This is a genomic window from Pseudoalteromonas sp. EB27, from assembly GCF_001974875.1.
Classification (GTDB): domain Bacteria; phylum Pseudomonadota; class Gammaproteobacteria; order Enterobacterales; family Alteromonadaceae; genus Pseudoalteromonas.
In genome coordinates, this window is the sequence record NZ_MTQD01000003.1 from 230,687 (window position 1) to 288,357 (window position 57,671).

Annotated in this window: 50 protein-coding genes and 2 riboswitches (2 of these 52 running past the window's edge); of the genes, 23 read left to right on the forward strand and 27 right to left on the reverse strand. The window is 39.8% G+C overall.

Annotated elements, in window-relative coordinates; translation table 11 throughout:
* Positions 1-124, reverse strand: the start of a protein-coding gene (gene nadK / locus BW142_RS05310; RefSeq protein WP_004335384.1) for an NAD(+) kinase. The gene continues 761 nt to the left of window position 1, outside the view; only the first 124 of its 885 coding nucleotides appear in the window; the start codon lies at positions 122-124; the stop codon falls past the left edge of the window.
* Between the two features lie 154 nt (positions 125-278).
* Between nadK and BW142_RS05315 the strand changes: the two genes are divergently transcribed.
* Together BW142_RS05315 and grpE are read left to right on the forward strand one after the other, a co-directional pair.
* On the forward strand, positions 279-1,244 hold the full coding sequence (locus tag BW142_RS05315) for an HrcA family transcriptional regulator (protein WP_076924148.1): 966 nt from the start codon (positions 279-281) through the stop codon (positions 1,242-1,244).
* 58 nt (positions 1,245-1,302) lie between these two features.
* Entirely contained in the window at positions 1,303-1,914 is a 612-nt protein-coding gene (gene grpE, locus BW142_RS05320) for a nucleotide exchange factor GrpE (RefSeq protein ID WP_007375833.1), read from the forward strand.
* 34 nt (positions 1,915-1,948) lie between these two features.
* On the opposite strand, the gene BW142_RS05325 is transcribed toward grpE, so the two are convergent.
* Positions 1,949-3,151 carry a Bcr/CflA family efflux MFS transporter gene (locus BW142_RS05325; RefSeq protein WP_076924149.1) on the reverse strand — a complete coding sequence of 401 codons (1,203 nt, stop codon included), beginning with the start codon at positions 3,149-3,151 and terminating at the stop codon, positions 1,949-1,951.
* Positions 3,152-3,347: 196 nt separating this feature from the next.
* On the opposite strand from BW142_RS05325, the gene BW142_RS05330 reads away from it, so the two are divergent.
* The gene (locus BW142_RS05330; protein WP_076924150.1) at positions 3,348-4,145 is read left to right on the forward strand and encodes a M48 family metallopeptidase; all 798 of its coding nucleotides are present in this window, start codon (positions 3,348-3,350) and stop codon (positions 4,143-4,145) included.
* An 88-nt stretch (positions 4,146-4,233) separates the two neighbouring features.
* Here the strand turns inward: BW142_RS05330 and BW142_RS05335 are convergent, their stop codons facing one another.
* The 3 genes from BW142_RS05335 to BW142_RS05345 all read right to left on the reverse strand — a co-directional run bounded on the left by BW142_RS05335 (position 4,234) and on the right by BW142_RS05345 (position 7,638).
* Complete coding sequence (locus BW142_RS05335; protein WP_076924151.1) at positions 4,234-5,250, reverse strand: alpha/beta hydrolase; 1,017 nt, start codon at positions 5,248-5,250, stop codon at positions 4,234-4,236.
* Positions 5,251-5,402: 152 nt separating this feature from the next.
* Positions 5,403-6,191: a nucleoside-binding outer membrane protein gene (locus tag BW142_RS05340; protein WP_024599619.1), complete on the reverse strand. Its 789-nt coding sequence runs from the start codon at positions 6,189-6,191 to the stop codon at positions 5,403-5,405.
* 133 nt (positions 6,192-6,324) lie between these two features.
* On the reverse strand, positions 6,325-7,638 hold the full coding sequence (locus BW142_RS05345; protein WP_024599618.1) for a Na+/H+ antiporter NhaC family protein: 1,314 nt from the start codon (positions 7,636-7,638) through the stop codon (positions 6,325-6,327).
* A 371-nt stretch (positions 7,639-8,009) separates the two neighbouring features.
* Here BW142_RS05345 and dapB point away from each other — a divergent pair, with 371 nt between their 5' ends.
* The 6 genes from dapB (at position 8,010) to ribB (ending at position 16,333) form a co-directional block, all read left to right on the forward strand.
* Positions 8,010-8,813 (forward strand): 4-hydroxy-tetrahydrodipicolinate reductase, encoded by an 804-nt coding sequence (dapB, locus tag BW142_RS05350; RefSeq protein ID WP_076924152.1) that lies wholly within the window; start codon positions 8,010-8,012, stop codon positions 8,811-8,813.
* A gap of 362 nt (positions 8,814-9,175) precedes the next feature.
* Positions 9,176-10,312, forward strand: a complete 1,137-nt coding sequence (gene carA / locus BW142_RS05355; protein ID WP_076924153.1) for a glutamine-hydrolyzing carbamoyl-phosphate synthase small subunit — start codon at positions 9,176-9,178, stop codon at positions 10,310-10,312.
* A gap of 16 nt (positions 10,313-10,328) precedes the next feature.
* Complete coding sequence (carB, locus tag BW142_RS05360; RefSeq protein WP_024599615.1) at positions 10,329-13,547, forward strand: carbamoyl-phosphate synthase large subunit; 3,219 nt, start codon at positions 10,329-10,331, stop codon at positions 13,545-13,547.
* Between the two features lie 48 nt (positions 13,548-13,595).
* On the forward strand, positions 13,596-14,072 hold the full coding sequence (gene greA / locus BW142_RS05365; protein WP_024599614.1) for a transcription elongation factor GreA: 477 nt from the start codon (positions 13,596-13,598) through the stop codon (positions 14,070-14,072).
* A gap of 158 nt (positions 14,073-14,230) precedes the next feature.
* Positions 14,231-15,289 (forward strand): S66 peptidase family protein, encoded by a 1,059-nt coding sequence (locus tag BW142_RS05370; protein WP_076924154.1) that lies wholly within the window; start codon positions 14,231-14,233, stop codon positions 15,287-15,289.
* Between the two features lie 76 nt (positions 15,290-15,365).
* Positions 15,366-15,539, forward strand: a riboswitch (FMN riboswitch).
* 140 nt (positions 15,540-15,679) lie between these two features.
* Positions 15,680-16,333: a 3,4-dihydroxy-2-butanone-4-phosphate synthase gene (gene ribB, locus BW142_RS05375; RefSeq protein WP_076924155.1), complete on the forward strand. Its 654-nt coding sequence runs from the start codon at positions 15,680-15,682 to the stop codon at positions 16,331-16,333.
* An 80-nt stretch (positions 16,334-16,413) separates the two neighbouring features.
* On the opposite strand, the gene BW142_RS05380 is transcribed toward ribB, so the two are convergent.
* Positions 16,414-17,070, reverse strand: a complete 657-nt coding sequence (locus BW142_RS05380) for a nitroreductase family protein (RefSeq protein ID WP_076924156.1) — start codon at positions 17,068-17,070, stop codon at positions 16,414-16,416.
* Positions 17,071-17,202: 132 nt separating this feature from the next.
* Here BW142_RS05380 and BW142_RS05385 point away from each other — a divergent pair, with 132 nt between their 5' ends.
* The 3 genes from BW142_RS05385 to rhlP are packed head-to-tail and all read left to right on the forward strand — an operon-like array spanning position 17,203 to position 19,339.
* Entirely contained in the window at positions 17,203-18,138 is a 936-nt protein-coding gene (locus BW142_RS05385) for a LysR family transcriptional regulator (RefSeq protein ID WP_076924157.1), read from the forward strand.
* 13 nt (positions 18,139-18,151) lie between these two features.
* Positions 18,152-18,496, forward strand: a complete 345-nt coding sequence (locus tag BW142_RS05390; RefSeq protein WP_076924158.1) for a lactoylglutathione lyase — start codon at positions 18,152-18,154, stop codon at positions 18,494-18,496.
* A gap of 18 nt (positions 18,497-18,514) precedes the next feature.
* Entirely contained in the window at positions 18,515-19,339 is an 825-nt protein-coding gene (gene rhlP / locus BW142_RS05395; RefSeq protein WP_076924159.1) for a rhombotarget lipoprotein, read from the forward strand.
* 79 nt (positions 19,340-19,418) lie between these two features.
* Here the strand turns inward: rhlP and BW142_RS05400 are convergent, their stop codons facing one another.
* The 5 genes from BW142_RS05400 to BW142_RS05415 form a co-directional block, all read right to left on the reverse strand.
* Complete coding sequence (locus tag BW142_RS05400; protein ID WP_076924160.1) at positions 19,419-20,309, reverse strand: dienelactone hydrolase family protein; 891 nt, start codon at positions 20,307-20,309, stop codon at positions 19,419-19,421.
* Between the two features lie 106 nt (positions 20,310-20,415).
* A complete protein-coding gene (locus tag BW142_RS05405) occupies positions 20,416-21,372 on the reverse strand; it encodes an alpha/beta hydrolase (protein ID WP_076924161.1) in 957 nt (318 codons plus the stop codon).
* A gap of 36 nt (positions 21,373-21,408) precedes the next feature.
* Positions 21,409-21,579 (reverse strand): hypothetical protein, encoded by a 171-nt coding sequence (locus tag BW142_RS20705; RefSeq protein ID WP_171972311.1) that lies wholly within the window; start codon positions 21,577-21,579, stop codon positions 21,409-21,411.
* A gap of 144 nt (positions 21,580-21,723) precedes the next feature.
* The gene (locus BW142_RS05410) at positions 21,724-24,873 is read right to left on the reverse strand and encodes an efflux RND transporter permease subunit (protein ID WP_076924162.1); all 3,150 of its coding nucleotides are present in this window, start codon (positions 24,871-24,873) and stop codon (positions 21,724-21,726) included.
* 2 nt (positions 24,874-24,875) lie between these two features.
* Positions 24,876-26,054 carry an efflux RND transporter periplasmic adaptor subunit gene (locus tag BW142_RS05415; RefSeq protein WP_076924163.1) on the reverse strand — a complete coding sequence of 393 codons (1,179 nt, stop codon included), beginning with the start codon at positions 26,052-26,054 and terminating at the stop codon, positions 24,876-24,878.
* 169 nt (positions 26,055-26,223) lie between these two features.
* Between BW142_RS05415 and BW142_RS05420 the strand changes: the two genes are divergently transcribed.
* Positions 26,224-26,487, forward strand: coding sequence for a YkgJ family cysteine cluster protein (locus BW142_RS05420; RefSeq protein WP_007581895.1), 264 nt, complete (start codon positions 26,224-26,226; stop codon positions 26,485-26,487).
* A 158-nt stretch (positions 26,488-26,645) separates the two neighbouring features.
* Here BW142_RS05420 and BW142_RS05425 read toward each other — a convergent pair whose 3' ends face one another.
* Positions 26,646-28,499, reverse strand: coding sequence for a TonB-dependent receptor (locus tag BW142_RS05425; RefSeq protein ID WP_076924164.1), 1,854 nt, complete (start codon positions 28,497-28,499; stop codon positions 26,646-26,648).
* A gap of 176 nt (positions 28,500-28,675) precedes the next feature.
* Here BW142_RS05425 and BW142_RS05430 point away from each other — a divergent pair, with 176 nt between their 5' ends.
* On the forward strand, positions 28,676-29,164 hold the full coding sequence (locus BW142_RS05430) for a peptide-methionine (S)-S-oxide reductase (RefSeq protein WP_076924165.1): 489 nt from the start codon (positions 28,676-28,678) through the stop codon (positions 29,162-29,164).
* A 564-nt stretch (positions 29,165-29,728) separates the two neighbouring features.
* Here BW142_RS05430 and BW142_RS05435 read toward each other — a convergent pair.
* The 4 genes from BW142_RS05435 to BW142_RS05450 all read right to left on the reverse strand — a co-directional run bounded on the left by BW142_RS05435 (position 29,729) and on the right by BW142_RS05450 (position 35,015).
* Positions 29,729-30,280: a DUF4136 domain-containing protein gene (locus BW142_RS05435; RefSeq protein ID WP_076924166.1), complete on the reverse strand. Its 552-nt coding sequence runs from the start codon at positions 30,278-30,280 to the stop codon at positions 29,729-29,731.
* Positions 30,281-30,420: 140 nt separating this feature from the next.
* A complete protein-coding gene (locus BW142_RS05440; RefSeq protein ID WP_076924167.1) occupies positions 30,421-33,195 on the reverse strand; it encodes an ATPase in 2,775 nt (924 codons plus the stop codon).
* The gene (locus BW142_RS05445; RefSeq protein WP_076924168.1) at positions 33,192-33,740 is read right to left on the reverse strand and encodes a hypothetical protein; all 549 of its coding nucleotides are present in this window, start codon (positions 33,738-33,740) and stop codon (positions 33,192-33,194) included. The genes BW142_RS05440 and BW142_RS05445 overlap by 4 nt, the downstream gene beginning before the upstream one ends.
* Before the next feature lie 3 nt (positions 33,741-33,743).
* Complete coding sequence (locus tag BW142_RS05450) at positions 33,744-35,015, reverse strand: hypothetical protein (protein WP_076924169.1); 1,272 nt, start codon at positions 35,013-35,015, stop codon at positions 33,744-33,746.
* A 222-nt stretch (positions 35,016-35,237) separates the two neighbouring features.
* On the opposite strand from BW142_RS05450, the gene nhaD reads away from it, so the two are divergent.
* Both nhaD and lysC read left to right on the forward strand, forming a co-directional pair.
* A complete protein-coding gene (nhaD, locus tag BW142_RS05455) occupies positions 35,238-36,485 on the forward strand; it encodes a sodium:proton antiporter NhaD (protein ID WP_076924170.1) in 1,248 nt (415 codons plus the stop codon).
* A 108-nt stretch (positions 36,486-36,593) separates the two neighbouring features.
* Positions 36,594-36,766, forward strand: a riboswitch (Lysine riboswitch).
* A gap of 75 nt (positions 36,767-36,841) precedes the next feature.
* Positions 36,842-38,245, forward strand: a complete 1,404-nt coding sequence (gene lysC / locus BW142_RS05460) for a lysine-sensitive aspartokinase 3 (protein WP_076924171.1) — start codon at positions 36,842-36,844, stop codon at positions 38,243-38,245.
* Between the two features lie 37 nt (positions 38,246-38,282).
* Here the strand turns inward: lysC and BW142_RS05465 are convergent, their stop codons facing one another.
* Positions 38,283-39,050 carry a 4'-phosphopantetheinyl transferase superfamily protein gene (locus BW142_RS05465; protein WP_076924172.1) on the reverse strand — a complete coding sequence of 256 codons (768 nt, stop codon included), beginning with the start codon at positions 39,048-39,050 and terminating at the stop codon, positions 38,283-38,285.
* A 141-nt stretch (positions 39,051-39,191) separates the two neighbouring features.
* Here BW142_RS05465 and BW142_RS05470 point away from each other — a divergent pair, with 141 nt between their 5' ends.
* Complete coding sequence (locus BW142_RS05470) at positions 39,192-40,514, forward strand: sodium-dependent transporter (protein ID WP_076924173.1); 1,323 nt, start codon at positions 39,192-39,194, stop codon at positions 40,512-40,514.
* A gap of 94 nt (positions 40,515-40,608) precedes the next feature.
* On the opposite strand, the gene BW142_RS05475 is transcribed toward BW142_RS05470, so the two are convergent.
* Positions 40,609-41,589 (reverse strand): 2-hydroxyacid dehydrogenase, encoded by a 981-nt coding sequence (locus BW142_RS05475; protein WP_076924174.1) that lies wholly within the window; start codon positions 41,587-41,589, stop codon positions 40,609-40,611.
* A gap of 104 nt (positions 41,590-41,693) precedes the next feature.
* Complete coding sequence (locus BW142_RS05480) at positions 41,694-42,266, reverse strand: glutathione peroxidase (RefSeq protein WP_024599537.1); 573 nt, start codon at positions 42,264-42,266, stop codon at positions 41,694-41,696.
* Between the two features lie 121 nt (positions 42,267-42,387).
* Between BW142_RS05480 and BW142_RS05485 the strand changes: the two genes are divergently transcribed.
* Positions 42,388-43,269 carry an NAD(P)-dependent oxidoreductase gene (locus tag BW142_RS05485; protein WP_076924175.1) on the forward strand — a complete coding sequence of 294 codons (882 nt, stop codon included), beginning with the start codon at positions 42,388-42,390 and terminating at the stop codon, positions 43,267-43,269.
* A gap of 283 nt (positions 43,270-43,552) precedes the next feature.
* On the opposite strand, the gene sbcB is transcribed toward BW142_RS05485, so the two are convergent.
* The 6 genes from sbcB to BW142_RS05515 form a co-directional block, all read right to left on the reverse strand.
* On the reverse strand, positions 43,553-44,998 hold the full coding sequence (gene sbcB / locus BW142_RS05490) for an exodeoxyribonuclease I (protein ID WP_007581911.1): 1,446 nt from the start codon (positions 44,996-44,998) through the stop codon (positions 43,553-43,555).
* 554 nt (positions 44,999-45,552) lie between these two features.
* Entirely contained in the window at positions 45,553-46,506 is a 954-nt protein-coding gene (locus BW142_RS05495; protein WP_076924176.1) for an alcohol dehydrogenase catalytic domain-containing protein, read from the reverse strand.
* Position 46,507: 1 nt separating this feature from the next.
* On the reverse strand, positions 46,508-47,326 hold the full coding sequence (gene dkgB, locus BW142_RS05500) for a 2,5-didehydrogluconate reductase DkgB (protein ID WP_076924177.1): 819 nt from the start codon (positions 47,324-47,326) through the stop codon (positions 46,508-46,510).
* Positions 47,327-47,336: 10 nt separating this feature from the next.
* On the reverse strand, positions 47,337-48,251 hold the full coding sequence (locus tag BW142_RS05505) for an LLM class flavin-dependent oxidoreductase (protein WP_076924178.1): 915 nt from the start codon (positions 48,249-48,251) through the stop codon (positions 47,337-47,339).
* Positions 48,252-48,288: 37 nt separating this feature from the next.
* Positions 48,289-49,464, reverse strand: coding sequence for an MFS transporter (locus BW142_RS05510; protein WP_076924179.1), 1,176 nt, complete (start codon positions 49,462-49,464; stop codon positions 48,289-48,291).
* Between the two features lie 298 nt (positions 49,465-49,762).
* Positions 49,763-50,704: a cyclase family protein gene (locus BW142_RS05515; protein ID WP_076924180.1), complete on the reverse strand. Its 942-nt coding sequence runs from the start codon at positions 50,702-50,704 to the stop codon at positions 49,763-49,765.
* Between the two features lie 342 nt (positions 50,705-51,046).
* Here BW142_RS05515 and BW142_RS05520 point away from each other — a divergent pair, with 342 nt between their 5' ends.
* The gene (locus BW142_RS05520; RefSeq protein ID WP_076924181.1) at positions 51,047-52,153 is read left to right on the forward strand and encodes an L-dopachrome tautomerase-related protein; all 1,107 of its coding nucleotides are present in this window, start codon (positions 51,047-51,049) and stop codon (positions 52,151-52,153) included.
* A gap of 117 nt (positions 52,154-52,270) precedes the next feature.
* Positions 52,271-53,440: a DcaP family trimeric outer membrane transporter gene (locus BW142_RS05525; protein ID WP_076924182.1), complete on the forward strand. Its 1,170-nt coding sequence runs from the start codon at positions 52,271-52,273 to the stop codon at positions 53,438-53,440.
* Positions 53,441-53,467: 27 nt separating this feature from the next.
* Here the strand turns inward: BW142_RS05525 and BW142_RS05530 are convergent, their stop codons facing one another.
* Positions 53,468-54,355, reverse strand: coding sequence for a LysR family transcriptional regulator (locus tag BW142_RS05530; RefSeq protein ID WP_076924188.1), 888 nt, complete (start codon positions 54,353-54,355; stop codon positions 53,468-53,470).
* 371 nt (positions 54,356-54,726) lie between these two features.
* On the opposite strand from BW142_RS05530, the gene BW142_RS05535 reads away from it, so the two are divergent.
* Together BW142_RS05535 and BW142_RS05545 are read left to right on the forward strand one after the other, a co-directional pair.
* The gene (locus BW142_RS05535) at positions 54,727-55,134 is read left to right on the forward strand and encodes a hypothetical protein (protein WP_076924183.1); all 408 of its coding nucleotides are present in this window, start codon (positions 54,727-54,729) and stop codon (positions 55,132-55,134) included.
* Positions 55,135-55,415: 281 nt separating this feature from the next.
* A complete protein-coding gene (locus tag BW142_RS05545) occupies positions 55,416-56,666 on the forward strand; it encodes a sodium:proton antiporter (protein WP_024590868.1) in 1,251 nt (416 codons plus the stop codon).
* Positions 56,667-56,741: 75 nt separating this feature from the next.
* Here the strand turns inward: BW142_RS05545 and BW142_RS05550 are convergent, their stop codons facing one another.
* Positions 56,742-57,290, reverse strand: coding sequence for a hypothetical protein (locus tag BW142_RS05550; protein ID WP_024600635.1), 549 nt, complete (start codon positions 57,288-57,290; stop codon positions 56,742-56,744).
* 379 nt (positions 57,291-57,669) lie between these two features.
* Between BW142_RS05550 and BW142_RS05555 the strand changes: the two genes are divergently transcribed.
* Positions 57,670-57,671: a 2-nt sliver of a hypothetical protein gene (locus tag BW142_RS05555; protein WP_024600636.1), read on the forward strand. 403 nt of this gene lie beyond the right edge of the window; only 2 of the gene's 405 nt are visible here; the start codon is cut by the window's right edge — 2 of its three bases fall inside, at positions 57,670-57,671; the stop codon falls past the right edge of the window.

Genomic DNA, 57,671 nt, shown 5'->3' on the forward strand with positions numbered 1-57,671 from the left:
GTTTTTCTACTATTACCTCAAAGCCAAGCGCAAGTAAAAAGGTATGTAAACGCTGCAGAGTAGCCGCTGCTCCCGGGTGATTAGGTTTGCCAATTAGGCCTATGGTGTTAAAAGGAGAGTCCATAATGTACGCACAAAGAGATTTAATAATAGTAGAGTAACTCAAAACAGAAGTGTTTGAAAATACAGATTATAGCAATATTATAAACCTTCAATTTTATTCGCAGTGAGTTAGCTGCACGACTTGAAAAAGAACTAAACGCCCCGATATCTCTTTCATGCAACAAGATGTAGATACCATGAAACTAAACCCACGAGATCAGCAAATTTTTTCAGCTGTTATGAACATGTACTGTAATGGTGAAGGCTTGCCTGTTCCATCAACAAAAATTGCCAAGCTCAAAGGCATGGCAGTGTGTTCGGCTACAGTTCGTAATGCTATGGCTCGCTTAGAAAAAGTGGGCTTATTGTATTCACCTCATACATCCGCTGGGCGGGTGCCGACAAATGAAGGATTTGATTATTGGTTTGACGAATTTTTTGTGCTTGGCGATATTGCTAATTATTGGCAACCACAGCAATCACAACTCGTTGAGTTAGCCCATGGTTTGAGCCAAAAATATCAAGTCTGTTGTTGTGTTGGTTTACCTCAAGCCAGTTCACAGCAAGTATTTAGAGTAGAAGTGCTTGATTTTGATTCTACCGACTGGCTTATTTTATTAATAGATAGGGCTGGGCAGAGTCACAATATTTGTATTGATAAACCTCATGATTCGTCAGACTCTGTTCGTTATCAATTTGCCACATGGTTAAATACAGTATTTAGCCAACAAACCTTAATGGAAGGTTTGTACCGTATGCAAGCTATGGCAAATACAGCGCCTCGAAATTGCCATGATTCGCTTAATCAATGGACGCGACACTTGAGCCAGAAATTAGGCTCAGATAACAGTATTGTTGTTGGTGAAAATTACCTCTACAAACAAATTGATTGCGAGCAGAGCTTAAATATTGGTGTTTCATTTTTAAATTACGTAGAAGATAAGCTCGCTTTTAAAAACGGGTTATCAGTACTTAATAGCGAAAAGCTGCCTTTTACTGAGTGCAACGAATTGATTGTAATAAGTGTGCCATACTTTCAAAATCAAGAATATCAAAGCCGCTTTTGTATAATTTGTCCTAAATCAGCGCAGATTGAAGAAATAATTCAAGAATTTAAATTAATTGAGGCATCTAACTCTTGAATCTTTTTATTCAATCCCCATAATTACCGCAGTTGTAAAGAATTGGAGCACGTATTTTATGTCTGAGCAGACACAAAACCCTGAGCAAGAAGTAGAATTAAACGAAGAAATTTCTAAAATGCAGGCTGATGTAGAAGCAGCAGTAGAAGCCGCTGATCAGCATGCAGAACAAGAGCAAAGCCCTGAAGCAGAAATTGCTATGTTATATGCAGAGCTTGAAGCTGCAAAGCAAACAATTGCTGATCAAAAAGACGGTGTTGTTCGTGCCGCAGCAGATGTAGATAATATTCGTCGTCGTGCAGCACAAGATGTAGAAAAAGCACATAAATTTGCACTAGAAAAATTTGCCAACGAATTACTACCTGTAATTGATAACCTTGAACGTGCTATTGAATTTTCTGATAAAGAAAATGAGACTTTAAAGCCGTTGCTTGAAGGTATTGATATGACGGTTAAGAGCTTTAATGACGCTGTTTCTAAATTTGGTGTTGAAATTGTAAACCCACAAGGTGAGCAGTTTAATCCAGATTTTCATCAAGCAATGTCAATTCAGCCAAGTAACGATGTAACACCTAATACAGTGCTTGCTGTTATGCAAAAAGGTTACACATTGAATGGTCGTTTATTACGCCCTGCGATGGTTATGGTTTCTAAAGCTGCTGATGCTTAATTAATTTAAGATTATTAGCTTTGATAAAAATGCCTCATATTGAGGCATTTTTTTTGTCTTTTTTATAGTGAATTAACTGCACGAGCATAGTGAGTAACACGGCGCTAAACATTAAACTTGAAAATGGCACTGCGCTTTCTGCATGCATAATGGCAAGTAGCGGGCCAACTAATGCACCACTACCAAAACGAAGTGTGCCAATTACGGCGGTTGCCGTACCTGTGTTTCTTTCAAATTTCATTAATATTAGCGAATCAGCATTACTTGCAGTGACACCTAAACTCATCATTAATGGCGCAATAGCAGCCACAATATAATAAAGTGATAAGTGCAATAAGCTAAATGTTAACAGCGAAAGCCCCGATACAAACCCACATACAAGCCCAATATAGAGCATTTTTCGAGAGCCCAGCCTTGGTACAATTCGCGTATTTAAAAAGTTACCAAACATCAGCGCCATTACGTTAAACGCAAATAGCACACCAAATAATTGTTCTGAAACCTCATATAAATCTAAATATATAAAAGGTACTGAGGTTAAAAAGCAAAAAAATCCAAACGATACAAACATAGAACTGAGTATATCTGCACGTGCGTCTTTATTACTGAGTACTGTTTTATAGCTATCAAAAAACAGAGCAAGGCCCTTTTTTTCATTTGTATGAATAGGTATATCTATTAAATACACTTGTACAAACGCTAATATTAAAAAGCTATAACCAGCAAGTACTAAAAATATGGTCGACCAAACAGAGAACCCTAAAATAAACGAACCAACAGAGGGGGCTACTAACGGTGCTACCATCATGATCATCGACACATACGACATTCCCTTAGCTGTATTTTGCTGATAAATATGGCGAATAATACCCGGTACGACTACGGTTGCTGCAGCTCCCGTAAATGCTTGCACTGCTCTAAGAGTCCAAAATGCATGGATTTCGGTAGTAAATGCCAGTGCAAGTGAGCTTGCGCCAAATAGGGTTAAGCCAATACGTGCGAGCTTACGACGGCCAATTTGATCGGCAATAGGGCCAAAAAATAACATACCTAATGAATAACCCGCTAAGTAAATACTCAACGATATTTGTACATTTGGCATATTAGTGTGTAAATCGTTTGCAATTACCAGCATGGCGGGCAAATACATATCAATCGCCAATGGAGTAATCGCTACGATACTGGCTAATAAAGGCAATAAAATACGGGTATTAAAAGACGAGGTTGAGGCGTCCATGTGTAAACTCAACAATCACTAAAAACAAGGGCTATAGTGTAACAGGGCATTGTATTTGGATAAACTTAGTTTGCCTGCTAAGTTTATCGTCTCATCGCATCTTTTAATATAAAGGTATATAAAGCAAATATTTTATATTGGTACTGTGTTTGCTATTCTACAAGCAATAAAAAATTCATTACTTAAGAGAATTATCATGAAAAAACTAGTACTTGCAGTATTAGCGACAGCCGTTTTAGTCGGTTGTAAAACGTCACCAACAGGGCGCACTCAAATAGCGCTTTACTCAGACCAACAAATGAGTGAAATGGGCACAGCTAGCTTTGCTGAAATGAAAGCATCTCAGCCAATAAATAAAGATGCTAAAACAAATGCATATGTAAATTGTATTGCTGAAAAAGTAGTGGCTGTATTACCAAAAGAATACGCGTCGCAAAATTGGGAAGTAGTTGTATTTGAAGATGAATCTGCTAACGCTTTTGCACTACCTGGTGGTTACATTGGGGTTCATACGGGCTTATTAAAAATAGCCACGAATCAAGATCAATTAGCAACAGTGCTAGGGCACGAAGTAGGGCACGTTATTGCTGAGCATTCTAATGAGCGTGTTTCACAAAGCTCTATTTTAGATACCGGTATGCAACTTGGTAGTGCAGCACTTGAAATGGGTAATATTCAATACCGTAATGAAATCATGCAGGGTCTAGGCTTAGGCGCACAGTATGGTGTTGTTTTGCCATTTAGTCGTTCGCACGAGTCAGAAGCTGATGAAATTGGCTTAGATTTAATGGCGGAAGCAGGCTTTAATCCACAAGAATCAGTAACCCTTTGGCAAAATATGAGTGCAGCAGGCAGTGGTACAACACCTGAGTTTTTATCAACTCACCCAGCGCCAACTAACCGTATTAAAAACTTACAAGCGCAAATGAGCAAGGCTCTTGGCGAACAAAGTACAGCTAAAGCGCAGGGTAAAAACCCACAATGTAAGCTGTAATTTAGCTTATATAATAAAAACCCTGTAAATAGTTTACTTACAGGGTTTTTGTTTTTTTACTATAAAAACTCATTATCTAGTATTCAGGTTATTTAGTATTAAGTGCCTTGTTAAATACGTCTTTAAAACGATCAAAATCTTCAATTTGCGGCAAATGACCTAAATTATTCAGTTCAAATAGTTGAGCATTAGGGATAAGTGATGCAGCATGCTTACCTAACTTATCGTATCGACCAAGCTCGTAATCAACACCGTCTTTTTTCCAGTTGCGACCTGGACCGGTCCTGTCTCGTGTACCAATAATTAATTTAACTGGCACAGTTAAATCTTTAAATTCGGTTATTACAGGCTGAGTGAAAATCATGTCATATGTTTTAGCATTTACCCACGCCATTTTTTCTTTATCTGGGCCTTGAATTTGCCCTGTTATAAAGTCAGTTAAGGCTGAATATGTTGTATTCCACTTACCATCGTAGTAATTTTTTTGTTGATACTTTCTTACACCTTCAGGTGTTTTTGCTAATTCATTTTTATAGAAAAAGTTAGTATCTTTGTAATCAACATACTGCAAGTAGTTTTCAAGCCCAATAGGGTTTACTAAAATTAGCTTTTTAGTAGTGTTTGGATACATTAAAGCAAAACGACTCGCTAGCATCCCGCCCATTGAGTGCCCTAATACAATCGACTCCTTTATATTAAGTGAATCTATTAACGCGTGAGTATGATGAGCAAGCGTCGCAAATGAATATTGATAATCCGTTGGTTTAGACGATTTGCCAAAACCAATTTGATCAGGGATTAATACGCCGTAACCTAAAGATTGCAAGTATTGCGCAGTTGTAGTCCAGTAATCTGCATTAAAATTTTTGCCATGCATAAGCGTAACTGTAGGCATGTCGGATTTGGTTGGCTTTAAGTAAATATAGGCCATTTTTAATGATTGTTTCTGCGACTCAAGTGCAAAATAATTTACTTTAAAATCGTATTCGTAATTACTTAAAAGTGCATCGTAAGATAGAGACTCTGTATTTACTTCACTACTTGCTAAAGCATTATTAGTTAAAGCTAACAATGCAGAAAAACAAATAACTTTGATTGATGACATGTTGATACTCCTAGTAAGGCAAGCGTGTGGCTTAAATGAAGTACGACAATAGCTAAGTATTAGACGCTGTTCAATTAAATACTTTTTATGCATAAAAAAAAGGAGCGCTTAAAAGAGCTCCAATATATGTAATTTTAACGCAGTGTGGCCGTTTAAAATGTCCACTCTACATGTATTTGCGGAACCGACTCTGTGACCTCAGTACCTAGCTTGTTGTGCCAGTATTGAAGCTCCATACCCAGCAGTAGTGTGTTTTCTTTCATTTGAAGGGCGTAACCCATATCCCACACTAAAATAGGCTGTGCGAGTATCCACGCTTCTACGTCGTTACCAAATTCATCTTCACGCTCTGCGATGTATTCAGCGTGGCCTTTAAAGCTAAACTTTTGTGAGCCAATAGTGAAAGGATATTCAAAAGCTACATCAAGCATCCAGCTATTAGTTTCAATAGGTGCGCCGCCTTTTGCGACACCTTCACTATCGTCAATGTAGGCTGTGAACAGCGTTTGAAAAAAGTTGAACCCAGGTACATCCCAGCTTAATTTAACACCAGGTAGATACTTCATTACTTTTGCATCGCCAGCAACGTTAATACCGCCCGTTAGGCCAACATCTAATAATGCGCCAGAGCCAATTTGCTTACCAGTGATGGCAGATAAGCTAACCGTTGAGTACCACTCACCATAAAAATCAGCATCTTGGTAACCATCATCTATATCGTCTTTACTGTAATCGATAAAAAAGAAGTTATCGCCGTAATCGTAACCTGATGCATGTTGAACCGAGTATACAGTGGTGTCTGACTCTTGCTCAGTGAATGGATTTTTTTGGCTGCCATTATTTATATGTAGCGCTGTACTGCTCCAATTGGCAGCAAAAGCCGACGATGATAAAGCTAGAGAAGTAAGGGTAATAAAAGGGAGTAATTTTTTAAATTTCATAACTGTTTAATAACTATAATTTTAGTGACACGCGGGAGCGGCAATTATAGCAGAAGAGATTGATTTGTTGATCGCTAATTTAACACATGTTGCAGCCTACTTAATAAGCTGCAACATGTAATAACTCAATTTATTATGCTTTATTACGGCGTAAACAAATAATAGTAATCGCCGTAAATGCTAAAATAAAACAGTAATAAGAAGACGTTGATACTTCCCACGGGCTAATTTTAAACGTAGCACCTAACAGTAGCGCTTGTGCGCCATAAGGAAGAGAGCCTTGCGTTACACAAGCAAATATATCAAGCAAACTTGCAGAGCGTTTACCGCTTATTTCACCATCATCTGCCAGCTTTTTAGCAATAGGGCCAGCAACAATAATAGATACGGTGTTATTGGCAATACACATATTACTTGTCATAACCAATGCTGCAATACCTAATTGATCGGCCACTTTACGATGCCATTTTGCAATGATTTTTGTAATCGCCTGAATTTTATGAGCAATATAATCAAGGCCACCGTTAATACGAATAAATTCAGATAAGCCACCTATAAACATTGATAGTAAAAATATTTCCTGCATATCGGTAAAGCCTTTGTAAATGTCTTTTACAAAGCTTGCGCCTTCATAACTTCCTGTAAAGCCCATTAATGCAGCAAAAATAATACCGCTAAACAACACTACAAATACGTTCAAGCCAGCAACGGCTAACACTAAAATAAAGGCATAAGGAAGTACTAACCAAATATCGTAATCTTTGGTTTCAACAACTTGCGCCGCAGGTGTTAAATAAAACAATAAGCCAATAGTTAGTATTGCAGCAGGGACTGCAATTTTAAGATTCTCTTTAAACTTGTCTTTCATTTCACAGCCCTGTGTACGTGTGGCTGCAATAGTCGTGTCTGAAATAATTGATAAGTTATCGCCAAACATAGCACCAGATACAATCGTACCTGCCATTAAAGCAGGATCGATACCTGTTTTAATTGATACCGCATAGGCAATAGGCCCAATAGCACCAATCGTTCCCATAGACGTACCCATTGCTGTAGATACAACCGCTGCAATTAAAAATAAGCCAGGAAGCAACAACGCAGGTGGAATAAGAGATAAGCCTGCATTTACTACCGCATCCACACCACCGGTTGCACTGGCAACGGCAGAAAACGCACCTGCAAGTAAGTAGATTAAACACATTGTAATAATATTGTTGTGCCCGGCACCCTTAATAAAGGTTTCTACACACTCATTTACTGTGCCTTTATTTAAAATGAACGCAAGCATTATGGCAGGTAATATAGCCACTGGAGCAGGAAGTTGATAAAAAGCGTAGTCAACCCCTTGAGATTGTAAATATAAACCAGAGCCCAAAAATAGTGCTACAAAAGTTAAAAGGGGTAGTAAAGAAAGTATTGCTTTGTTTTTGTTAAATGATGGCTGCATCATAATCCTCGAAACCAGTTAATTTACAACAGCCAAAAATTCCTCTTTTAGCTGAATTTAGCAAATCTACCTACTATGTTAATCATTAACAAAATTAGGAGAATGCAGCGCCCGCAAGCCAAAGACCAAATCGACGCGAAAGAGAAGTTTAAATGTATAGATGGCTAAAGTAAACTGGTATTGTTATTATTATTTAATTAAAGGGTTACCTGACTATTGCATGACTTTTAGATAATATCTACAAAGTAACGCTATTTTCAGCGATTAATATTTGTCCAACTGCATAAAAATGCCCAAACGCGTATTTGCAATGCTCCGGATATATACTCAGATTAGTAAAAAACGGATTCAAATTTAAATTAGGTAAAACAATGACTACAAATCGAATAGGCGTTTTTGGTGCTAACGGCAGAATGGGCTTAGCATTACTGGAAGCTGCAACAATTAAAGAGCAAACACAACTTACAGGTGCATACGTTCGTAGCAGTTCATCGTTATTAGGTATTAATGTAAATCAAGTAAATAGCGCAGCCGATAATAGTGTTAGCTTTAGCGAAGAAACCACAATAGATAATGTAGATGTTTTAATCGACTTTACGCTTCCCGCTGGTATGAAAAACCATTTAAAAACCGCTGTAGCACAAAAAATTCCTATGGTTATTGGTACAACGGGTTTAACAAGCGACGATATGGCACTTTTACACGATGCCGCTAAGCATATTCCTATTGTATTTGCGCGGAACTACAGTGTAGGAGTCAATGTATTACTGAACCTTGTGCAAACCGCAGCGATTAAATTTGGTGACGATTTAGATATTGAAATATTTGAAGCGCATCATCGCCATAAAATAGACGCACCATCGGGTACTGCGCTCGCTATAGGTGAGTCAATCGCAGAGGCAAAAGGCTGGGATCACGACGAGGTTGCTGTATACGACCGAAGCCAAGTAGAAACCGCTAAATCGCAAAACGAAATTGGTTATTCGGTACTAAGAGGGGGCGATATAGTAGGTGAACACACCGCATACTTCGCCACAATGGGCGAAAGACTCGAATTAACCCACAAAGCAAGTTCAAGAATGACATTCGCTTTAGGTGCTGTAAGGGCTGCAAGCTGGTTGAAAAATAAACCTGCAGGACTTTATGATATGCAAGATGTGCTAGATCTGAAGTAGTTTAGTTACTTTTTTAGCTGTTTGGGTCTAATTTCACCTACAGTGACTTGTTTGTAACAATTTACCAAATAATGTTAGACCTAAATAGCATCTTCATGTAATATGCAGCCAATTTGCCAAAAATTACTAAATGCGTGTTTCCAATTATACCCAAGTGGCTAGTAAATCCAGGGTTTCAGTGGGAATAAAAATAGTTTTAGGCAAGAAAAAATGATTGAAGGTTTAGTGGTTTACATCTGCATCATTTAAGACTGCGTAAAACAATTTAAGCTCACAAAAATCTGGTTTTGACGATCCCTCTGGGTATTGGCGGGGTGTTAAGCAATTGCTTGCTCCCGTTTTTTACTGTTAGGAGGTTTAACTTGACTAAATCCGCTCTGTTAGTCCTAGAAGACGGCACAGTGTTTCGCGGTACTGCAATCGGCGCTGACGGCATGTCTGTCGGTGAAGTAGTATTCAATACGTCTATGACTGGTTATCAAGAAATTTTGACTGATCCATCATACGCGGAACAAATCGTAACTTTGACGTACCCACACATCGGTAATACGGGTACCAACAGCGAAGACGAAGAAGCGAATCAAATTTGGGCTAAAGGCCTAGTGATCCGTGATTTGCCACTGCTAGCGAGTAATTTCCGTAACGAGCAATCGTTAGATGATTACTTAAAAGAACGTAATATTTTAGGTATTGCGGACATCGACACCAGAAAATTAACTCGAATTTTGCGTGATAAAGGCGCACAAAACGGGTGTATTATTGCTGGCGACGAGTTAGACGAGAAAAAAGCGCTACAAGCCGCGCAAGCCTTCCCAGGTTTAAAAGGTATGGATTTAGCAAAAGTTGTCTCAACCAAGGAAAATTTTGAGTGGCGCGAATCAAGCTGGACATTAGGCGAAGGATTTAAAACCCTTGATACTGCTGATGAAAAGTTTCATGTTGTTGCCTACGACTTCGGTGTAAAGCGTAATATTTTACGTATGCTTGTAGACCGAAGCTGTAAACTTACAGTAGTACCAGCGCAAACTTCTGCCGCTGACGTACTGGCTTTAAACCCTGATGGTATCTTCCTATCTAATGGCCCTGGCGATCCTGAGCCATGTACTTACGCTATTGATGCAATTAAAACCTTTTTAGAAACCGACACACCTATTTTTGGTATCTGTCTAGGTCATCAGTTATTAGCCCTTGCCTCAGGTGCTAAAACAGAAAAAATGAAATTTGGCCACCACGGCGCTAACCACCCAGTTAAAGACTTAGACCGCGATGTAGTTATGATCACGGCTCAAAACCATGGTTTTGCAGCTCAAGAGTCAAGCCTGCCAAGTACGCTTCGTGCCACGCACAAATCGTTATTTGATGGAACGCTTCAAGGTATTCATCGTACAGATAAACCTGCGTTTAGCTTCCAGGGTCACCCTGAAGCAAGCCCTGGTCCGCACGATGCAGCCCCATTATTTGACCACTTCATCGATTTGATGCAAGCGCGTAAACACTAATTTAACTGGAGTAATAATGCCAAAACGTACCGACATAAAAAGCATTCTTATCTTAGGCGCAGGCCCAATTGTAATTGGTCAAGCTTGTGAATTTGACTACTCTGGTGCACAAGCGTGTAAAGCACTTAGAGAAGAAGGCTACAGAGTTATATTAGTTAACTCAAACCCTGCAACCATCATGACCGACCCTGATATGGCCGATGCAACCTACATCGAACCAATTCATTGGGAAGTGGTAGAAAAAATTATTGAAAAAGAAAAGCCAGATGCAGTGCTGCCTACAATGGGTGGTCAAACAGCATTAAACTGTGCGCTTGAACTAGACAAGCACGGTGTATTGGCTAAGCACGGCGTTGAACTTATTGGTGCAACGGCTGATGCAATCGACAAAGCAGAAAACCGTGAACGCTTTGACATTGCAATGAAAAATATTGGTCTTGAATGTCCACGTGCTGAGATTGCTCACACAATGGAAGAAGCTAAAGACACAATGACTCGCATTGGCTTGCCATGTATTATTCGTCCATCTTTCACTATGGGCGGCACCGGCGGCGGTGTAGCGTATAACATGGAAGAGTTTGAAGAAATTTGTGAGCGCGGCTTAGACTTATCGCCAACAAACGAATTACTAATTGATGAATCACTGATTGGTTGGAAAGAGTACGAAACAGAAGTTGTACGTGATAAAAACGACAACTGTATTATTGTTTGTACTATTGAAAACTTTGACCCTATGGGTGTTCACACTGGCGATTCAATCACCGTTGCACCAGCGCAAACGCTAACCGACAAAGAATACCAAATTATGCGTAACGCCTCTATGGCGGTATTACGTGAAATTGGTGTAGAAACTGGCGGCTCTAACGTGCAGTTTGGTATTAATCCTGCTGATGGCCGTATGGTTATTATTGAGATGAACCCACGTGTATCACGTTCATCTGCATTAGCATCTAAAGCAACGGGTTTCCCAATTGCTAAAATTGCTGCAAAGCTAGCAGTAGGTTACACGCTTGATGAACTTCAAAACGACATCACTGGCGGTAAAACACCAGCGTCTTTTGAGCCTTCAATAGATTACGTTGTAACAAAAATACCTCGCTTTAATTTCGAAAAATTTGCCGGTGCTAACGACCGTTTAACTACGCAAATGAAATCAGTTGGCGAAGTAATGGCGATTGGCCGTAATCAACAAGAGTCACTGCACAAAGCATTACGTGGTCTTGAAGTGGGCGCAACGGGTTTTAACCCGATAGTTGCACTTGATGACCCTAAAGCAAAAGAAAAAATTATCCGTGAACTACGCGAGCCAGGCGCTGAGCGTATTTGGTACATTGCCGATGCAATGCGCCATGGTATGAGCGTTGATGATGTTTACGAACTGACTAAAGTTAATCGCTGGTTCTTAGTACAAATAGAAGACATTTTAAAAGACGAAGCAAAAATTGGTGAAGTAGGTATGGCGGGCTTAAATGCCGACTTCCTACGTAAACTTAAACGCAAAGGTTTTGCAGATCCGCGTATAGCTGAAATTGCGGGTGTATCTGAAGCTGAAATTCGTAAAAAGCGTCATTTATTAAACATCGTGCCAGTATACAAGCGTGTTGATACGTGTGCAGCTGAATTTAGCTCAGACACTGCTTATATGTATTCAACTTACGATGAAGAGTGTGAAGCTAACCCAACTGATCGTGATAAAATCATGGTTATCGGTGGTGGCCCTAACCGCATCGGTCAAGGTATTGAGTTTGATTACTGTTGTGTACATGCTTCGCTTGCGCTTCGTGAAGACGGTTATGAAACCATCATGGTTAACTGTAACCCTGAAACGGTATCTACCGATTACGATACATCTGACAGGTTATATTTCGAACCAATTACACTTGAAGATGTACTCGAAATCGTACGTGTTGAAAAGCCAAAAGGCGTTATCGTGCAGTATGGTGGTCAAACACCACTTAAACTAGCGCGTGAGCTTGAAGCGAATGGCGTGCCAGTGATAGGTACTTCACCTGATGCGATTGACCGTGCAGAAGACCGCGAACGTTTCCAACAACTTGTTGAACGTTTGAACTTACTTCAGCCAGAAAACGCAACAGTAACTTCAACTGAAGAAGCTTTACTTAAATCAGTTGAAATTGGCTTCCCATTGGTTGTACGCCCGTCGTATGTACTTGGTGGTCGTGCAATGGAAATTGTATACGACGAAGACGATTTACGTCGCTACATGACCGAAGCTGTGCAAGCATCAAACGAAGCGCCTGTATTGCTGGACCGTTTCTTAGATAATGCGATTGAAGTTGACGTTGACGCAATTTGTGATGGCGAGCAAGTAATCATCGGCGGTATCATGGAGCATATTGAACAAGCGGGTGTTCACTCAGGTGACTCAGCATGTTCATTACCAGCACATTCATTATCGCAAGAAGTGCAAGATGTAATGCGCAAGCAAGTAACCGACATGGCGCTTGAACTTGGTGTTGTTGGCTTGATGAATACACAGTTTGCAGTAAAAGATGGCAAAGTGTACTTAATTGAAGTTAATCCACGTGCTGCACGTACTGTACCGTTTGTATCTAAAGCAACCGGTGTGGCGCTTGCAAAAGTAGCTGCACGTTGTATGGCAGGTCAGTCTTTAGCAAGCCAAGGTATTACTAAAGAAGTGATCCCTCCTTACTACAGCGTTAAAGAAGTTGTACTGCCGTTTGCTAAGTTTCAGGGTGTGGATCCAATCCGAGGTCCTGAAATGCGTTCAACGGGTGAAGTGATGGGTGTTGGTGATACTTTCGCCGAAGCATTCGCAAAAGCACAATTAGGTGCAAGCAACACTTTACCACGCGGTGGTCGCGCGCTATTATCTGTTCGTAATAGCGATAAGCCACGTATTGTTGAATTAGCCAAAATCATGACCGACTTAGGTTTTGAACTTGACGCAACTGGTGGCACGGCACAAGCTCTTGAAGAAGCTGGCATTGAAGTACGACGTGTAAACAAAGTATATGAAGGCCGCCCGCATATTCTTGATTATATCAAGAATAAAGAGTACAGCTATATCGTTAATACCACCGAAGGTCGCCAAGCGATCGAAGATTCGAAGGTGTTACGTCGTGGTGCATTGCAAAATAAAACCAACTATACGACAACCTTGAACGCGGCATTCGCTAACTGTACTGCTAATAAAGCAGATGACCGCAGTAAAGTGACGTCAGTTCAAGAGCTACACCTGCGATTGAACTAAGGAAATGTGCCAAGGCCAACTAGGGCCTTGGTGTTAAGTGAGAAAAGTATGCAATCAATTCCGATGACAGTTCGTGGCGCAGATTTACTGCGTAAAGAGCTTAACGAATTAAAAACAGTTACCCGTCCTAAAATCGTAAGTGATATTGCGGTTGCACGTGAACATGGTGACTTAAAAGAAAATGCTGAGTACCACGCTGCGCGTGAGCAACAGGGTTTTTGTGAAGGTCGAATTCAAGAAATTGAAGCAAAGCTTTCAAATGTTCAAATTATCGACGTAACTAAAATGCCGAATACTGGTAAAGTTATCTTTGGCACTACGGTAACAATTGTAAATGTAGAAACCGATGCAGAAGTAAAATACCGTATTGTGGGCGATGATGAAGCAAATATTAAAAACAATTTAATATCTGTTAACTCGCCTATAGCGCGTGGTTTAATTGGTAAACAAATGGACGACGCAGTGTCTATTGAAACACCAAAAGGTATTGTTGAGTACGAAATCATTGAAGTTGAGTATCTTTAACGCACAACTCACTTTAACGTTTTAAATAAAAGCCGATGTAATTACATCGGTTTTTTTATGTCTTAAATAAATTACTATACTGATAAGGGCGTTCATATTGCATAAAGAGTAGGCATGATGATATAGGTACATAATCACTTCATTAAAAGGAACACTCAATGGCTAATATACTTTACCCTGCGCCTTTAAAAGTAGGGTCAAAAATAGCAATTTGCTCACTTTCAGCAGGTCTTAAAGAAAAGTTCCATGCACGATTAGACATTGTTATAAATGGATTAAAAAATCGAGGGTATGATGTTGTTGAAGGCGAGTTTTTACGTCAAAACAAACCGCGTGAACAGCTTAATGCTAAAGCACATGCTCAGCAATTAATGGGCTTTTTATTAGATGAAGAAATTGATGCAATTATGCCGCCAATGGGTGGTGAGCTGGCAATGGAAATACTGCCACTGCTTGATTTTAATGCCATTAAACAAGCAAAGCCTAAATGGTTAGTTGGCTTTTCTGATGTGAGTACTATTGCCTGTGCATTAACGGCTAAGTGCCAATGGGCGACCCTGCACAGTGCTAACCTTATGCAGTTGCATCCTGATGAAAAAAATCCGTATAGCTTACAAATATTCGAAACCCTTACTTACGAAGCGGGTAGTAAATTTGAGCAAGGGCCTTCCTCTTTATATCAAAAAAACAAGCCTAGCTACGCGCAAAACCCAAATGAATTACTAAGTCCTAGCGAGCCAACAAAATGGCAATGTTTAAACTACACAGATAAACGCACCATAGAAATGTCAGGTCGCTTATTTGGCGGATGTTTAGATACAGTAGGTTTACTGCTCGACTCACCATTTTTAGCACTACATGAATTTAAAAAGGACAGTGCGCCCGAAGGGCTTATTTTATACCTAGAAAACTCAGAGCTTACACCTACAACCGTTGCACGATTTTTACTGTCATTAAAATTAGCTGGCATATTTGACGACATTAATGGTTTGGTTTTAGGGCGAAGTGAAATTACTCAAAGTCATTATGATGCCTTTGACTATCGACATGCGCTTGATGTAGCACTGGGTGGGTGTTTATTCCCAGTCATTTTTGATGCTGACATAGGGCATGTTCAACCTAACTTAAATTTAGTTAACGGCGCTACGTGTACGCTTATTGCTGATATAAATGAAGGTATAGTAAACAGTGCATCGTTAAATATTCAACTTTCGTAGTTTTTATCGCATTTAGTTTTGAAAAACAAATAAGTACAGGCGTATAATGTGCCTGCAGTAAGTGCTAATGCTTACTGTAAATTCTCAGGGCGGGGTGAAATTCCCCACCGGCGGTATGTTTAAAGTTACTTGTAACTCAAACGAGCCCGCGAGCGCTTTATTTAACTTATTTTTACAGTTAAGTAAAGGTCAAGCAGATCTGGTGAGATGCCAGAGCCGACGGTTAGAGTCCGGATGAAAGAGAATATAGCTTATTTATGTACACCAAAACGTAGCTTTTTGGTGAGCATTTTTAATGCTGTTTTGGTTTAATTCATGCAATTTTATTTGTATGGCTTTGCCATGCCTTTCAGTGTCCTGAATCTATTATTTTTTATTTGGAATATAATGATGATTCAGTCTCTACTTACTCAATTCGGCGAAAGCCAAATCCGCGTACAAAGCGCAATTACTGCACTACAGCAAGGGCAAGGCGTACTTGTTGTTGATGACGAAAACCGTGAAAATGAAGGCGACTTTGTATTTTCAGCTGAGCATTTAACGACTTCTCAAATGGCCGAAATGATCCGCGAAGGCAGCGGCATTGTTTGCTTATGCATGGGGGCGGAGCGTATTAAACAGCTCGACTTACCGCAAATGGTTACCCACAACACGAGTCAAAATAACACAGCTTATACAGTCACTATTGAAGCTAAGCATGGTGTTACAACAGGCGTGTCTGCTGCTGATAGAGTAACGACTATAAAAGCGGCGACAGCCGATAACGCTAAACCAAGTGATTTATCGCGCCCAGGGCATGTATTTGGTTTAAGAGCACAAACGGGCGGAGTATTAGTTCGTCGTGGCCATACCGAAGCATCCGTTGATTTAATGCAACTTGCCGGCTTAAAACCATTTGGCGTAATTTGCGAACTTACTAATCCAGATGGTTCAATGGCGCGCTTACCTGAGGTGAGTGATTATGCTAATAAACATAATATGACCGTAGTTTCTATTGAAGATTTAGTACAATACATTCAGGCTGCGCAGCTTCAAGTAAGTTAAACCGCTTTGAAGAAAAAAACCACTTATTTAAATAAGTGGTTTTTATAATATTGTTATCATTTAAGTTTATAACGTATTACTCATAAAATCTGAATAACTTGCTCTTTTGCCAAGCGAGATTTAGGTAGTTTAGCATTATAATCTTCAGCGCTATCATGATAGCCAAGCACTAATGCCACGTCGCATACGTAACCATTGAGTTCTCTTTCAAAAACTTCGCCAATCAGCTCGGCATCTACGCCTTCCATTGGAGTAGAATCAACCCCTAAACGTGCAGCTGCATGCATAGTGTTACCCAGTGCAATGTAAGTTTGTGCTTTAGTCCACTCTTCATTACCGCCTTGCTCATCAGTATTCATATCCACAAACGCATAAGCACCAAAAGCTTGTTCGCGATTTTCTGCTTTAGTACGGCCATTTTTAATATCTGCATCAATGATTTGTGCGTAATCATCGCGGGTATATTTAGGGTTATGAGCAAATAATATTATATGCGACGCTGTTTTAATATGTGGCTGGTTAAACGCAAATTTATTAGCAAATGTACTGTGCATACGCTCTTTAGCTTCATCTGATTCAATTACGATGAATTTCCAAGGTTGCGAGTTAATTGATGATGGAGATAAGCGCATAGCTTCGTAAATAACGTCTAAATCGTCTTGAGATACACGTTTCGTTGCATCGTAACGTTTTGCTGTGTAACGCTTTTCTAAGTCATTAATAATAGGGTGAGTCATTGGTTTCTCCAAAATAAATAAGATTAGCTGTACAAAGTATTCGTCATTTACTTTATGTATAAATAATACAGCTTGCTTTGCATTAAATAAATCGCATAATCATTGAATCATTATCAAATATAAATAGATAATATGAATATAGAAGATTTAAAACTTATTTTAAAAGTCGCTGAGTTTAGAAGCATTACGCTTGCAGCTGCTAAATTAGATATGCGAACAGCCACGGCAAGCGCTGCTATTAAGCGTGTTGAGTCTGCGCTTGGTAGTGAACTATTTGTTCGTACAACACGTCATTTAAGGTTATCGGCTGCTGGGGAGCGCTACATACCACAATGTGAGCAGGCTTTAGCAGTACTTGAACTTGCAAAGCAAAACCTTAAAGGTGAACATGAGGAAATCGAAGGGGAGTTACGTGTTGCACTTTCATCTGACTTGGGGCGCAATTTAGTGATCCCATGGATTGATGAACTCATGGATAGTTATCCTAAGTTAAGCCTACGAACACATATAAGTGATAGTAATATCGACTTTTATCGTGACTCAGTTGATATAGCACTTCGTTATGGCTCGCCTAATGATGCAAGTGTTTATGGTTTTAAAATTTGTAACGTACCACGCTTATTATGTGCAACTGACGAATACCTCTTACAAAACGGGACTCCCGTGCATCCTGATGATCTAGCGTCGCATCAAGGTTTGTTTTATCAGTTGCAGGATATTATAAATAATACGTGGGAATTCAGTGATGGTGAGTCAAAATATAAAGTTAAAATGGGTGGCAGGCGCGCCTCAAACGACGGCGATTTAGTAAGGCGCTGGTGCGTTGCGGGTAAGGGCTTAGCTGTAAAATCGGCACTTGATATAGCCGACGATTTGCTTAACGACAGGGTGGTTACCGTAATGCCAAATTATCAACATGTTAATGGTGAACTTTGGCTTATTTGCCCAAGTAGGCAGTCAATAACCCCTGCTGTGCGTTTACTACGTGATGCATGCAGAGCAAAATCCCAAGCTATTTTGCAGCAGTTGGTAAATAAAGGAATTATTGATAAAAGCGTACTGAGCTAATTTAGGAAGAGTTATGCAAGTTGATGATATTAGAGTTTTTATTCCCTGTAAAAGCTATGAGCAATCTCAGCGCTTTTATAAAACGCTTGGATTTAAGATTGAAGATGCCTCAAATGATTTATGTGTGTGTACCTTTGGCGAATGTACGTTCTTTTTACAGCGTTATTATAATAAAACGTTTGCTGAAAACTTAATGCTGCAACTTTGTGTGTTAAATATAGATGAAGCATACGAACTCATTAGTAACCTAAACGGTTTTGACATCCGCTTTGAGGGTATAAAACAAGAACCTTGGGGTAGCGTTATTTACTTATGGGGACCATCGGGTGAGCTTTGGCACGTAACTGAATTAAATTAAAAATAAAAAGGAATAAATATGAAATTTAATAAATATATAATCATTTTGATGGCGGCCTTACTTGCTTCTTGTAGCTCGTTTATGAGTAACAATACAGGTAAAAATACACAATCTAGTAGCTTAATGGATTTTTTATATCCTGATCAACAAAGCCGTGCTACCTATAAACCTGAAATACCTGTTTTAAAACTCCCTGTTACCGTCGGAATTGCATTTGTACCGTCTAAAAACTGGCAGCCAGACGGGCTAGAGACCCAAAACCAAGTCGAATTACTCGAAAAAGTAAAAAAGTCATTTCTTCAATATGATTACATTGACCGCATTGAAGTTATACCAAGCACCTATTTAAAGGGTGGTGAAGGTTTTGCAACACTCGAGCAAGTAGGGCGACTTTACGATGTAGATGTAATGGCACTGGTTTCATATGATCAAATTACGCAATCTTATGAAAATAATGCAGCCTTACTTTATTGGACAATAGTGGGTATGTACGTTATTCCAGGTAATGAAAATACAATCCAAACCTTTGTGGATACAGCTGGTTTTGATATTAAAAGTAGAAAAATGCTATTTAGAGCACCTGGTATAAGTAAGCTTGAAAAAAGAACAACAGCAATAGGTATTGATGAAACGTTATCTGAAAAGTCGGCTGAAGGTTTTAATCTAGCGGTTAGCGATATGAGTACTAATTTAGATGCAGAACTAGCAAGGTTTAAAACACGTGTTAAAGAAGAGAAAATCGTAAAAGTCGAAAATAAAGATGGCTCTATCAGCGGAGGCTCTTTGAGTATTTATTTACTCGTTTTGTTGTCGTTATTAGTTATGCGTAGTAAAAAAGTTTAAAGTTGATAAAAAACCAAGTATTTTTAATAATGCCACCAGCTTAGAGCTGGTGGCATTATTTTTTAATCGCTAACTTAGTTTAACTTAGCTTTTTATTAAAAAACTCAACGGTACGTTGCCATGCAAGCTCGGCATTGTCTTTATCATAACGACCTGTAGAGTCGTTATGAAACCCATGATTTGCCCCTTTATACATATGCATAGTGTATTCAACGTTATTAGCTTTTAAATCTTGTTCGTACTGTGGCCACGACGCGTTTACACGTTTATCTAGCTCGCCTAATTGAATCATTAATGGAGCTTTAATGTTTTTACGTAAACTTTCACTGGCAGGAGTGCCGTAAAAAGGCACTCCTGCGCTGATTAAATTACTATCTACAGCTGCTAAATAATTAACAATGTAGCCACCAAAACAAAAGCCCACAGCGCCGAGTTTACCGTTACTGTTAGCATGCGATTTTAAAAAGTGTGCTGCGGCTACAAAATCGTTTTGAATTTTAGCGCGATCCATGGTTTTTTGCATAGCGCGTCCTTCATCATCGTTACCAGGGTAGCCACCCAGTGGAAAGAGCGCATCGGGTGCAAATGCAATAAAACCTACCTTAGCTAAGCGTCTTGCTACATCCTTTACGTATGGGTTTAATCCACGGTTTTCGTGTACCACAAGTACAACAGGAAGTTTACCTTCTATGTTTTTAGGGGTTGCTAAGTAACCCTTGCCTTTACCGTGCCCGTTTGGCGAATCGAATTCTTCGTACGTTGCCGTTATATCGTCATCGTTAAACGACACTTGTTCAGCCAGCGCGTAATTAGGTAATAATGCTGATGTAAGTACAGCCATTGAAAAACCAAGTGCAGCAAGCCCCCCGAGTTTTTTCATAAAAGTACGACGGTCCATTAAACCGTGGGCGTATTCGTCATACCAATCAAAGGCTTCTTGAGGAATGTGATCAGAGGGAGATTTATTCATGGCTGTTCCTTAATTTTATTATGTTATCTGTTATTTAAATACCATAACGTATTAGGAATAAAAAACGAGCAATATTTTCTCTCAATTATTAGGACTGTTGCCAAAGCTATCCGTCAAGCAAGGAAAGGAGCACATTCCTTTGTTGTTTGGATATTAAAGAAACCATTTTGATGTGATTTAAATCTTTTACCTCATAAATACTCACTTTTGGATTATTAAGAGTAAGCAACCCATTATATGGACTCACTTTGTCTGCATTACTTGAAAAGATGTAAGTTTGCCTAGCATGAGGGGTCTTATTTAGATTACTTAATATAGCGAGTTTAGTAAGAGGTACTTCACTTTTTTCAATTATCTTAACGGCAACTTCATTTATATAATCATCGCCTAATAGTTTGCTATAAATAGGGTGTGATAAGTTAGCAATTGTGTTTAGTGCGGCCTCAAAATTAATCATTGGGGCATAAAGTATATGCTTACTAATGTTCAGCTTAGATGCCAACTCAACTCCCGCAATTGCGCCCATTGAGTAACTAATTAAGGAGATATCAGTGTAGTTTTCTTTATTTACATAATTGATTAACACATCAAGAGAGTTTAAACCAAATCTAAACTTATCGTATTGATTACTAGCGGGCATCACTATCACATTTTTTCCCGTAATATGACTAAGCCATCTTGCTTGCATGGTGTAAATCAAACTGTCTACGCCATATCCTGGAAAGATAATTAAAAGTCCGCTACTTGAATTACTTGGTAAATTATCTGAAGTAAATTGGTATTCAAAAACATCATCTTCAGTGCTTCCTCCAACAATGAAACTTAACGAAAGTGTATTGCCATCTAGTAGGTAGCTTTCGATATCCTTAGGTGAAATAAACCTAAAATCGAGGCAATTATCTTCACTATCACAGTATTGGATTTGTGTTCCAGACGCAAAAATAGAGTTTTGATATATTGTAGAGCCAAATTTCTCCGGAGGCTTAGTTATTTGATAAGCAATATAGCTCTGGCACCCGCTTAAAAAAATAACTAAAGAAATAATCAGTATGTATAAGCGCATTAAAGTCCCTTTAATTTTCAAGCTAAAATTTTTTGATTAATTAATGCCTGATAGGCCTTGGTCAATACCCAGCAAAAACTCTAAACCTACAAACGCAAACGATATTGCAACGGCGCCTAATAGCATTAAGTTGCGGTTATTCTTTTTGTAGCCAATTGTGGTTAGTACAGCAAATACAATAAATAAAATAAGTTGAAGTGTACCCATTATTATTCCTTTTGAGGGTTATATTTATAGAGTTAAATTATCAGTAAGGTAAAGACTTGGCAAATAGTTGAGTATTATTTTTAAGCTTAAAATAAAAAGCTCGACATAATATGCCGAGCTTTTTTGGTTGGGATGTTACTTAATTTAGCTGTGAGTAGGCGCTGGTTGGGCATCTACTAGTGGTGGCTTGCCACGCATTTTACGTACTAATCGTTTAGCATCTTCTAGTGCAACATACTGGCACGGTATAAGTATCAGTGTAATTACTGTGGCAAATAACACACCAAAAGCAAGTGATACAGCCATTGGGATAACAATTTTAGCTTGTAAACTCGTTTCAAAAATAATTGGCATTACACCAATAAAGGTAGTGATTGAGGTAAGTAATATCGCTCTAAAGCGACGAGCACCGGCTTGCATTACAGCATCCTTAATCGAAACACCTTCAGCGCGTGCTTTGTTTACAAAATCAACCATTACGAGGGAATCATTTACGACCACACCCGCTACAGCAATTATGCCAAACATCGATAAGCTACTCATGGTCATGCCTAAAATCATATGCCCAAACATCGCGCCAACTACACCAAACGGAATAACCGACATTATAATAAGTGGCTGCGAGTATGATCGAAGCGGAATGGCTAACAAGGCAAATATAATCATCATTGATATACCAAAATCACGAAGCTGCTCTGAAGCGCTATCCATCTCTTCTTGAATGCGCCCAGCTACATCACTTGTAACGCCAGGGTAGCTTTTAAGTAATGTTGGTAAGTATTCATCACGAATTTCTTCTGCAATCGCAAATGGTTCGGCTTGGTCGGTATTTACCGCAGCCCATACGTTTACAGTACGTTTAGAGTTTTCGCGGCGAATACGGTTTACACCGTCAACCAGCTTAACTTCGGCTACTTCACTTAGCGGTACTTCAGCGCCTGTAGGCGTAATAATACGCACACTTGCTATGTCACTTATTGAGTTACGTTCGTCTTCTGGATAGCGGATCATGACTTTAATTTCTTCGCCTTCACGCAATATTCGCTGCGCTTCTAAGCCGTAGTAACTAAAGCTTACTTGCGATGCGACATCAGCAAGCGTTAATCCCATGCTATAAGCCAGTGGTTTTAAATCAAGTTGTACTTCGTCGGTAGCGCTTTGCATTGAATCGTTTACGTCGCCAACGCCTTCCATTGTTTGTAATTTGGCTTTTAATTTACCAGCCACTTCTTTTAGCTCGTCAGCATTTTTGCCTTCAAGTTTAAAGCTAACGTCGCCATCATCTCGACCGCCATTCATTATACTGTCTTGAATGGTCATGGTTTTAATGCCTGGTAAAGCGGGCATTTGCTCACGCCATAATGCACTTAGGGCAAAGGTGTCGATAGGGCGTAAGTCAGGCTCTACCAAAATAGCCATAATATTTGCTTCAGTTCGTCCACGCAGGCTTACCGATAAATCGCGGATCATCGGTTTACCGTATTGCTCTTGTAGTTGCTGATCGACCTTTAACAACACGCTTTCAATTTTACGTGCGGTTTCAAGCGTTGCTTGCTCAGATGAAGCAAGGTTCATTTCTATATCAATACGCGGAAAGTCGTGCGGTATTTTAGGGTTTGGTACAAACTTAACTAAACCACCTGCAAACATACCTGCGCTTACAATAAGCAAACACATAAAGCCAACAATTACGGTATAGCGATAGTGAATACAGCGGCCAACAAAAGGAAGGTAGTAGTTATTCACAAAGCCTTTTAAACCACTATCAATCACCATACGTAAGCGATGTAGTAGGTTTTTAGGGTTTGGTTTACGCGGGTTCATTGCTGCAATATGCGCAGGTAAAATAAGTTTTGATTCAATGAGTGAAAAAATCAAACATAAAATAATAACGCCACCAATTGCCTTAGAAAAAGCAGCGCCAGGCCCGGTTGCGAGTGTTTGTGGTAAAAATGCAGCAATGGTAGTTAGTACACCAAAGGTTGCTGGCATCGCAACACGTTTTACACCGCGTACAACGTTATCAAGTGTATGGCCGTATTTTTCAATTTCGGCGCTGGCTGATTCGCCCACAACTATGGCGTCATCCACTACAATCCCGAGCACAAGTATAAAGGCAAAAAGAGAGGCTAAATTAATTGTTACGTCTAAAAAGCCAATGGGCATAAACAAAAAGGCGCCCAGAAAAGACACCGGTAAACCCATCATTACCCAAAATGCCAAGCGTAGCGGTAAAAATAGTGCCAGCACTATCATTACTAACAAGCCACCCCAAATCATGTTATCGACCATCATATCAAGTCGACCTTCAAGGTAGTAAGTTAAATCAACAATAGGGGAGAGCTTGACACCTGCTGGTAAAAGCGGCTCTTTGGCTGCCATGTAGCTTTTAAGAACTTTTGCTACATCGGTAATATCTTGATCTTTTGATGCGTTAACTTCAAACGAGAGTGAATTTTTACCATTATATTTTGAATACTGTAAGCCTTCTTCAAAGCCATCGTTAATGGTTGCTACATCGCCTAAGTAAATTTGTGCGCCATCAGCAAGGGTAATAAGGGGGAGTTTTTCAAACTCAAAACCACGGTAGGCTTGTTTTTCAACACGCATTGAAATATAACCGTTTTCAGAGCGTATTTGCCCCGCCGACATATTGGCCGAAAAACTTTGTACAGCGCCTGCAATATCTCTAAATGTTAAGCCATATTCACGCAGTTTATCAGGGCTGACTTCTATACCAATTTCGTACTCTAAACCGCCGTTAAAATTAACAAGGTTAACGTGAGGCAGTGCTTGCAGCTCGTCTTTTATATCGTTGCCAAGCTCTTTTAACTGGTAGTTACTCATGTCGCCATAAAGAGCAAGTATCATTACTTCTTGCTCAAATTTATCGCGGCGAACAACAGGGCGCTCCATCCCCGCAGGAAAGGTGTTTATTGAATCAACTTGTACTTTAATTTCATCAAGTACTTCTTGTGGATTGTATTGCTCTTCTATTTCAATCCACGCTTGTGAAAAACCACGGTTAGAGTACGTAATTAGGCGTTTAATGCCTTCAATACCTTCGAGGTTTTCTTCAACTTTTATGGTTATGCCTTCTTCAACTTCTTGCGGGGCAGCCCCTGGGTAAACCGCTTGTACGCTTATCCAGTTACTTTCAAACTGTGGGAACATTTGTTTGCGAATAGTCATCGCCATTAAAATACCGCCTACTAATATAAATATCATTAGTAGGTTGGCAGCAACGGGATTTCGGGCAAACCATGCTATTAACCCTGTTTCACGAGTGTTCATGATTATTCCTCTTTCAGCGCAAGTTGAGTTACATCAGTTTTATCAGGCGCAATATCTTCAACTTTTACTGCCATACCTTCAGTTGGATACTCAAGCGCTGAGGTAACAATTTGCTCGCCATTTTTTAACCCTTGGCTGGCTATAATCATGCCGTTTTGTTCGCGTATAATATTGAGAGTTTTAAATGATAATGTTAAATCGTCGTTTAAAATCACAATTTTATTATCTTTAACCAAATGGTGCGCAACAATAATTGCGTTATCAAGCGGGCGACCTTCAATGGTAGCGTTAATATATGAACCAAAACGAAGAGGGCGTGTTTTATCGCCGTATGGAGTTGCAAGTTGTGCAACTAAATAGCTCATACGGCTTGTTTGATCAACCACACCTTCGGTGCGAATTACTTTAGCTTGCCACATTGTTTGCTTACCCGCGTATTCTGCGTTAAATGTAACATTTGAGCCTACGCCGCCGTTTTTTAAATATTGCAGTTCTTGGTCGGCAACTGGTAAACGTACCTCTGCAACTGAGGTTGCACTTAATGCACCAAAACTATTACCTGGGTTTACCACGGAGCCTAAGCTAATTGTGCGCTCATTAATAATGGCATCATAAGGGGCTTTAATATAAGTACGTTCAAGATTGCGGCTAGCACGTTTAACACTTGCTTGAGCAGAGCGGTAACGCGCTAATTTTTCGGCCAGTTGTGGTTTACGTAAATAAAGTTCTGAGGCAATAGCTTCGCTTGAGTCCGATTTAATACGCTCCCATTCAGCTTTTGCTACGTGTGCTTGTGCGCGTTCTATTTCAAGTGCTGAGCTTGCTTGTGCTAAACCTGCTTGCGCTTCAATAAAGTCTGCCTCGTAATCATTTGCATCAATTCGTGCTAAAATATCGCCTTGCTTTACAAACGCGCCTTCAACAAATTGATCTGATACCGAAATAACTTGCCCACTAACTTGTGCTATCAGCTCGGTACGGTCCTTTGGTTTAACAATGCCGTACGATTTAACATCAAGCGTTATAGAATCTAAAAGTATGCTTTGTGTTGCAACTAAAGGGCGTAAATCTTGCTCTGGCTTTTCTTCCGGTGGTTTTTTCATTGCCGTAAAGGCGAAAGCTAACGCAATGCCGCCTGCTAAAACAGCAATTGGGAGTATTATTTGTTTTTTAGTAGCCACAAGGCATTCCTTCATAATTGATGGTGACAGAGCAATAATACGCAATAAAGTGTTTACAAGGCGTTTTAAGATGTAACAAAGCATTACATATGTACATTACAACTCAACATGCGGCTAATTACGTTCCTAAAAAGGAATTAAAGTAAGTGTGTTTTATTCAGAGGATATTATGAAAACCGAATCGATGAGTTGCAGGCTAGGCTGCGGTGCATGTTGTATTGCGCCAAGTATTAGTTCGCCTATTCCAGGTATGCCAAATGGTAAAAAGGCCGGAGAGCGCTGTATTCAACTGGACGAACGTAATTTATGTAAGTTATTTGGTGATTCAAGCCGACCTAAAGTATGTAGTGATTTTAGCGCTACGCTTGATGTGTGCGGGTCAACAAATGCACAAGCTCTAGCGCTTATTACAGAGCTTGAAGAGCTAACTTAATTTTCGTTTTTAATACACATCTATTTACATTTATCTATTACTGAGAATTATTTTAAGTAACTAAAAGCTGCGCTTTTCACGTGAGCAAGCTCTTCGTCTACCACCAAAGTGTAGGTTTGTGGTTGTTTTGTAGACGTGAAGCTTGCTTACGTTAATGGTTACCAACTATACGTTGCGCTTAACGTATATTGCTCACCTCGCCCTGGTGTACCTGGTATCTCTTCAAACGATTCACCCCAGAGGTTATCTGCTGCTAAAGTAATAAATAAGTTTTTTAGCATTGGCGGCGTAATTTTTAACGTTAAATGCGTAAATAAAGCATCGTCGTCACTACCGCGCAGCGCATTTTCGTGCTGTTTGCGCCACTCGTTATCTATTCTAAACTGCAAAATATCAGTAGGATTCCAAACTGCGCCGAGTGTTAGGCGGTGATCAGGAAAGTTTAATGCGTAAAAACTAGCGTCAATATCTGCCGCACCGTAATTTTCTAATTTATGAAGGTAGGTGTAACTCGCTACAATTTCGGTTGTTTCAAAGTGTTTAGTTGCTAAGAACTCAATGCCCGTCGTATTTATATCTACAGGGTTTGCAAAGCGCGCTGAGCTTGAATCAAAATTAAACGTCCAATCGGTTAAGTTGTCATCTTTGCGATAAAAAATAGCCGAATTAAGTTGCCAAGTTTGCTCATCAACTAATAAACCTAGCTCTAGGCTTTTAGTCGTTTCGCGCTCAAGGGTGTAATTACTTCTAAATAACCCGCCTGAATCACTTCCGCCAATGGCGGTATAGCCTGCTACTTGGCTTGCCTCTGCGTACGATAAATAAAACGTGCGCTCAAAACCTTTACTGTTATGTGTATTAAGCGTTATATCACCAATAAGTGACAGTTCAGAGTCGTCTCTATTTGTATCGTCAAACGCAGCACCTAAACGAAATGTAAGTTGTTTGTTACCCTCAAGCGCCATTTTGTATTCAGGCAATACGCTTAATTTATAATACTTACGAGAGGTAAAGTTGTTTTCAAGCGTGGTCGATTCAATTGAGTCGTCAATAAACTGTGCTGAATAATTTACAGCAAATACATCGCTTTGAGCATGATGCCCCGATAGCGCTAACGACTTAACTTCACTTTTGTGAAACGCTTCAAAAGCGCTTGGATTTTCGCGAGAGTAAATATAATGATCGTCGTGTGTGCGGTAATAAGCCGACACTTCAAAATTACTATCCTGTGCATAATTTTGCTTATGGTTTAGCATTAATAAGCGAGTTTCTAGCTCTTCTGTTTCGTTAACGCCAAATGGAGTGTACAAATTTGGCCAACCAAAAAACTTATCTTGTGAGCCAAAAAATAAATCTGTTTGAGAATCAGCGCTAGCTAATTGAACGCGACCCGATGCACGCGTAAAGTCGTGATCGCCGTTATCAATAGTGCCATCGCTTTGTGAGTGAGAAATCTCGCCTTCAAAACCAAGCTTCCAATCCTTTGCGCCTTCAAGGGGCATACTTACACCTGCATGTAAGCTTTGTAAGTTAAAATCGTTTGTGCCAGTACCTACCGATACACTGCCGCCCGTGCTAATTGGTTTCCAGCCAAACGATACAGTGCCTACAGAGCTATTAGCCCCATTAAGCGCGTTGTCTGCGCCTGTTAAAATATAAGGGCCGGTAAGCATTTGCGGTGCAATAGGAATTTCAGCAAAATAATGCCCAGACTGTGGGTCAAGTAAAGTAGCACTACCAATCCTAAAGCCGGTGTTTTCAAAAATACCACCGCGTATAGTTACATCGGCTTGCGCTTCAGCCATATTACGTGATTGTAAATCAACACGTGGGTCATACTCTAAATTAGATACTGGAGAGTCAAATGTACCTACAGGTAATGTGTTTGCAGTGGGCGATGCCTCAACTGTTATTTTTTCGATTGCCGACTCATCAGATAGCGTATTAGCATTAGCAAATGCAGTAACACTGCATAATATTGCAGGTATTATAATGTGTGGTGTGCGATTCATGTGTTTCTCATCATTTTTTATTTGTAGCTGCGGTTACAATTAATTTCAAAGCTTATATTTGAGCATGATAAAATAACTAAATGTAACTGCAGTCATTTTGTGCGCGATTGTACATTAATTTGTTAATAACTGCATTTGATAACCATTTACACTTTATTTATTGAGTAACATTTATAATGGATACGACACAACAAAATACTATTTACTTTGCTGGTGGCTGCCTGTGGGGCGTACAAGAATTTTTAAAGCACTTACCAGGCGTAATAAGTACTGAAGCAGGGCGCGCTAATGGTACAAGCAAAACCACTAACGGCGAATACGATGGTTATGCCGAATGCGTAAAGGTAATTTTTGACCCAAAAGTCGTTAGCCTAAATAAGCTGTATGACTACTTTTTTGAAATTATTGACCCATACAGCATTAATAAACAAGGGGATGACGTAGGCCCCAAATATCGCACTGCCATCTATAGCAAAAGCCAAGATCATTTAGAGGTTGCTAGCAATTATATAAGCCAGCGAAGTGATGCTGATAAAATTGTGGTAGGATTAGAGCTGCTAACTAACTACGTGCCAAGCGATCCTGAGCATCAAGACCGCTTAACTAATCATCCTGATGACTATTGCCATATACCGCTTGAGTTACTGCATAAGTATAAATCGTAAATTTAACGCGGTGTTTTTTGTAGACGTGCAGCTTGCTGACGTGACGAGCGCAGCTCGTAATTTAGGATTAAATATAGCGCTATCAAAGTAATTAGAAGCTATCGCTTCTCGCGCAAGCAAGCTTAGCGCCTACAGGTAAAGTTTAATATAGTGTTTTTGTAGACGATCAGCTTGCTGAAGTGACGAGCGTAGCTCGTAATTTAGGATTAAATATGGCGCTATAAAAATAAGTAATTAGAAGCTACCGCTTCTCGCGCAAGCAAGCTAGCGCCTATGGGTAAAGTTTGACGCGGTGTTTTTTGTAGACGTGCAGCTTGCTGACGTGACGAGCGTAGCTCGTAATTTAGAGTGAAAATAAGTACATAAGGGCAAGTAATTAGAAGCTACCGCTTCTCGCGCAAGCAAGCTAGCGCCTACGGGTAAAGTTTGACGCGGTGTTTTTGTAGACGTGCAGCTTGCTGGCGTGACGGGCGTAGCTCGTAATTACTTTATTTTAAAAGTTCCAAAAATACACACCCACAAAAAAGCTCACATGCTGTGAGCTTTTTAAAAACTAATTTTAACTTACAGCTGCTTTTGCGGCGGGAAGTTACTTAAAATTTCGCTGACTGTTTTATTAATTGATGCTTCACGTTGTTCTGGCGATTGATTTTTCTTTAATCGACCTTCTTTCGCACCGCGCCATACAAGCTGGTTAGATTCACGATCTACAATATCAATAATCAACGTACCCACTTCGTATTCACGCGCGGTTGTATCACGTTGAAAACCAGTACCCCAATAACCCCAATGCGGGCGGTAGTTTACATTAAATGTATCTACTTCAAGCTCTTTGTCTACCGATGCATGATAATTAACAAGCACATCAGCTTGTGCTGCATCAACTAAGCTCATACCTAATGTTTGGCTCAGCTCTGCGTTTACGGCAGTGCGAACACGCTTTTCCATTAGGCCATTTATTTGATAGTTATTTGTGTCTTTAGTTAGGCTGGCGTTTTCTACCCAAGCAAATGTTTTAAAATTACTAAAGTTAGCTGATTTATCGTAATCCCAATCTGGGGTTTGTGTACAGGCTGTAAGTAGTGCTAGCGCTGCAACAATAAGTATATTTTTCATTACGTTTGCTCCAATAAAATGCATTAATTTAAAATAACACACATAGTTTAAATGTGTATTATTTAAACGTCCTAAATATTAGTCTAATTGTTAGGGCTGAACGACTAATTAACCTCTGTTAATTAGTCGTCATTAAATGTTTAATGTTCAACTTCTATCCAATCTTTTTCATCTACCCAGTTTTGTGCACCGTCTTTTACCGAGCGAATCGGCACAATGTAGTCACAACTTATTTGTGGCTTAACTGAGGCAAATATAGGCACAAAACCAAAGCTTAGTGCGGTTTCTATAATTGCTTTTTGATTTTGTGGATCGATATCAGCCGCTTCATCTATATAAATAGGTATACGGTATAGATTTTGTTCTTGGTCACTTAATAAGTAGCGAATAAACAACATGCCACACAATAACTTAATCGTAATACGTGTGCCGTTTGACCCCGCCGAATCTATTTTTTCAAAGTGCTCTGTTTCACCTGCGCGGTTAACCACTTCAAAGCGAATATCAAATAAATCGGTAAGTGTTAAGCCCGCTTTATCTGAGGCGAGTTTAATTAAGTGATCTTTCGCTTCGTTTACCGCGCTTTCGCTGTACGGTTCTTGGCTAAGTAAATCAAGTGTGTCGCCTTGTTCAAACTGATGCGACGTGCTGATAATGGTATCGATACTATCAACCAGCATTTTGCGCGGTATTACGTTAATTTTAAACGCTTGCAAGTTTGAAATACGGTGCTGGCTTATGCCTTTATTAAAGCTATTCATTTCGCGGCGAAGTCGGTCTAAATCTTCTCGCAAGCCTTTAATCGTTGCGGCAACCTCGGTAAGCGCAACACGCGCTTGGCGCTCAACGGCATCGCGTTCGTTATCAATATTATGAAAGGCGCTTATTAGCTTTTGATATTTAGTAAACTCGTCGTTTTCATTGTCGAATTTAGTAATACCCGCGTTATATACATGTAAATAGGTGTTGCGTACGTTTATGTCAAAATTACGAAGCTCTTGGCAGTCTTTATTAAAATGATGAACAAGGTCGCTTAAGTTATCAAAGTCGACTGTAATATCAATCATATACGGGGTTACTTTACAGCTGTATAAATCAAGCGTGTGATCAATTCGCTCGCTCTTAACTTGGCGCAGACGCTCAGTTTGACGATTAATTTGCTCTTGTTTTGACTTAATTAACGAGCGGCGATCGGCAATTGAGCCACTATTTTTTTGGATGTCTTGCAGGTAGTCGTCAACTTGTTCGCGCTCAGCTAATAACTGCTCTTTTAGCATGGCTTGCGCTTCAATCGACTGCTGCATTACCTCAAACTGCTCTAAGCGTTTTAGGGCGCCCTCGAGGCTCATTAGCTCATCGTATAATTCGTCTTTTTCTTTTTGTTTGTCGGCAACGTTTGCAGCAACATCGCGCTGTTGCTTAAACTCTTTAAGTGAATGCTCAAGTGCACTGAGCTGAGCGGTTAATTGCTCTTTATTTTCGCCACTTTGCATTTGCACAGGGGATAGCTTTTTAAGCTTAATACTCGCTCCTGGTAGCGTTAGTACGCCGCCTTTAACGTTTTCGCTAAGTAGCGATAAAAACTCACCAAATGCTTCTTCGTCATCAATGGTTATATCGCCATTGGTGGTGGTCGCAAACGAGAGAATATCTGGGTTTAAAATGCGCGATATTTCTTCTACTTCTTTTAACGAGAGGTCTTCGCGCATGCGGGTAAACAAATTAAACTCAAGGTTTTTAAGTTGCAGCTTTAAACTCTTAATTTGTTTTTGTGTTTCGCTAATGCGGTAGTCAAGCGTATGTAGGCTTTGCCCTTGTGCGCTGGTTATAGAGTGCGAAAGCGACTCGTAATCTTGCTTTAACTGAGTCAGGCTGGTTTTAAGCGTGGCTTTATTTACTAGTTCAAATTCGCTTTTAAGCGCATCGTAATCTAAAAACCACTGCTCAATTTGAGTTTGTCTGCGCTCTATATCGCGCGATTGCTGTACGTATAGGCTTTGCTTTTGCTCAAACTCGTGTTTTTCGTGCTCTATATCTTCAAGCGCGATTACAAGCTCAGTGAGTTGCGACTCTTGATAGGTATCAAAATCAATCAGTGCTTGGTCAATTTTAGGTGCGTACGCCGCTAATTTACCTTTAAGCACGGTTTGGTTTTCGAGCATTGATTCAAGCGCGGCTATAGGCTCTTGCATTGACTCAAGGGCTTTTAATTCGCGTTTTGAGCGGTTTACTTTATCAAACGAGCGACGCCATACTTCATAAAAGTCGACCTTAGAGTTTGACATATGGCGTTCAAACACGCGTAGCATAAAGCGTTTTACGTCGCTTGCGCCTAATTTATGTAAGTTAAGAATACGTCTAAATATTTCTTTATAAATAGAGGAGTCTTGCACATTATTAAGCGGGATCATTTTTAAGTTTATGTCGCCATCAAAAGGCGTTGCGCCACCAGTCAATAGCGCGTTTAGCTCTTGTGCTTTTAACTCAATAGGATTGTAGTTAAGTGATTTTAAATGGTTGAACAGCTTGGTAAATTTAATAATGGTTTTACCTTGCGTGTACTGCTCTAAATCAAGCTTTCCTTGATAACAAAAGTACTGATGCGCATAACCGGCAATTTTACCAAGTCCTGCAACACCAATTACTACCGAGCCATGAGGCAAGTTAGCTTCGAGTAAAATGTACGACTGATCGGATGAAAAATAAAACTTACGGGTTTCATCTAAATCGTGTCCGTCCCATTCTGTTAAGCGTAAATCGTTAATAAGCGGAAACTGCAAGGCGTTAATAACCGAGCTTTTACCTGTGTTATTGGGCGCGCAAATAGAGCTGCTTTTATCAAGTGGGATCACACATTTTGCATAGCCTGCGGTGTTAAGTAGGGCGAGTTTACTTAGTCCGTATAGATTTTTCATTCCTCGTCCTCTGTAACGTAGGTTTCTTCGTTTACTTCCATCAATGCATCTATGTAGCGGTGAATTGGCGCTTGTAGCATAAAACCGCCTTCTACTTCACGGGCTAAACCTAAGCGCACCATGCGCAGGTATACGTCTTTGCGCAGGTCCGATCCCGAAAATATCTCAAGCTGATCAAACAGATGTTTGTTAATTTGCACCAGCGTTTGCATAAGCTCTAAATCGTTTACGTCGTCAAACAATGCGCGCATTGGGTCTTTACCCGTATTGGCGTAGTGCTCAATTAAAATGTAAATGGTAAGCGCGATAGCGCGAGATATTTTGCCCATATTTGGCGTGCTCTCGTCGCTACCAAAATAATAAAAGCCACGGCTGTCGCGTTTTAACTCGTTACCTAGGGCGGTAAATAGGGCGGTGTAGTCTTCTATGTGTTGATCAAGCTCTTGCCACATTACGTTGTCTTGCTCGCAAATGTGATAACCCGCTACTAATTTTTTATTTATGGCTTGTAGATGGGTTAGCTCGTCTAAGTTTATGTGTGTCATGGTTTATTTACCTGCCTTTGGATCTGGCTGAGGCTCTGAATTAAATGGATATAAAGAAAAGTGCTGACCAGCAATTTTTACGCGGGCTTTTTCATCACTTTGAATTATTTTAATATCGCTGTCGCTAACTAATTTTTGATACAAAAATAGCATTTCGTCGGCATCGAGATCTGGGTAGCTTTCGTCTAAAAATTGCAGCAAGGGCTGTGGCTTTTTGCGTTTTTTATTAAAGCGCTTAGCAAAACTGGTTTTAACATCGTTGTAGTCAGGAATATTAGGCGTAACAAATGCAGGCACGTCTTGTTGATCGGGCAATTGGTATTCTTCGTGTTCAAATTCAACCAAGCTTGCCATGTAAGCCACAATATGGCGTTGCTGACCAAGTGAATATCGCTGCGCGTCGCTCACAAAATGTGGCTGCACCGCACTTAGCATGTTGTCTACGCCATTTTTACGCACAAGCCCGAGTACTTTAGCTGCTTGGCGAGTAATTAAGTTATTACGGCGTAACTCTTCGCGCAGCGGCATAAGCATATCGGCACTTTTACGTAAGCTTTCTCGACCCACTAAATGCATTTCGAGTATACGGGTACGTAATTGCTCAAGCATACGTTTGTCGTTGTACGCTTTACCTGAGCGCTCAATGTGCAGTATTTGCTTACTTATTTGCTCTTCAATGAGGGTAAAACACGCATGAAATTCACCACGAATATCAATCATTTCAAGCATGGGCTCTATGTATTCGTCAAAGGCTTCTATTACCGCTTTATAACGCTTTTGCAGCGATTGCACTGCATTATTAGATTTAGCTTGTTCAACAATATTTAAAATAGCGTTTTCGTTGTGCGTATAGAGCTTCATTATTTTACGCACCCGATCATCCATAATACGGCTGTAGCGGCGTAAGTCGTCAAAGTCTTCTATTTCGCCAGCGTTATCTAGGCGATTTCCTAAACGTGCAAGGTCGTCGACTAATACGCTAATTTCTTGCGCTAAGCCTAAATGTTCTTCTTGCAGTAAAAAAGTAGCAAAATCGGCAATGGCACGATTTATTTCAAGCTGTGAGGATTTAGCCAGTGGAATTAAAATATCTTGGTTTAACAAACGATTTGTTTCTTTATAAATACGTTCGTTTGACCACGTAGGCTGCTTTTGCTTAATCGCGTTTTGTACGTCTTTTAGGCTAAAGTCAGCCATTTTAAAACGTTTAAATAATAGCTCTAATACACCCCAATGTTCGGTTATGGTGTTTAGCAGCTTTTTAGCTGGGATCATAAGGGGTTACAACATCCTAGTATTTTATTATTGAGTTCTTTTAGAAGACTCATTATTACGTATTTTTAATTAACCTTGTCTGTATATAGTATTCGTTTTTAAGACCATTTAATAATAGTTTTTGCATAGAGGCGGTGCTAAAATTCGCGCCGAAAATAGGCACATGAAATGGAATGTTATTTGTGTGTTCTTTAAAACTATATCAAAGGTTGTTTAACTACCATGGTTTCCTCGATTATTCTAACCCTGATAGCGATTGCATTTTTACTGATCGTTATAGAAGATATAATCCATGTCAATAAAGCTAAAACCACGCTGTTTTTTGGTACGCTTTGCTGGATTCTTCTTTTTATATACCCTCTACACGGGCAAAGCCCCGATACAATTCAACACCTCCTAAATGAAAATATTTTAGAAATTGCCTCGTTATGGTTATTTTTAATGGCTGCAATGACCTTTGTAGCGTATTTAAACTCAAAGGGGTTTATAGAAAATATTGTCCATCGCGTTATGCCAAAAAGTATTAGCGAAAAAAAGCTCATGTTTTTGGTGGGTGGTTTTGCATTTTTGTTTTCGTCGATTTCAGACAACGTAACAGCCACGCTTATATCGCTTGCGGTTGTTATGTCGTTAAAACTTGAACCTAAAAAGCTTATTAAATATGCCACGCTTATTGTGTTTGGGGTTAACTCAGGTGGGGTATCGCTAATAACAGGTGACGTAACCACGCTAATGATATTTTTAGATGGCAAAGTAACCATAGCTCATTTATTACTGCTTATAGCGCCAGCACTTACAAGCGTTATGTTACTAGCCGCGCTACTGTCTATCGGTATGAAAGGGCGTGTTGAATTTGCTGGTGCAGGTAAAACCCGCATTGAAAAAACCGACATTACCATTGCTGTTATATTTTTATCTACTGTAATTAGCACACTTACGCTGAGTGTAATTTACAGCGTACCGCCTTTACTCACCTTTTTGTTTGGCTTATCAGTCATGTTTTTAGTAGCGCAATTTTTAATGCGCAAAAAAGACATTAACAAAGACATAATCGATTTTGTTCGCGATATAGAATACGACACGTTATTGTTTTTCGTAGGTGTACTTTTACTTGTAGGCGCACTTAAAGAAATTGGTATGTTGAGTAAATTTACCGACCTATATACGGTAATGGCACCTGAGTACGCAAACTACTTAATGGGCATATTATCAGCAGGGGTCGATAACGTACCGCTTACTGCTGCTTTATTAAAAGCCGATATAGTAATGAGCCAACAACATTGGTTGTCGTTTACGTATGCCACGGGCGTGGGCGGTTCAATGCTTATCATTGGGTCGGCTGCGGGCATTATTGCCATGAGCAAAGTTAAAGCGCTTACATTTATGAGCTACTTGCGTTTATCTCTGCATTTATTAATTTGCTACACCGTAGGTTATGCTGGCTCGTATTACATGGGCAGTTTTATCTAATTTAAGTGTTATTAATTATTAAAACGCTTGACAGCTAGACGTCTAAACGATAACTTTCAAACCCCGCTACTTAGCGGGGTTTTGTTTTATTAGCCACTGGTTAATAAAGCATTCAGAAGAGGTGCGATACTTAGGTACTTAATGTTAGGCGACGAAAGCCAATGATCATTAAGGAGGGAAGTACTCGCCGAGGAAAATAATGGTACGTCGTCATTGTTTTTCGGTTTATGGGGCTGAATCCTCAAAACTGTCACCAATATAGGTGGAGAGCTTCTGGCAGTGGACTTATCTTCAAGCATTCCTTTGCCAAGTTCTTCTTGTTTTATTGCGGTTTGGATACCGCGAAAGGAGACTAAATGACTACCCAATCAGCGCCACAAACAGTGCCACAAACAGAGTTAAGCGCAAAATCAGATTACATCGTTGCCAAATTTGGCGGAACCAGTGTTGCAAACTTCGAAGCGATGAGTCGCTGTAGCGAAATTATTGTTGCAGATAAAAGCGTACGTATTGTTGCCGTGAGCGCTAGTGCCGGCGTAACTAACCATTTAGTTGCACTGTGTAAATCAAGTATTACCCCAAGTGAGCGCCAAGAACACATAAACGGCGTGCTTACTATTCAACAAACTATTTTAGATGAGTTATCGCTTGATGCCGATTTAGCGGTTGGCTTTAACGAAACCCTAAAAGCATTTCAAACATTGGCTCAAGAGTCACTAACTACCGATCAGCAACACGACGAGCTACTTAGCTTTGGTGAGCGTTTATCGTCGTATTTGTTTGCTCAGGTGCTGCGTTTAAATGGCTTAAACGCCGATCGCTTTGATGTACGCAAGGTGCTTAAAACTGACAGCCAATTTGGTAAAGCAACGCCTAATGTTGCGGCCACAGCGCAAGCTGCTAAAGAATTCTTAATCCCGTTATTAGATGAGCAAGTAATTGTTACTCAGGGCTTTATTGGCAGTGACGAATACGGCCAAACAACAACGCTTGGACGTGGTGGTTCTGACTATAGCGCTGCACTTTTAGCTGAAGCAATTAACGCTAAAAGCGTGCATATTTGGACCGACGTAGTGGGCATTTTTAGCACCGACCCGCGTTTGTGCGCAAAAGCGACGCCTATTGCACGTTTAAGCTTTGACGAAGCCGCCGAAATGGCGACCTTTGGCGCAAAAGTATTGCACCCAGCGACTATTTTACCAGCAAGCCGCAGCCACATTAACGTGTTTGTAGGTTCTAGCCGCGAGCCAGAGCGTGGCGGTACATGGATTGAGCGCGAAAAATCGCAGCAACCAGGCATACGCGCAGTAACGCAACGTAAAAACCAAATATTGCTTACGCTTAAAAGCCCAGAAATGCTACTCGCTAGTGGCTTTTTAGCACGCGTATTTACACTATTAAGTGAATACAATATATCGGTAGATTTGGTAACTACATCTGAAATTAGCGTAGCTATAACACTTGATAACGCGCAAAACGCCTCGCGTCCAGAGCTTGACCAAGAATGCCTAGATAAGCTTGCAGAGTTTTGCCATGTGTCGGTAGAAAACAATTTAACACTGGTAGCACTTATTGGCTCTGAGATTCAATTACGCCAACACGAAATGAACTTAATGAGTGTACTAAAAGACTTTAACATTCGATTAATTTGTCACGGTGCTAGTAAGCACAACCTGTGCTTTTTAGTAGAGCAAACTGAGTCAGATAACGTAGTACAATCTATTCATAGTCGTTTATTAGAAAACGATTTTGCTGCGTAAATCGCGCTTATTCAGGAAAGCGATTTATTAAAGTTACCTAATAAAGCCACTTAACAAAATCAGTTAATAAAAAGCATCGCCAGTCGGTGCTTTTTTTATGCACCACACTTATATCAAAACAAACATTACTGCCACTGCTATCAGCTACAGTAACGCTATTACTGCTAGCACTTAGCTTTGCACTATGTAATTCGTCAAACACATTGGGGCTAAGTAGTTTTGCAATAGGGCGGCTGGTGGCTTTAGCAAGTGACTCTTTTAATGTCCAAATTCTAAAAAACGTATCCGCTTGGGCTTGGGTATTAGTGGGCATTGTAATAAGTGTAATTTCATCATTATGATAAAAATGCTTAGCGAGCTTTTCAAATGGGCGCTTTAAGCTTACTTTTTCAATATCAAAACCAAACTCACTTTTACCAAGGTTAAGCGCAACCCCAACTAAACCATGCGAGTGCGAGATACAGGTATTAATAACGTCATCACTTACGTGTATTTGCAGCTTTGAGCTTGCCTCGTCAAATTCTGTACTCATTTTATTAAGGGCTACGAGCGCATGTTGCGGCTGCGTTATTTTAATAAGGTGCTTTAACAATAACCGCGTAGCTAAATACTCTTGCTTAGCTTGCGGGCTTTTGCGGCGGTTTATAATGGCTAACTCAAACAGGCTTAAGCAATCGGGCAAATTAAAGTCACTAAGCTCAAGTGTTTTAGCATTAAATAATAAAATACTGTTACTAGCTAAAGGCAAATTTGCAAATTGAGTTGAAGTAATACTCAAGGCGTTTTTAAAATAGTGTTCAGTCATAAAAGCCCTAAAGCAAAAGAAGTCGCTGATATTGTGAGCGGTTAACGCCCCTAATAAAGGCTGGGTACAATTTTATTACTCAGCTGGCATGAAATATGGTTTAATTCACAATAATCAAAATAATAACAGATTTGTAGATGTATGGCACAAGTGCGTGATGGGTTTCAAAGCCGACTTGGTTTTGTTTTAGCCGCTGCTGGCGCAGCAGTGGGTTTAGGTAATATTTGGGGTTTTCCTACGCAAGCGGCCAACCATGGCGGCGGTGCATTTTTACTGGTTTACTTTATTGTTATATTTTTACTTGCGCTCCCTGCGCTGTATACCGAACTTTATTTAGGCCACAAAGCACAAGCTAATCCGGTAAAAGCATTGGGCGATGCATGGCAAAGCACTAACCGCAAAGTAGGCGCAACAGCAGGTTATATTGGTCTTGCGGGCGCGGTTGTTATGCTAAGTTTTTACTCAATAGTAGCAGGGTGGATGCTCTCATACGCTATTGAACCCATAACAACCTTTTTAGGTTTCACAGGCGCAAGCGAATTTTTACATAGCGACTCAGTGCTTCGTAATTTTGTATTTACGCCGCTTATGCTTATTTTAACTGCCAGTATTATTTTAAAAGGTGTTAAATCGGGAATCGAAACCTGGTCGCGCCGTTTAATGCCACTGCTACTCGTATTGCTTGTTGGTTTAATTGCCTACATCGCAACACTCGATGGCGCAAGCGAAGGTTTTGCCGCGTATTTAATTCCTGATTTTAGCCAAATACTCGATCCTAACTTAATTATTGCCGCAATGGGGCAAGCGTTCTTTTCGCTCTCGTTAGGTGTGGGTTGTATGATGATCTACGGATCGTACTTACAGCCAGATGCTAATTTACCAAAGCTCACTGCAGGTGTTGCCTTACTCGATACCAGTGTCGCGTTTTTAGCGGGTTTACTTATTATCCCCGCGATTTATGTAGCGCAGCACAACGGTGTAGAAGTATTTAGTGGTGGTAAACTGATTGGCGAAGGGCAGCTTATTTTTGCTATTTTACCTGCGCTATTTAGCACCATGGGCGAAATTGGTTTATTAGTTGGTTTATTGTTTTTTGTATTAATGTCTATCGCATCGGTTACGTCAACTATATCGACCACCGAAATTCCGGTAGCGTTTTTAGTCGAAAATCACAACGTTAGCCGCAGCAAAGCAACATGGGCAGTAAGCGCCGTTGTACTTGTGTGTGCAAGCGCAATTATATTAAATTTTGATTGGTTATTTGGCTTAGTTATTATGCTATTTACTCAATACCAATTGCCGCTTATGGGCTTGTTTTACTTTATTACAGTAGGGTGGATGTGGCAGCGTGGTAATAAATTACACCAAGCAACAACCGGTGTACATTACTGGTTTGCTCAGTATATTCGTTTTGTTTGCCCAATATTAATGACCTTGGTATTTGCAAATGTTGCGTTTGGTTAAGCTCTATTTAAAGTGAATTTTTAAACAAAAAAAGCGAATAGGGCTCACCTTATTCGCTTTTTTTGTGCCTGTTATCTAGGTATAGCTTAGGTCTTTATAAAACCTCATTAGTTAGAGGCCTACCTTCACTTACTTCAAGCGCGTTAAATACGGTTGTGTTTGCTATTTCGGTAAGTGCTTCTTGCGTAAAAAATCCCTGATGCCCCGTTATTAATGCGTTTTTAAAGCTCACTAAGCGCGAGAATATATCGTCTTGATTTATTTCGTCGCTGTGGTTTTTAAAAAATAGCTCCGACTCTTGCTCGTAAACGTCAAGCCCCAGGTAACCTAGCTTTTTAGTTTTAAGCGCGCTAATACACGCGTTACTATCAAGCAATGCACCGCGAGAAGTGTTAATGAGCATAACGCCGGTTTTCATTTTACTAAATGCCTCATCATTTATTAAATGATGAGTTTGCTCGTTCAGTGGGCAATGCAAAGAGATCACATCGCTTTGGCTAAGTAAGGTGTCTATATCGGTAATTGTATAATTGCCAGGTTGCGCGTATGGGTCGCACACTAATACTTTAGCGCCAAAGCCATTTAAAATGCTGCACAGCGCAAGGCCAATTTTACCGCAACCTACAATACCCACGGTTTTGTTGTGCAAGTTAAAACCTAGTAATCCGTTTAAATCAAAGTTGTCTTCGCGTACACGGTTATACGCTTTATGCGTTTTGCGGCTAAGTGTTAGCATAAGGGCTATACAATGCTCAGCTACGGCTTCTGGGCTATAGGCAGGGACGCGTAATACTTTAATTTTGTGTGCTTTTGCTGCAGGTAAATCAACGTTATTAAACCCTGCACAACGCAGCAAAATAGTATTTGTGCCTTGGCTTGCCAGTTGCTCAATAACGGCGGTATTTACAGTATCGTTAACAAAAACACATATGGCATCAAACCCGCTTGCTAAAATAGCCGTTTGTTCGCTCAGGGCTTGCTCAAAATACGTTATTTTTATAGCGCTGTAATCGCGTGTACTTTGTTCAAAAAAAGGCAGTTCGTACTTTTGAGTACTAAAAAAAGCAATGTTCATGGTAATAGCCTCGACGCTTAAGTATTTGTAGGGTAGTTAACCTTTAATACATTAAACTACTTTACAAGTAAGCGCCTAAGTAAAACGCATTTTATTGATTTAAATTAAGCCTTAAGCGGAGCCTTACTTGGGGTAAACAAAGGTATTTTTGACGATACTTTTTTACCACCTTTAGCAGCGTTTAACTTTGCGGCTTGCAGTAGGTTGCTTTCTATTACTTGTATAAGTGTTTCGGGCTTAGTTCGCGGTGCATAACGCGCAACAAGTTGCCCTTGTGAATTAATTAAAAACTTAGTGAAATTCCACTTAATAGCACGATTTTGCGAAATACCCCGCGTATGCGATTTTAAATAATTAAACAACGGGTGTGTTTCTGGCCCATTTACCATTACCTTGCCAAATACCTCAAACGAGATATTAAATTGATCTTGGTAAAAGTCTTTTATGGCTAAATTATCGAGCGGCTCATTTTGGCCAAACTGGTTACACGGAAACGCAAGCACAGTAAAACCATTGCCTTTGTATTGCTGATAGAGCTTTTCGAGTGCGTTTAATTGCACCGAAAAATTACACTTACTCGCTGTATTAACAATAAGGACGGTTTTGCCCTGTAACTGGCTAAGAGAAAAATTTTCGCTGTTGTAAAGTGGTGCATTAAATTGATAAATACTGTCCATAGGTTACCTACTTACCTTTCCCGCTAAGGAAATTTTATAAAGACTTTCATTCGCTTTTTTATCGACCGATTGACATAATCGAGGTCTAGTTTCTAAGTTATCAGTTTAATAGGTCATTTTTATGTCAATGAAAGTCGCATTTATAGGTTTAGGCGTAATGGGTTACCCAATGGCGGGGCATTTAGCAAAAGCAGGGCACAGCGTATGCGTTTATAACCGCACTCAAGCTAAAGCAAAAGCATGGACTGCAGAACATTCAGGAAGCTTTGCATCAACCCCGCGCGAAGCTGCCAGCAATGCCGACATCGTATTTATGTGTGTTGGTAACGATGATGATTTACGCTCCGTAGTGTATGGCGACGATGGCGTGTTAGCGGGCATGTTACCGCACACTGTTTTGGTTGATCACACCACAACCTCTGCCGAAGTAGCCCGCGAAGTGGCTGCAAAAGCGGCTCTGCAAAATATCGACTTTATAGATGCGCCTGTATCGGGCGGGCAAGCTGGCGCCGAAAACGGCGTATTAACAGTTATGGCGGGTGGTAGTGAAGCTGTATTTGCTAAAGTGCAGCCAGTTATGGCGGCATTTAGTCGTTTTAGCCAATTACTAGGCGGCGTTGGCTCGGGACAACTTTGTAAAATGGTCAATCAAATTTGTATTGCTGGCGCAGTGCAAGGTTTAGCCGAAGGCTTACATTTTGCCAAGCAAGCTGGGCTTGATGGTGAAAAAGTTATAGAAACCATTTCTAAAGGTGCAGCCGGTTCGTGGCAAATGGAAAACCGCCACAAAACAATGTGGGCGGGTGAATATGAGTTTGGTTTTGCCGTAGATTGGATGCGTAAAGATTTAGGCATTGCGCTCGATGAAGCTAAAAATAACGGCGCTACTTTACCAATGACCGCAACGGTCGATCAATACTACGCCGACGTACAAGCACTTGGCGGCGGTAGATACGACACCTCAAGCTTACTAGCACGCATTGAAGCACTGCATAAAAAATAACGTTTACGTTGTGTATGTCGATGTGGACGGCAAGCTTGCTTGCGTGACGGGCAAAGCCCGTAAAGTAATTTATTCACAAAGAGGTTATGAGTCGCTGTGCTTTTAGAGGCAGTGATAGATAAAAAAGATTATTGTTGGTTTTATGTTTGCTCATTTACTCCTCATTCGCTTCTCTTTGTGAAATAGGTTTTGCTTTGTGTGTAGTGGTACAGATATTTATAAACAAAAAACGCGACACTTTATTGCTAAAGTGTCGCGTTTTTAATGCGTTATACAAACAAAATTACATGCTTTGTGCGTAGTTATACAGCGCCTTTAAAATTGTAAGATTTTTTTCGCTGTCGTCATGTTCATGCGCTAGGTTTTCAAGGGTGATCATAAAATCTTGCGCGTTAATCGACGGTTGATCTTCCCCATGCATTAACTTGTTTTGGCAATACTGGCGCCATTGGTCAAGCTCTTGCTGGTTTAGCGTTTCAGGCCAGTTACGGGCGCGGTACCTAAACAATAACGTATTGAATTTTTTATCTTCAAAGTCTAACTTCAATCCAGCTAATTCATCGGGTTTTGCATCACGAATAATCGCAAACTTAGCTTTATCGGCATGGCTTGTAAACCCATCGTAAAGTAAGTAGTCAACGTTAGTGGTTGCGCTGTAATCGCCTTGCTCGTTAAACACTTCGGTTACTTTATCGCGAAGGTCGGTATTGGCTTTTAAAATAGCTAAATTAGCTAAGCACTGCTCGCGGTCAATCCCAAGGCGGGCGGCGTTTTCAGGCAATAATGTTTTAGCTGGGGCTAAAATAGGGCACTTGTTTAAATGCACTAGTTTTAAGCCAACAGGTAAATCGTCCTCGGCTAAATCTACACGTTTGGTGTATAAACGTTTGCGTAACTCTTCTACGTTTAAATCAATGAGTACTTGCGGGTTTTGGGTTAAATCAAAACAAATAACCGCGTTTTTATTAACCGGATGAAAACTCATTGGTGCAACCCAGCTTGTACAGCCTTGTGTTGCAGGTATGCGCGACGTGGTATGCACCAGCGGCGTCATGTTAAAAACATCAACCAATTCAGCGAGCGCTTTTTTGCCACGCAAACCAAAAAAGAAGTTATACAGCTTTGGCTGTTTTTCTTTTATTAGTTTAGCCAGTGCAATAGTGGCGGTTACGTCGCTTAGCGCATCGTGCGCAGCGGCGTGTTCAATACCATTGGCTACCGTTAAATGCTCTAGCTTAAAGCTTGGGCTGCCATCTTCTTTTAACGGCCATTCAATGCCTTCAGGGCGCAGCGCGTAACAAGCGCGTACTAAATCAATAATATCCCAGCGGCTATTGTTATTTTTGTATTCGCGCTCGTACGGGTCGTAAAAGTTACGGTAAAAGCTATAACGGCTTACTTCGTCATCAAACCGAATACTGTTGTAACCCGCAACACAAGTGTTTGGCACGCTAAATTCGGCATGAATTTTTGCTATAAACTCAGCTTCAACCAAGCCTTTTTTCATCGCCACTTGTGGCGTAATACCCGTAATTAAACACGCCTCAGGGTGAGGTAAGTAATCCGCTTGCGGCTTACAATATTCAATAAGCGGCTCGCCAATAATATTTAAATCAAGATCGGTACGAATACCCGCAAACTGGCTCGGCTTATCCTTTTGAGGGCTCGCCCCCCAGGTCTCATAGTCGTGCCAATAGATTGTTGCTTGATTTTGCTCTTGATATGCCATGCTGATAACCCTGAGTAGTTAACTTAAAAACGCCTAAATGCGCGCCAAGTTACTAAAATAATGAATTATTTAGATTATGGCATATGGGCGAGGGAGTTTATAGGTTTGGGTGATAAATGATGTATCGCAGAACTTTGGAGTAAGCGCCATGATAAAAATACGCCACTTGATTTAATGCCATTAAACATTGGTTCACCTACTTGGATGGCATAAAGATACAAGGCAGTGCTAAATGTATGGGTTAATTTCATCTCGTTAGGGTTCTCAGTATGAGTAAGCAATATCATAAGCTGTTGACGCAATTCTATTTGAGCAAGCATGTTATGGGACACGTTCGCTTAACGCAGTTGTTAAAGGTTTTATGGCAGCTTGAAATATGATTGCTTATTAAAAGTTGCTCTGCTTATAAGAATCAGTTACCCATAGAGTATGAAAATTTTCTAAGATAAGGGTGTCCAGCTAGAGTGCATCAGTTCAATTTGATATCACAGCTTATGACAGAGCCAAATCACCCGCCCCATGAGAGGCTGGTGATTTTCTGTGTAGTGTTAGTATTAAGTTCCACTGCCAGTAACTACGGTTTTAGCTTTTGATTGCTCACTAAAAGTAAGTGCTTCATTAAGTTTTTCAAATGGAAATACTTTAGGTGTATCAGTGATTAGGGTTTGGTTATCTAACTGGTTAATTAATGCCTCTCCCTCTTTTATGAGTTCAGCCCAGTCTTGCTCATCGCCATAGTTGTGCAACGCGCCAAGAGCAACTTCATGATACGAGATTGAGTTGGTAAATGCAGGGAACAGCGGTTCCTCAATTCTATCTTGAATACAGACTAAGTGGCCGTTAGCTTTAAGATAGCTTGCAAATTTAGTAGCACTTTGTTTACCTTTAGCATCGAATACGGCGCGGTATTGTTGCTGGCATTGGCTTTGCTCCCTCAGTACTTTATTTACACCAAGCGATAAGGCCTCCGTTTTATTCGCGCTTGGGCTGAGTAAATCGATTTTAACGCCATTTTTATGAAGCATTTGTATAAGGATTTTAGTAACTGCACCAAAGCCAGAAACCAACACCTTTTTATTTTGCATGCTTGGCACTTTATTAAATGCCTGTATTGCTGTGAGCATAGGGCACGGTAAGCTTGCAGCCTTAGATAAAGAGAAGCTTTCGGGGAGTCTCATCACTCGTTGAAATTTTAAGACTGTGTATGTTGCAAAACTGCCGGGTAAAAGCAGCGATTGGTGATAGCAAACCGAGCTGCCTATAAACTCTCTAGGTACGCTAACGCCTGTTTGAATAACAATTCCAGCGCCATCCACACCGGGTGTAAAACCGGGCGGCCAAGCTAGTGGATTGGCTTTTATAAATTTCCAATCAACAGGGTTTATACCCATTGCTTTATTTAAAACAACAATTTCATTTTCGTTTATGTTTAAAGGTGGCGTAATTGAAGATAGAAGCAGGGGTGAGCCTGCCTCTTCAAACTGCCACGCTAAATCGCAGCTGTTCATTTTAGTTATCCCACTGTGGAGAAAAGTCGGGTGACGCTTGGCGATCGTTTTTATTTAATTGATCAATCGCGGTTATTTCTTTAGCACTGAGTGTTAACTCAGGGCCAGTTAGATTTGTAATCAGATTACTTCTTTTAGTTGATGAAGGAATCGTTGTTAATCCATTCGCAAGTGCCCACGCGATAACAACCTCAGAAGGCGCCTTATTATGACTGCTGGCAATATCAATAATGGTTTCATCTTTGAGAACTTTACCAACAGCAAATGGCATATAACCTGTCACATGAATGTTATTTTCACTGCAAAATTCACGTAATGACTCGTTTGTTAAGTAAGGGTGTACTTCTACTTGGTTAGTAAAAATTTCACCGTTAGGCAAAATAGCCATAGCTTGTTTAAGCAAGTCAATAGTGAAATTTGATACGCCAATATTTTTAGCAAGGCCTAGGTCTTTAGCTTTAACTAGCTCGCCTAAATATTCCTCCATCGGTTCATTGTTCTCTGGAGATGGCCAGTGTATCAATAACAAATCTACATAATCAGTTTGCAGTTTACTTAGGCTTTCTTTAACACTATCAATGAATGATGCTTTGTTTAAGTTAGCATTCCATACTTTTGTAGTGATAAAAATATCGGCTCTAGCTACGCCGCTGTCACTAATAGCTTGGCCTACTTGCGCTTCGTTACCATAAATTTGTGCAGTATCTATATGATTATAACCAACCTCTAAAGCCATTTTTACAGAGTTGTAAGCCACTTCGTCTTCTAAGCGAAAAGTACCCATACCTAATTTTGGCATTGTGTTTAAATTTATGTTCATTACGTGTCCTTTATTTATGAAAAACGGGTAAGACATTTTTTGCTATGTCTGCCATGCTTTGTTCGATGTTTAATTCATTGCGTCTAAAGTGAAGGCCAATATGATCTACGCCAGCAGCCTTCATGCTGTTTAGCTCTTTTATTAAGCCATTGACTCCGGTTCTAACCCCAAAGTGGTGTCTTTCAATTGGTGCATCTGGGTTGTCTACAAAATCTAAATGGATAAAGCTCACATAAGGTTTATCACCAGCAACACTTCGCCATAGGGCTACACGTTTTACATGATCGTCAGGTATACCTGGATACGCTAACCATCCATCGAGGTTTTTACCTATAAATTGCGGCGATTGTTGTGCAAGGCCTGCGGCGTAAATAGGGTATTGCGGCACTTGAGGGTATATTTTTTGCCCTGGTTGTAATTTAGAATCAGACTCATCCTTTAACACCTCAATAGCTTCTCTGAAAAGCTGGCCACGAGCGGCGTAATCAACATTAAATAAAGGATATTCTGAGGGTCTATCACCACTTGCTACACCTAAAATTAAGCGGTTATTGCTTAGTTCAGCCATTGTGTTCGCTGATTTTTTCACAAGCCAAGGCTGTCTTAATGGCAGAACAACAGCCGCAGTACCTAGTAAAATATTTTTTGTAATACCCGCTAAGTAGCCTAAGTATGTAAACGCTTCAAATACTTGTGCAGCATCGCCAAAGTTAGGGTCATACAGTGGCACGTCTCTTACCCATGCAGTACTAAACCCAAGCTCGTCGGCTAATATAATCCGCTCTTTATGCTGTGACATATCAGGCACACCAAAAGGCTTGCCTTCTTTAATACGTTTTTTTTGGCCATCTCTTGACCAGTCATTGTCTAATGGCAGTTCAACGCCAATTGAAAAGCCCAAGTTTTTTAATTTATCAATAGTCATAATCAGTCTCTCAGGAAGAAAAAATTCGGGATTAAATTTAAATAGCTTTCACTTGTTCACGTGAATCTAGAAACCCCGATAGTCGTGTTAATATAATGGCAAATATAACAATTGATGCGCCTACCCAAGGTGTGTCCATTAACTCCATGTCTTCTACAACAACACCTCCAATGATTGAGCCAATTGCAATACCGACATTAAAAGCTGCTATATTTAAACCAGATGCGACATCTACAGCGTTAGGGGTGTGTTTTTCGGCTAGCTGTACAACATAGACTTGCAGGCCTGGTACGTTACCAAAAGCGAAAGCGCCCCAAATTAGTAGTGTTAAAACAGCGCCAATTTGACTGCCAGCTGTAAATGTAAATACAAAAAGAACAATAGCGAGTGCGCTAAAAATACCTGTTAACGCTTTTACTGGTCCTATGCGGTCAGCCAGTTTTCCGCCCCAAATATTGCCTATTGCTACTGAAATTCCGTAAACAAGCATAATTAAGCCAATTGAACTGGATTCGAAACCAGAAACCTGCTCTAAAATTGGGGCTAAATAGGTAAAGGCCACAAAAGTGCCGCCGTAGCCGACAGCTGTAATGGCGTAAACTAAAAGTAATCTAGGCTGTGTTAGCACTTTTAGTTGCTCTGAGATTTTTGCGGGTACCGCTTTTTTTAAGTTTGATGGTACAAGAATTGCGCTACCAATGAGTGCGATTAAGCCCAATATAGAAACGATTAAAAATGTTGCTCTCCAGCCCAGCTCTTGACCGATCCATGTACCTAAAGGTACACCGGTAACTAAGGCTACGGTTAAGCCCGTAAACATGATTGCGATTGCGCTGGCTTCTTTTTCTTTAGCAACTAAACTCGTTGCAATGGTTGAACCAATAGAGAAAAACACACCATGAGCCAACCCTGTTAGGATTCGAGCCACTATAAGGGTTTCATAACTTGGGGCTTGCCAAGCAAGTAAGTTACCTGCGACAAATAAAGCCATTAAAACCAATAAAACTGATTTACGATTCCAACGACCGGTTAATGCTGTTAGCACTGGCGCACCAATAGCTACACCGAGTGCATATAAGCTGACTAATAAGCCTGCTGATGGTAGTGAAACACCTAAGTCTGCTGCAATAGTTGGTACTAGGCCAACGATTACAAACTCAGTTGTTCCTATAGCGAATGCGCTTAATGTAAGCGCCAATAATGCTAAAGGCATTTGTAGTTCCTCAAATAATTAATGTGGGGTAATTTTCATCTAATTTAAGGAGAAGAAACACAGCGTATTTCTCAAAACAATTTTGTTAAAAATGCAAAAGTAAAAATGTTGGCTTGTTATTTTCAATAAAGTAAGGCGCTGAGTAGTGCGTTTAATAAAGCTGTTAAAACGGCAAATTTTATGCGGGTTCAGAGCATGGGGTATTGGCTAGTATAAAAGGGGAAGGGAAGCCACAAAAGCGGCAAACAAGATGTGGTTGCATCTCGTTTACCGTCAAATAACTATGTCTAAATGGGTTTTACAAAATAGCGACAGGATTAATTTGCACCTGAGTAGAGCCTTCGTATAGAGGGTGGCCAAGTACGAACATAAATTCCCATGCTTGATCTTTTGCTAGGTCGTCACACAAAATGTTTTCAAGCACGTGCACGCCGTAGTTGGTAGCCATCATTTGGTTCACAGGAAATGAAAGACTAGGGTCTTCATGTGGAACTGCTTCAGATGACCAGTTATCGGCGCCTACTGCAATAACGCCTTTTTCGGCAAGATACTTACCACCTTCAACGCCAATACCTGGGCCGCCTGCAAGGTAACGTTCGTTATCTTTACCCATTAAGTCAGACCAGCCAGTGCAAAATAAAACAACATCGCCTTTTTTAATATCTACGCCTTGTTGTTTGGCTACTGCGTCAATTTCTTTTTTATTAAAGGTGGTGCCTTCGCTCACTATATCTTGGTTAAAATAAGGTCGCATGTCTAATAATACACCGCGAGAAACCATTGGTGGGATTTTCTCTAGACCGAGTTTTTTAACGCCTGTTACAGTCATAAAATCAGATACTTTATGGCCATTATAATGAACGTTGTCGCGACCATAGTGCGCCAGGCCATTAATTTGAGAGCCTACACCGGTCCAACCGATAATTTGGTCATCAACATAAGTAAATTTATTTGTACCAAATGTTTTAGGTTCAGGCTGCGACGTATGAACTTCAAAGTAACGGTGACGAAACGCTGGGGTATCTTTATTTACCGCCATGCCTAAACTGTACACTTTACCTTGTTTTATTAGTTTTGATGCTGTTAATACTGAGCTTGGAGTAATGTAATTCATTGCGCCAATTTCATCAACAGCCCCCCACTTTGAGGTAGGTACTTGATCAGCCGCGTTAACACCTGCAGAAAGTGTAAGTACTGCACTTAGAGCAGTGGCTATTTTCAATTTTTTATGTGCTTTCATATTGCTATTACCTTGTATTTAATTTTAGAGGTGCAAAGCATATTTGCTATGGCGTGGCCTACTATATTTAAAACAACGTGAATAATTGATAGTTGAAAACACAAAACTCTTTTTCACTTTTTGCAATTAACGAGCATATTAAAATAATAGTGAATACACCTAATTAAAACTTATTCAGTCACTATAAGTAAGAATTAGTTTAATTTTATTATTTCATTTTTAACAAAATAGATTTAACAACAATAGCGTTTTTAACATTTAGAAACCCTTACATAATCTCCCTGCTTTAAAAAAGAGGGCTCACTATAGAGCTTTCTAAATAATTAATTTTGGAGATATACAATGAAAATGAAAAAACATGTACTTGCTATTGCCGCAATCGTTTCAACCACACTTAGCTCAGCATCAGTAATGGCTGCAGATTTAGAGTTAGTTGCTAAATTTGAAGACGCTCGCCCGGGTAATCCAACACTTACTGTAGATGGCAAATTAATAGTGACCATGTCTGCATTGGTCAACCCAGATATACATGTGCGAGAAGTACTGGCTGATGGCTCAACCAAACCCTACCCAAATTTAGAATGGGCCGGAAAAGCGGGCGAGCATGGTAAAGGCATCGCATCTACTATAGGTATAAAAGCCGATACAAATGGTATTTTGTGGGTGCTAGATATGGGCAACAAGCTACACACGCCAAAATTAATAGGATGGGATACGTATGCTAATAAGCTACATCGTTCTATTGTTTTTCCAAGTGGTGTAGTAGATAAACACTCGTTTATTCAAGATATTGCTATAGATACTAAACGTAATCGTGCTTATTTGGCCGATATGACACTTGATAAAAAAACAGGCACTACACCAGCTCCCGCTATTTTAGTAGTGGACCTAGAAACAGGTGAAGTGCGTCGCACATTAGAAAACCATGAGTCTTTCCAATCAGATGGCAAACCTATTTTTGTAGAGGGCAGAATTGTTGCTCATTCAGATAGTAAAGGTGACGCTGTTTATCATCAATACGGCTTAAACCCTATTGCTATCGACCCTCAACAAGAGTGGGTATATTTTGGCCCAATGGGTGGCACCACTATTCACCGTATTCCGGCTGATGCCTTGGCTGATGACTCACTAAACTACGATCAACTCAGTGGCTTTATTGAATTTTATAGAAACAAGCCACGTACAGACGGCTTTACTGTTGATGCGCATGGTGATGTTTACGTCACTGACGTTGAAAATAGCGCCATTGGTGTTGTAAAAGAAGATGGCTATCACGTGGTGGTACAAGATGAAAAGCTTTCATGGCCTGATGGCGTTGCCTTAAGCCAAGATGGTTGGTTATATGTAGTAGCTAACCAGCTTCATAATTTACCGAGCTTAAACCAAGGGAAAGACGCGAGTAAGCCTCCGTTTACTATTTACAAAATCAATGTAAATGACGTTGAGTAAATACGCTTAAACCGTCGGTTAATCAATTCACCCCTTTTATTAATTATCAGCGCTTAACCTAAGCGCTGTCCTTATTAACGACAAAGTCACTTAATAAGTCTCTTTGTCGCGGTATTTATGAACTATTTAAAAATCAAACCAACCCTGTTAGCTACACTTACTGCATTAGTTACATCAAATGCTTATGCGTCATCACTTAACCAAACAGACATTACGATTGGTGGTTATATAAAAGCAGATTTAATGCTTAGTCATTATAGTAATGGCGCGCCAAATACTAATTCGATTTCTAGGCAATCTTACATACCAGGCACCATTTCAGGTGATTCAAACAATGGTAAAAATGTTTTAGATTTTCATGCGAGAGAAAGTCGTTTCAATATCGCAGCGCAGAATGATATTGATGGAGTAAAAGTCAGCGGCTTTATAGAGCTCGACTTTATGACGCACTTTGATGGAAGTGAAAGAATTGATAATGGCTACTCTCCACGGCTGAGGCTCGCTTATTTAAATTATGATAAATGGACCATAGGGCAAAATTGGTCAACGTTCCAAAATCCATCAGTTTTGCCTGATAATTTAGATTTTTCTAGCGCAGCAGATGGCTCGCCATTTATACGCCAAGGGCAAATACGTTATACCAATGGTAAGTTTCAAGTGTCATTAGAAAACCCTGAAAGCACGTTCACGAGTGTAGAGACTGAATCAAGGGTAACATCGGGCTCTGGCTGGTTACCTGATGTTGTATTGAGATACAATTTCCTTAATGAAAATAATGCTCAACTTAACCTATCATCTGTTTTTAGAAGAGTTTCTTTGGACTCCAAAGTTAACCAAGACAAAATTAAAGCAGATGAATTCGGTTTTGGGGTGAGTTTGGCCGGTAAGTTACCCATAGGCAATATGGATGACTTTCGATTTACTATTACAGCGGGTGAAGGGTTAGGTCGCTACGCAGCATTAAATTACATTAATGCGGCAACATTAAACGCAGAAGGGGATACCAAACGCATTAGAACGGTGTCTGGTTTTATGGCTTATAGGCATTTTTGGAATGAGAAACTACGCTCTAGTTTAACTTTATCGGGTATTACGGCAGATAATCCAACGATGATTTCTAATAAAGCGATTAATAAATCAAGTTATTCTGGTTATGTAAATTTACTTTATTCACCGACTGTAAGTACAACCTTTGGCGTGGAGTTAATGCATGCAAACAATAAACAAGAAAATGGGTCTGATGTAGAGCTGACTCGATTAATGTTTTCGGCTAAATACAGTTTTTAATAGTAAAATGGGGCAAAGCCCCATTTTTTATAGGCTTATTTTTGTAGAGAAAAAATCAATAAAAGCGCTGATTCTGGATGAGAGAACTGAGTTTTTATTATAAACAGCATGTACATCTTCTCGGGGGTTAGGGCTTAAAATAGAATTAGGCAGTATTTCAACTAAAACTTGTTTTTCAATATCTTTTTTAACCATAAAATCTGACAACACTGCTATACCATTTCCATTTATACACAATTGCCTAATTGCTTCTCCGCTAGTGGCAGTAATAGATGGTTTTAAACTAATAGTATCTTTTAAGAACCAGTTATTCAGTTTTGGGGAATCTGCAAAGCCAATAATTTGGTGTTCTTTTAAATCATCAATACAAGTAGGGGCTCCTTTTTTGTTCAAGTAGCGAGAGCTTGCAACAATACGAAGTTTGCTTAGTCCGAGTTTTTTAGCGTACAGGTTAGAATCACTGAGTTTGCCTATTCTAATCGCTATGTCTGTCTTTTTTTCGATGAGGTCAACAATACTTTCATTAGACAATAGCTCGAGTGTAATACCAGGGTAAGCTAGTTGAAAATCTTCTATATACGGAATTAGCTGGTGATATAAAAATGGGCTTGCGGCATCGACCCTCAACTTACCAGCGGGGTTACTTTGTAAATTATTAAGTGCTTCTTCCCCTCTACTAATTATATCCAACCCTTCTGTAACATATTCTAAAAACAGCTGTCCTTCTTCAGTTAAGTCAATTCGCCGAGTACTTCGATTGAATAAAGTTACTTTCAAATCACACTCTAACCTTGTAATGGCACGTGAAACTTTTGCGACTTGTGTATCTAACTGATTGGCTGCACTTGTAAAGCTACCTGTATTAGCAATAGTGATAAATGTTTCAAGATCTTCGTTTTTTGATTTAATGAGCATAATTAACATACAATAATGTAAACATTTGGCTAGTTTAGTTTACTGATTCATTAATAAATAGAGGTTATTGTTGTTGTTTTTACAAAACAGTTTTGTAATTTTTGTGCTCGATAATGCCTTAATTCATGCTATGTGTTTAAGTCATATTTACTGCACGATAGGTGCAACTAAATGCGGGTTTAAGAGATTATTCAGCCGCTGTACTACTAAATATTTATTAATGTTGTACGTATAGTTACGTATTAGACTAAAGTCTATAGGTTAGATTTATTCACTTATTAGGTTTGTTTTAATCGTTTGTCGGTTTTGTGTTAATTCTCTAAAGTTCAGTTGTCGGCAACAAGTACGACTAACTTAACAGGACAATAATCATGAAACTTACTCTTATCAAAACTATCGCTCTTAGCTCACTACTTACATGTTCAGCTGCTGCAATGGCTGATCAAAGTGATTACAAATTAATGGTTATTGAAACTGCAACAGCGCCACAGCCACTTGAGCAATCATTTAATAGCTGCGCACTGAATGTTAAGTCAAAAAATTACGCTGAGGCTGAAGCAATTTGTACTAAAGCAATTGCGCTTTTAAAAGACGCAGATGGCCCTAAATTTAAAGTACGCCAACTTACATCGTTTGCATTAAGCAACCGTGGTGTTGCACGTTTAAAAGCGAACAACGACACTGCTGGCCTTGCTGATTTATACGAAGCAAACCAAATGTCTACAAGTACAATGGTATCGCACAACTTAACTCGCGCTAAAGAAGAGCTTTCTTTATAAACACTTTATAAAGTGCTTACCAAAAGCATGTTATAAAATAGCGAGAGTAAAAAAGCCCATGTTAGGTTAATTCCTAACATGGGCTTTTTTGTTTTATTTAATGCGTAAGTTAATACCTTAAATACGTTAATAGAGTAGGGTGTGTATTTATAATTAATATTTTGGGTATGCTTGTTTAGGCTACGCGAATATAATGCGAGATAACCGTATAAAAAATAATAACCCTTCTGCTTTGCTTGTTTTGAGCAAGGTATCATTAAATAAATATTGAGATTTAAACCATGGCACCAGGAACCAGCCTAAGCGTACTTGAAATAAGTGCGATATTTTTATCAATTACCGCGTTACTCACCTATGTAAACCATCGCTTTATTGGCTTGCCAACAACCATTGGCGTTATGGTTATTTCGATGCTTTTATCTATCGGCGCTATATTTTTGGGCTTTTTAGGGTTTGATGATCTTATAGATTACGAAGTGAGCTTGCTCGATCAGTTAGATTTTACTGAAGTTTTGCTTGATGGCATGCTCTCTATGCTGCTTTTTGCTGGGGCGCTACATGTAAATGTTAGCGATTTAAGGCGCTATAAATTGCCAATAGGTATTTTGGCCTGTGTTGGTACATTGCTATCAACGGTTATTATTGCAGGCGCGCTTTATTTAGTACTTCCTTTGCTTGGTTTTGATTTAGCGTTTATTTGGTGTTTACTGTTTGGCGCATTAATTTCGCCAACCGATCCGATTGCGGTAATGGGTATTTTACAATCTGCGGGGGCGCCTAAAAGTATTGAAACCGTGATTGCGGGTGAATCGTTGTTTAACGATGGTATAGGCGTGGTTATTTTTGTGCTTTTATTGGGTGTTTTATCAAGTGGTGATATTCCTACAACTTATTATGTAGCGCACACGCTGGCGGTTGAAGCGGGTGGTGGTATTGTTTTTGGTTTGGTATTAGGTGGTATTTTATATTACTTACTTAAAAGTATTGATAGTTACCAAGAAGAAGTATTACTTACTTTAGCGGGCGTTATTGGTGGTTATGCATTGGCAAGCCATTGGCATTTGTCGGGGCCACTTGCAATGGTAATGATGGGGTTAATGGTGGGCAATCATGGTCGTAGTATGGCTATGAGCGACAAAACACGCCATTACGTTGATTTATTTTGGGAGCTGATTGACGAAATTTTAAATGCCATTTTATTTGTACTCATAGGGCTTGAGGTCGTTATGATTGCATTTTCGAGTAATTTGTTTATTGCTGGTGGCTTAACAATTTTAATCGCGTTACTCGCACGTTTAATTGTTGTGGGTATAACAACCACTACATTTAATAAGCAATTAGAGTTGCCATCTGGCGCATGGAAAGTTTTAACCTGGGGTGGCTTGCGCGGTGGTATTTCGGTTGCACTGGTATTGCAATTACCTGATGGGAACGAGCGCGATATTTTATTGGCTCTTACTTATGCGGTTGTGGTGTTTTCAATTTTAATTCAGGGTTTGAGTATTGGTAAAGTAGCCAAAACTATCCGTTAAATGTATTTTTAAAAAAGCGTGTGAAATAGCTGTATTTCACACGCTTTTTATTTTTCTTATAAAACAAAAGGGCAATTAAAACGTAAAGCTGAGCTGCACACCGCTGTAAATATGTTCTTGTGCTTCCCAGTAGTCGCCATCTATTTGGCGTGCTCGAGTAAATACTTCTATTTTAAATGGCTTAAAGTGATAACCCGCACCTATACCTGCGTAACCGTCTATGTCGTTGTTCGATTTTTCTATTTGGTAGGTGTTATCGCCTCTATCGTTTTTAAAGGCGAGTTCGAACAGATCTAAGCCAAGCTCGGCGTATATAAAAAAGTCATTGAAATAACCAAGTTTCATTCCGTTGTCCCAAGTTATAAACTCTTCTTGCTCGCCTTGTTTATTATCGATTACTGCCGCGCCAATTGCGCTTGTAAAAACAACACCAAAGTTACTGTAATTTTGCTTAACCATCATTTCTACACCCGCAGATGTAATGCTGCTATCGCCATTAAATTCTGACTTTATAAACATACCGGTGTTAGGCATGTTGTTACCGAGCAAAAGCCTTGCGTTAGCATTTTGGCTAAATGATAAAAGCGTGCTTAATAAAACAAAAAGAGGAAGTGTGTGTTTCAAAAAAGTTAACCCATTAATGATGAAAAGTTACCAGAGCTGCAATTATAAATACATAACTTAGTATTGCATGTAATTAAATGTATAAATTTGTTTGAATGTTACTCAGCTATGCTTAAGCAAGTTGCTCAAAATAAAATCGACTAAATAAAAGCATAAATAATTATATACATTTTAAAACGTAAAGTAGCGATTTTAGGCACACAAGATGGTGCGTAAGTTATTTAAATATATAGAAAAAGTTTAAACGTATTAGACTAAGGTCTATAGGTTAATTTTCTTCACTTATTAGGTTTGTTTTAATCGTTTGTCTGGCTTGTGTTAATTCTCTAAAGTTCAGTTGTCGGCAACAAGCACGGCTTAACTAATCAGGAATATGACCAT

What these genes read in the sequence shown, in the direction of transcription:
- BW142_RS05315 (WP_076924148.1), top strand. Translation starts at nt 279, where the DNA reads ATGCAACAAGATGTAGATACCATGAAACTAAACCCACGAGATCAGCAA.
- grpE (WP_007375833.1), top strand. Translation starts at nt 1,303, where the DNA reads ATGTCTGAGCAGACACAAAACCCTGAGCAAGAAGTAGAATTAAACGAA.
- BW142_RS05325 (WP_076924149.1), bottom strand. Translation starts at nt 3,151, where the DNA reads ATGGACGCCTCAACCTCGTCTTTTAATACCCGTATTTTATTGCCTTTA.
- BW142_RS05330 (WP_076924150.1), top strand. Translation starts at nt 3,348, where the DNA reads ATGAAAAAACTAGTACTTGCAGTATTAGCGACAGCCGTTTTAGTCGGT.
- BW142_RS05335 (WP_076924151.1), bottom strand. Translation starts at nt 5,250, where the DNA reads ATGTCATCAATCAAAGTTATTTGTTTTTCTGCATTGTTAGCTTTAACT.
- BW142_RS05340 (WP_024599619.1), bottom strand. Translation starts at nt 6,191, where the DNA reads ATGAAATTTAAAAAATTACTCCCTTTTATTACCCTTACTTCTCTAGCT.
- BW142_RS05345 (WP_024599618.1), bottom strand. Translation starts at nt 7,638, where the DNA reads ATGCAGCCATCATTTAACAAAAACAAAGCAATACTTTCTTTACTACCC.
- dapB (WP_076924152.1), top strand. Translation starts at nt 8,010, where the DNA reads ATGACTACAAATCGAATAGGCGTTTTTGGTGCTAACGGCAGAATGGGC.
- carB (WP_024599615.1), top strand. Translation starts at nt 10,329, where the DNA reads ATGCCAAAACGTACCGACATAAAAAGCATTCTTATCTTAGGCGCAGGC.
- greA (WP_024599614.1), top strand. Translation starts at nt 13,596, where the DNA reads ATGCAATCAATTCCGATGACAGTTCGTGGCGCAGATTTACTGCGTAAA.
- BW142_RS05370 (WP_076924154.1), top strand. Translation starts at nt 14,231, where the DNA reads ATGGCTAATATACTTTACCCTGCGCCTTTAAAAGTAGGGTCAAAAATA.
- ribB (WP_076924155.1), top strand. Translation starts at nt 15,680, where the DNA reads ATGATTCAGTCTCTACTTACTCAATTCGGCGAAAGCCAAATCCGCGTA.
- BW142_RS05380 (WP_076924156.1), bottom strand. Translation starts at nt 17,070, where the DNA reads ATGACTCACCCTATTATTAATGACTTAGAAAAGCGTTACACAGCAAAA.
- BW142_RS05385 (WP_076924157.1), top strand. Translation starts at nt 17,203, where the DNA reads ATGAATATAGAAGATTTAAAACTTATTTTAAAAGTCGCTGAGTTTAGA.
- BW142_RS05390 (WP_076924158.1), top strand. Translation starts at nt 18,152, where the DNA reads ATGCAAGTTGATGATATTAGAGTTTTTATTCCCTGTAAAAGCTATGAG.
- rhlP (WP_076924159.1), top strand. Translation starts at nt 18,515, where the DNA reads ATGAAATTTAATAAATATATAATCATTTTGATGGCGGCCTTACTTGCT.
- BW142_RS05400 (WP_076924160.1), bottom strand. Translation starts at nt 20,309, where the DNA reads ATGAATAAATCTCCCTCTGATCACATTCCTCAAGAAGCCTTTGATTGG.
- BW142_RS05405 (WP_076924161.1), bottom strand. Translation starts at nt 21,372, where the DNA reads ATGCGCTTATACATACTGATTATTTCTTTAGTTATTTTTTTAAGCGGG.
- BW142_RS20705 (WP_171972311.1), bottom strand. Translation starts at nt 21,579, where the DNA reads ATGGGTACACTTCAACTTATTTTATTTATTGTATTTGCTGTACTAACC.
- BW142_RS05410 (WP_076924162.1), bottom strand. Translation starts at nt 24,873, where the DNA reads ATGAACACTCGTGAAACAGGGTTAATAGCATGGTTTGCCCGAAATCCC.
- BW142_RS05420 (WP_007581895.1), top strand. Translation starts at nt 26,224, where the DNA reads ATGAAAACCGAATCGATGAGTTGCAGGCTAGGCTGCGGTGCATGTTGT.
- BW142_RS05425 (WP_076924164.1), bottom strand. Translation starts at nt 28,499, where the DNA reads ATGAATCGCACACCACACATTATAATACCTGCAATATTATGCAGTGTT.
- BW142_RS05430 (WP_076924165.1), top strand. Translation starts at nt 28,676, where the DNA reads ATGGATACGACACAACAAAATACTATTTACTTTGCTGGTGGCTGCCTG.
- BW142_RS05435 (WP_076924166.1), bottom strand. Translation starts at nt 30,280, where the DNA reads ATGAAAAATATACTTATTGTTGCAGCGCTAGCACTACTTACAGCCTGT.
- BW142_RS05440 (WP_076924167.1), bottom strand. Translation starts at nt 33,195, where the DNA reads ATGAAAAATCTATACGGACTAAGTAAACTCGCCCTACTTAACACCGCA.
- BW142_RS05445 (WP_076924168.1), bottom strand. Translation starts at nt 33,740, where the DNA reads ATGACACACATAAACTTAGACGAGCTAACCCATCTACAAGCCATAAAT.
- BW142_RS05450 (WP_076924169.1), bottom strand. Translation starts at nt 35,015, where the DNA reads ATGATCCCAGCTAAAAAGCTGCTAAACACCATAACCGAACATTGGGGT.
- nhaD (WP_076924170.1), top strand. Translation starts at nt 35,238, where the DNA reads ATGGTTTCCTCGATTATTCTAACCCTGATAGCGATTGCATTTTTACTG.
- lysC (WP_076924171.1), top strand. Translation starts at nt 36,842, where the DNA reads ATGACTACCCAATCAGCGCCACAAACAGTGCCACAAACAGAGTTAAGC.
- BW142_RS05465 (WP_076924172.1), bottom strand. Translation starts at nt 39,050, where the DNA reads ATGACTGAACACTATTTTAAAAACGCCTTGAGTATTACTTCAACTCAA.
- BW142_RS05470 (WP_076924173.1), top strand. Translation starts at nt 39,192, where the DNA reads ATGGCACAAGTGCGTGATGGGTTTCAAAGCCGACTTGGTTTTGTTTTA.
- BW142_RS05475 (WP_076924174.1), bottom strand. Translation starts at nt 41,589, where the DNA reads ATGAACATTGCTTTTTTTAGTACTCAAAAGTACGAACTGCCTTTTTTT.
- BW142_RS05480 (WP_024599537.1), bottom strand. Translation starts at nt 42,266, where the DNA reads ATGGACAGTATTTATCAATTTAATGCACCACTTTACAACAGCGAAAAT.
- BW142_RS05485 (WP_076924175.1), top strand. Translation starts at nt 42,388, where the DNA reads ATGTCAATGAAAGTCGCATTTATAGGTTTAGGCGTAATGGGTTACCCA.
- sbcB (WP_007581911.1), bottom strand. Translation starts at nt 44,998, where the DNA reads ATGGCATATCAAGAGCAAAATCAAGCAACAATCTATTGGCACGACTAT.
- BW142_RS05495 (WP_076924176.1), bottom strand. Translation starts at nt 46,506, where the DNA reads ATGAACAGCTGCGATTTAGCGTGGCAGTTTGAAGAGGCAGGCTCACCC.
- dkgB (WP_076924177.1), bottom strand. Translation starts at nt 47,326, where the DNA reads ATGAACATAAATTTAAACACAATGCCAAAATTAGGTATGGGTACTTTT.
- BW142_RS05505 (WP_076924178.1), bottom strand. Translation starts at nt 48,251, where the DNA reads ATGACTATTGATAAATTAAAAAACTTGGGCTTTTCAATTGGCGTTGAA.
- BW142_RS05510 (WP_076924179.1), bottom strand. Translation starts at nt 49,464, where the DNA reads ATGCCTTTAGCATTATTGGCGCTTACATTAAGCGCATTCGCTATAGGA.
- BW142_RS05515 (WP_076924180.1), bottom strand. Translation starts at nt 50,704, where the DNA reads ATGAAAGCACATAAAAAATTGAAAATAGCCACTGCTCTAAGTGCAGTA.
- BW142_RS05520 (WP_076924181.1), top strand. Translation starts at nt 51,047, where the DNA reads ATGAAAATGAAAAAACATGTACTTGCTATTGCCGCAATCGTTTCAACC.
- BW142_RS05525 (WP_076924182.1), top strand. Translation starts at nt 52,271, where the DNA reads ATGAACTATTTAAAAATCAAACCAACCCTGTTAGCTACACTTACTGCA.
- BW142_RS05530 (WP_076924188.1), bottom strand. Translation starts at nt 54,355, where the DNA reads ATGCTCATTAAATCAAAAAACGAAGATCTTGAAACATTTATCACTATT.
- BW142_RS05535 (WP_076924183.1), top strand. Translation starts at nt 54,727, where the DNA reads ATGAAACTTACTCTTATCAAAACTATCGCTCTTAGCTCACTACTTACA.
- BW142_RS05545 (WP_024590868.1), top strand. Translation starts at nt 55,416, where the DNA reads ATGGCACCAGGAACCAGCCTAAGCGTACTTGAAATAAGTGCGATATTT.